This window comes from Exiguobacterium sp. s21, assembly GCF_018617975.1.
Lineage (GTDB): Bacteria > Bacillota > Bacilli > Exiguobacteriales > Exiguobacteriaceae > Exiguobacterium > Exiguobacterium mexicanum_A.
Map to the genome: position 1 here is coordinate 1 of NZ_JACSLF010000004.1, position 57,671 is coordinate 57,671.

General features: G+C 51.8%; 54 protein-coding genes (1 of these 54 running past the window's edge). 24 read left to right on the forward strand and 30 right to left on the reverse strand.

Going from position 1 to position 57,671, the window contains the following annotated elements; translation table 11 throughout:
- Positions 1–109 precede the first annotated feature (109 nt).
- The 5 genes from ahpF to KNP06_RS06110 all read right to left on the reverse strand — a co-directional run bounded on the left by ahpF (position 110) and on the right by KNP06_RS06110 (position 6,384).
- Positions 110–1,633, reverse strand: a complete 1,524-nt coding sequence (ahpF, locus tag KNP06_RS06090) for an alkyl hydroperoxide reductase subunit F (RefSeq protein WP_214788221.1) — start codon at positions 1,631–1,633, stop codon at positions 110–112.
- A 12-nt stretch (positions 1,634–1,645) separates the two neighbouring features.
- The gene (gene ahpC / locus KNP06_RS06095; RefSeq protein WP_021067918.1) at positions 1,646–2,209 is read right to left on the reverse strand and encodes an alkyl hydroperoxide reductase subunit C; all 564 of its coding nucleotides are present in this window, start codon (positions 2,207–2,209) and stop codon (positions 1,646–1,648) included.
- A gap of 330 nt (positions 2,210–2,539) precedes the next feature.
- Complete coding sequence (locus KNP06_RS06100; RefSeq protein WP_214710774.1) at positions 2,540–3,337, reverse strand: SRA domain-containing endonuclease; 798 nt, start codon at positions 3,335–3,337, stop codon at positions 2,540–2,542.
- A gap of 96 nt (positions 3,338–3,433) precedes the next feature.
- Positions 3,434–5,302: a molecular chaperone HtpG gene (gene htpG, locus KNP06_RS06105; RefSeq protein ID WP_214788223.1), complete on the reverse strand. Its 1,869-nt coding sequence runs from the start codon at positions 5,300–5,302 to the stop codon at positions 3,434–3,436.
- A gap of 170 nt (positions 5,303–5,472) precedes the next feature.
- Complete coding sequence (locus KNP06_RS06110; RefSeq protein ID WP_214754435.1) at positions 5,473–6,384, reverse strand: hypothetical protein; 912 nt, start codon at positions 6,382–6,384, stop codon at positions 5,473–5,475.
- A gap of 286 nt (positions 6,385–6,670) precedes the next feature.
- On the opposite strand from KNP06_RS06110, the gene gloA2 reads away from it, so the two are divergent.
- The gene (gene gloA2 / locus KNP06_RS06115; protein ID WP_214788225.1) at positions 6,671–7,051 is read left to right on the forward strand and encodes an SMU1112c/YaeR family gloxylase I-like metalloprotein; all 381 of its coding nucleotides are present in this window, start codon (positions 6,671–6,673) and stop codon (positions 7,049–7,051) included.
- 26 nt (positions 7,052–7,077) lie between these two features.
- Here gloA2 and KNP06_RS06120 read toward each other — a convergent pair whose 3' ends face one another.
- Positions 7,078–7,704: a TetR/AcrR family transcriptional regulator gene (locus KNP06_RS06120; protein WP_214788227.1), complete on the reverse strand. Its 627-nt coding sequence runs from the start codon at positions 7,702–7,704 to the stop codon at positions 7,078–7,080.
- 122 nt (positions 7,705–7,826) lie between these two features.
- Here KNP06_RS06120 and KNP06_RS06125 point away from each other — a divergent pair, with 122 nt between their 5' ends.
- The gene (locus KNP06_RS06125; RefSeq protein ID WP_214788229.1) at positions 7,827–8,576 is read left to right on the forward strand and encodes an SDR family NAD(P)-dependent oxidoreductase; all 750 of its coding nucleotides are present in this window, start codon (positions 7,827–7,829) and stop codon (positions 8,574–8,576) included.
- Positions 8,577–8,802: 226 nt separating this feature from the next.
- Here KNP06_RS06125 and KNP06_RS06130 read toward each other — a convergent pair whose 3' ends face one another.
- A complete protein-coding gene (locus KNP06_RS06130) occupies positions 8,803–9,129 on the reverse strand; it encodes a hypothetical protein (RefSeq protein ID WP_034780432.1) in 327 nt (108 codons plus the stop codon).
- A 115-nt stretch (positions 9,130–9,244) separates the two neighbouring features.
- On the opposite strand from KNP06_RS06130, the gene KNP06_RS06135 reads away from it, so the two are divergent.
- On the forward strand, positions 9,245–9,664 hold the full coding sequence (locus tag KNP06_RS06135; RefSeq protein ID WP_214788232.1) for a hypothetical protein: 420 nt from the start codon (positions 9,245–9,247) through the stop codon (positions 9,662–9,664).
- A gap of 28 nt (positions 9,665–9,692) precedes the next feature.
- Here KNP06_RS06135 and rluF read toward each other — a convergent pair whose 3' ends face one another.
- Complete coding sequence (rluF, locus tag KNP06_RS06140; RefSeq protein WP_214788235.1) at positions 9,693–10,403, reverse strand: 23S rRNA pseudouridine(2604) synthase RluF; 711 nt, start codon at positions 10,401–10,403, stop codon at positions 9,693–9,695.
- A gap of 95 nt (positions 10,404–10,498) precedes the next feature.
- On the opposite strand from rluF, the gene KNP06_RS06145 reads away from it, so the two are divergent.
- Complete coding sequence (locus KNP06_RS06145; RefSeq protein ID WP_214788238.1) at positions 10,499–11,308, forward strand: hypothetical protein; 810 nt, start codon at positions 10,499–10,501, stop codon at positions 11,306–11,308.
- Here KNP06_RS06145 and KNP06_RS06150 read toward each other — a convergent pair.
- Together KNP06_RS06150 and KNP06_RS06155 are read right to left on the reverse strand one after the other, a co-directional pair.
- Complete coding sequence (locus KNP06_RS06150) at positions 11,296–11,955, reverse strand: C39 family peptidase (RefSeq protein WP_214788241.1); 660 nt, start codon at positions 11,953–11,955, stop codon at positions 11,296–11,298. The genes KNP06_RS06145 and KNP06_RS06150 overlap by 13 nt on opposite strands.
- A gap of 72 nt (positions 11,956–12,027) precedes the next feature.
- Positions 12,028–13,404 (reverse strand): YjiH family protein, encoded by a 1,377-nt coding sequence (locus KNP06_RS06155; RefSeq protein ID WP_214788244.1) that lies wholly within the window; start codon positions 13,402–13,404, stop codon positions 12,028–12,030.
- A gap of 272 nt (positions 13,405–13,676) precedes the next feature.
- Between KNP06_RS06155 and KNP06_RS06160 the strand changes: the two genes are divergently transcribed.
- Entirely contained in the window at positions 13,677–14,669 is a 993-nt protein-coding gene (locus KNP06_RS06160) for an MsnO8 family LLM class oxidoreductase (protein ID WP_214708288.1), read from the forward strand.
- A gap of 41 nt (positions 14,670–14,710) precedes the next feature.
- Here the strand turns inward: KNP06_RS06160 and KNP06_RS06165 are convergent, their stop codons facing one another.
- Entirely contained in the window at positions 14,711–15,004 is a 294-nt protein-coding gene (locus KNP06_RS06165) for a hypothetical protein (RefSeq protein WP_214788247.1), read from the reverse strand.
- A gap of 152 nt (positions 15,005–15,156) precedes the next feature.
- Here KNP06_RS06165 and KNP06_RS06170 point away from each other — a divergent pair, with 152 nt between their 5' ends.
- From KNP06_RS06170 to KNP06_RS06185, 4 genes are read left to right on the forward strand one after another with little or no spacing between them, the layout of a single operon-like run.
- Positions 15,157–18,339 (forward strand): EAL domain-containing protein, encoded by a 3,183-nt coding sequence (locus KNP06_RS06170; RefSeq protein ID WP_214788250.1) that lies wholly within the window; start codon positions 15,157–15,159, stop codon positions 18,337–18,339.
- 14 nt (positions 18,340–18,353) lie between these two features.
- Positions 18,354–19,115 (forward strand): P-loop NTPase family protein, encoded by a 762-nt coding sequence (locus tag KNP06_RS06175; protein WP_214788253.1) that lies wholly within the window; start codon positions 18,354–18,356, stop codon positions 19,113–19,115.
- Positions 19,102–19,962 (forward strand): MBL fold metallo-hydrolase, encoded by an 861-nt coding sequence (locus tag KNP06_RS06180; RefSeq protein ID WP_214788255.1) that lies wholly within the window; start codon positions 19,102–19,104, stop codon positions 19,960–19,962. Before KNP06_RS06175 ends, KNP06_RS06180 begins: the two co-directional genes overlap by 14 nt.
- On the forward strand, positions 19,962–20,399 hold the full coding sequence (locus tag KNP06_RS06185) for a GNAT family N-acetyltransferase (protein ID WP_214788258.1): 438 nt from the start codon (positions 19,962–19,964) through the stop codon (positions 20,397–20,399). Before KNP06_RS06180 ends, KNP06_RS06185 begins: the two co-directional genes overlap by 1 nt.
- A 28-nt stretch (positions 20,400–20,427) precedes the next feature.
- Here the strand turns inward: KNP06_RS06185 and guaC are convergent, their stop codons facing one another.
- From guaC to KNP06_RS06225, 8 genes are all read right to left on the reverse strand, one after another.
- Positions 20,428–21,411 (reverse strand): GMP reductase, encoded by a 984-nt coding sequence (guaC, locus tag KNP06_RS06190; RefSeq protein WP_214708298.1) that lies wholly within the window; start codon positions 21,409–21,411, stop codon positions 20,428–20,430.
- Between the two features lie 199 nt (positions 21,412–21,610).
- Entirely contained in the window at positions 21,611–23,668 is a 2,058-nt protein-coding gene (locus tag KNP06_RS06195; RefSeq protein WP_214788261.1) for a PAS domain S-box protein, read from the reverse strand.
- 110 nt (positions 23,669–23,778) lie between these two features.
- Positions 23,779–24,963: an MFS transporter gene (locus KNP06_RS06200; protein WP_034780462.1), complete on the reverse strand. Its 1,185-nt coding sequence runs from the start codon at positions 24,961–24,963 to the stop codon at positions 23,779–23,781.
- 145 nt (positions 24,964–25,108) lie between these two features.
- Positions 25,109–27,118 (reverse strand): catalase, encoded by a 2,010-nt coding sequence (locus tag KNP06_RS06205; protein WP_138860168.1) that lies wholly within the window; start codon positions 27,116–27,118, stop codon positions 25,109–25,111.
- Positions 27,119–27,227: 109 nt separating this feature from the next.
- Positions 27,228–29,312, reverse strand: coding sequence for an alginate lyase family protein (locus KNP06_RS06210; protein ID WP_214788264.1), 2,085 nt, complete (start codon positions 29,310–29,312; stop codon positions 27,228–27,230).
- 100 nt (positions 29,313–29,412) lie between these two features.
- A complete protein-coding gene (locus KNP06_RS06215) occupies positions 29,413–30,075 on the reverse strand; it encodes a hypothetical protein (protein ID WP_214788267.1) in 663 nt (220 codons plus the stop codon).
- Between the two features lie 50 nt (positions 30,076–30,125).
- Positions 30,126–31,331, reverse strand: coding sequence for an NAD(P)/FAD-dependent oxidoreductase (locus tag KNP06_RS06220; protein ID WP_214788270.1), 1,206 nt, complete (start codon positions 31,329–31,331; stop codon positions 30,126–30,128).
- A 122-nt stretch (positions 31,332–31,453) separates the two neighbouring features.
- Positions 31,454–34,960 carry a chitobiase/beta-hexosaminidase C-terminal domain-containing protein gene (locus KNP06_RS06225; RefSeq protein ID WP_214788272.1) on the reverse strand — a complete coding sequence of 1,169 codons (3,507 nt, stop codon included), beginning with the start codon at positions 34,958–34,960 and terminating at the stop codon, positions 31,454–31,456.
- 382 nt (positions 34,961–35,342) lie between these two features.
- On the opposite strand from KNP06_RS06225, the gene KNP06_RS06230 reads away from it, so the two are divergent.
- The 6 genes from KNP06_RS06230 (at position 35,343) to KNP06_RS06255 (ending at position 40,569) form a co-directional block, all read left to right on the forward strand.
- The gene (locus tag KNP06_RS06230) at positions 35,343–36,098 is read left to right on the forward strand and encodes an alpha/beta hydrolase (RefSeq protein WP_214788275.1); all 756 of its coding nucleotides are present in this window, start codon (positions 35,343–35,345) and stop codon (positions 36,096–36,098) included.
- 140 nt (positions 36,099–36,238) lie between these two features.
- A complete protein-coding gene (locus KNP06_RS06235; protein ID WP_251131558.1) occupies positions 36,239–37,936 on the forward strand; it encodes a glycoside hydrolase family 13 protein in 1,698 nt (565 codons plus the stop codon).
- Positions 37,937–37,983: 47 nt separating this feature from the next.
- Positions 37,984–38,319, forward strand: coding sequence for a hypothetical protein (locus KNP06_RS06240; RefSeq protein ID WP_214788278.1), 336 nt, complete (start codon positions 37,984–37,986; stop codon positions 38,317–38,319).
- Positions 38,320–38,383: 64 nt separating this feature from the next.
- The gene (locus KNP06_RS06245; protein WP_021067949.1) at positions 38,384–38,587 is read left to right on the forward strand and encodes a YwbE family protein; all 204 of its coding nucleotides are present in this window, start codon (positions 38,384–38,386) and stop codon (positions 38,585–38,587) included.
- A 1-nt stretch (position 38,588) separates the two neighbouring features.
- Complete coding sequence (locus KNP06_RS06250; protein ID WP_198662215.1) at positions 38,589–38,756, forward strand: hypothetical protein; 168 nt, start codon at positions 38,589–38,591, stop codon at positions 38,754–38,756.
- 349 nt (positions 38,757–39,105) lie between these two features.
- A complete protein-coding gene (locus KNP06_RS06255) occupies positions 39,106–40,569 on the forward strand; it encodes an alanine/glycine:cation symporter family protein (RefSeq protein WP_214788281.1) in 1,464 nt (487 codons plus the stop codon).
- A 53-nt stretch (positions 40,570–40,622) separates the two neighbouring features.
- On the opposite strand, the gene KNP06_RS06260 is transcribed toward KNP06_RS06255, so the two are convergent.
- Entirely contained in the window at positions 40,623–41,423 is an 801-nt protein-coding gene (locus tag KNP06_RS06260; RefSeq protein WP_214788284.1) for a formate/nitrite transporter family protein, read from the reverse strand.
- Between the two features lie 95 nt (positions 41,424–41,518).
- Positions 41,519–41,905: a VOC family protein gene (locus KNP06_RS06265; RefSeq protein WP_034780480.1), complete on the reverse strand. Its 387-nt coding sequence runs from the start codon at positions 41,903–41,905 to the stop codon at positions 41,519–41,521.
- 81 nt (positions 41,906–41,986) lie between these two features.
- On the opposite strand from KNP06_RS06265, the gene KNP06_RS06270 reads away from it, so the two are divergent.
- From KNP06_RS06270 to KNP06_RS06280, 3 genes are read left to right on the forward strand one after another with little or no spacing between them, the layout of a single operon-like run.
- Complete coding sequence (locus KNP06_RS06270; RefSeq protein WP_214710753.1) at positions 41,987–43,105, forward strand: GTPase; 1,119 nt, start codon at positions 41,987–41,989, stop codon at positions 43,103–43,105.
- Between the two features lie 12 nt (positions 43,106–43,117).
- Positions 43,118–44,260: a YcjF family protein gene (locus KNP06_RS06275; protein WP_034780484.1), complete on the forward strand. Its 1,143-nt coding sequence runs from the start codon at positions 43,118–43,120 to the stop codon at positions 44,258–44,260.
- A 49-nt stretch (positions 44,261–44,309) separates the two neighbouring features.
- The gene (locus KNP06_RS06280) at positions 44,310–45,272 is read left to right on the forward strand and encodes a 2-hydroxyacid dehydrogenase (protein ID WP_214710752.1); all 963 of its coding nucleotides are present in this window, start codon (positions 44,310–44,312) and stop codon (positions 45,270–45,272) included.
- Positions 45,273–45,318: 46 nt separating this feature from the next.
- Here the strand turns inward: KNP06_RS06280 and KNP06_RS06285 are convergent, their stop codons facing one another.
- The 4 genes from KNP06_RS06285 to mgsA form a co-directional block, all read right to left on the reverse strand.
- Positions 45,319–46,092, reverse strand: coding sequence for a YflT domain-containing protein (locus tag KNP06_RS06285; RefSeq protein WP_214710751.1), 774 nt, complete (start codon positions 46,090–46,092; stop codon positions 45,319–45,321).
- Between the two features lie 13 nt (positions 46,093–46,105).
- Positions 46,106–46,621 (reverse strand): YflT domain-containing protein, encoded by a 516-nt coding sequence (locus KNP06_RS06290; RefSeq protein ID WP_214710750.1) that lies wholly within the window; start codon positions 46,619–46,621, stop codon positions 46,106–46,108.
- 112 nt (positions 46,622–46,733) lie between these two features.
- The gene (locus KNP06_RS06295) at positions 46,734–47,657 is read right to left on the reverse strand and encodes a hypothetical protein (RefSeq protein ID WP_251129622.1); all 924 of its coding nucleotides are present in this window, start codon (positions 47,655–47,657) and stop codon (positions 46,734–46,736) included.
- The gene (mgsA, locus tag KNP06_RS06300; RefSeq protein WP_214710749.1) at positions 47,638–48,051 is read right to left on the reverse strand and encodes a methylglyoxal synthase; all 414 of its coding nucleotides are present in this window, start codon (positions 48,049–48,051) and stop codon (positions 47,638–47,640) included. The genes KNP06_RS06295 and mgsA overlap by 20 nt, the downstream gene beginning before the upstream one ends.
- Positions 48,052–48,277: 226 nt before the next feature.
- Here mgsA and KNP06_RS06305 point away from each other — a divergent pair, with 226 nt between their 5' ends.
- Positions 48,278–50,065, forward strand: coding sequence for a mechanosensitive ion channel (locus KNP06_RS06305; protein WP_214710748.1), 1,788 nt, complete (start codon positions 48,278–48,280; stop codon positions 50,063–50,065).
- Between the two features lie 113 nt (positions 50,066–50,178).
- Positions 50,179–51,657 carry an HD domain-containing phosphohydrolase gene (locus KNP06_RS06310; protein ID WP_214710747.1) on the forward strand — a complete coding sequence of 493 codons (1,479 nt, stop codon included), beginning with the start codon at positions 50,179–50,181 and terminating at the stop codon, positions 51,655–51,657.
- 38 nt (positions 51,658–51,695) lie between these two features.
- On the opposite strand, the gene KNP06_RS06315 is transcribed toward KNP06_RS06310, so the two are convergent.
- Positions 51,696–51,998 carry an AzlD domain-containing protein gene (locus tag KNP06_RS06315; RefSeq protein WP_138860152.1) on the reverse strand — a complete coding sequence of 101 codons (303 nt, stop codon included), beginning with the start codon at positions 51,996–51,998 and terminating at the stop codon, positions 51,696–51,698.
- Positions 51,995–52,723 (reverse strand): AzlC family ABC transporter permease, encoded by a 729-nt coding sequence (locus tag KNP06_RS06320; RefSeq protein ID WP_214710746.1) that lies wholly within the window; start codon positions 52,721–52,723, stop codon positions 51,995–51,997. Before KNP06_RS06320 ends, KNP06_RS06315 begins: the two co-directional genes overlap by 4 nt.
- Before the next feature lie 112 nt (positions 52,724–52,835).
- Here KNP06_RS06320 and KNP06_RS06325 point away from each other — a divergent pair, with 112 nt between their 5' ends.
- Positions 52,836–53,537: a CBS domain-containing protein gene (locus KNP06_RS06325; protein WP_131471717.1), complete on the forward strand. Its 702-nt coding sequence runs from the start codon at positions 52,836–52,838 to the stop codon at positions 53,535–53,537.
- On the opposite strand, the gene KNP06_RS06330 is transcribed toward KNP06_RS06325, so the two are convergent.
- A complete protein-coding gene (locus KNP06_RS06330) occupies positions 53,520–53,855 on the reverse strand; it encodes an antibiotic biosynthesis monooxygenase (protein ID WP_034780505.1) in 336 nt (111 codons plus the stop codon). The two genes, KNP06_RS06325 and KNP06_RS06330, sit on opposite strands and share 18 nt — an antisense overlap.
- Positions 53,856–53,933: 78 nt before the next feature.
- Positions 53,934–54,773 carry a M15 family metallopeptidase gene (locus tag KNP06_RS06335; protein ID WP_214710745.1) on the reverse strand — a complete coding sequence of 280 codons (840 nt, stop codon included), beginning with the start codon at positions 54,771–54,773 and terminating at the stop codon, positions 53,934–53,936.
- Positions 54,774–54,973: 200 nt separating this feature from the next.
- On the opposite strand from KNP06_RS06335, the gene KNP06_RS06340 reads away from it, so the two are divergent.
- Positions 54,974–55,192 (forward strand): hypothetical protein, encoded by a 219-nt coding sequence (locus KNP06_RS06340; RefSeq protein ID WP_034780509.1) that lies wholly within the window; start codon positions 54,974–54,976, stop codon positions 55,190–55,192.
- Positions 55,193–55,253: 61 nt separating this feature from the next.
- Positions 55,254–55,724: a hypothetical protein gene (locus KNP06_RS06345; protein ID WP_214710744.1), complete on the forward strand. Its 471-nt coding sequence runs from the start codon at positions 55,254–55,256 to the stop codon at positions 55,722–55,724.
- A 17-nt stretch (positions 55,725–55,741) separates the two neighbouring features.
- On the opposite strand, the gene KNP06_RS06350 is transcribed toward KNP06_RS06345, so the two are convergent.
- Positions 55,742–56,848 carry a glycerol dehydrogenase gene (locus tag KNP06_RS06350; protein WP_034780513.1) on the reverse strand — a complete coding sequence of 369 codons (1,107 nt, stop codon included), beginning with the start codon at positions 56,846–56,848 and terminating at the stop codon, positions 55,742–55,744.
- 373 nt (positions 56,849–57,221) lie between these two features.
- Here KNP06_RS06350 and KNP06_RS06355 point away from each other — a divergent pair, with 373 nt between their 5' ends.
- Positions 57,222–57,671: the 5' portion of a type 1 glutamine amidotransferase domain-containing protein gene (locus KNP06_RS06355; RefSeq protein ID WP_034780515.1), read on the forward strand. The gene runs 210 nt beyond the window's last position; the window shows 450 of its 660 coding nt (coding positions 1–450); the start codon lies at positions 57,222–57,224; its stop codon lies off the right edge, out of view.

A 57,671-nucleotide genomic window follows, 5' to 3' on the forward strand; every position in this document is an offset into this window, starting at 1 on the left:
AAAAAGATGACTCCCGTACAGTACAGGAATCATCTCCTTGAATCAGCATAAGTTTTTTTATTAATGTCCTTTACAAGGGGTACAGATTAATGTGAGGACGCGTTTCTGATTAGTTGCGAATCATATAATCGAAAGCACCGAGTGCGGCAGTCGCACCAGATCCCATCGAGATGATGATTTGTTTGTAGGCGCTGTTCGTGCAGTCGCCTGCTGCGAACACGCCTGGGATGTTCGTCGCGCCGTGACGGTCGACGACGATCTCACCGAAGTTGTTGCGTTCGACCGAGTCGAGCCAGTCCGTGTTCGGGACGAGTCCGATTTGGACGAAGACACCTTCGAGTTCAACGTGATGCGTCTCGTTCGTCTCACGAGACAAGTACGAGATGCCGTTCACTTTGTCCGTACCCGTGATTTCTGTCGTCTGTGCGTTCGTGACGACGGTCACGTTCGGGAGGCTGTGGAGACGGTCTTGAAGCACTTGGTCGGCTTTGAGTTCAGAAGCGAACTCGAGCACCGTCACGTGTTTAACAATCCCAGCGAGGTCGATCGCTGCTTCAATTCCAGAGTTGCCGCCACCGATGACTGCGACGCGCTTGCCTTCGAAGAGAGGGCCGTCACAGTGCGGGCAGTAGGCCACACCTTTGTTTTTGAACTCAGCTTCACCTGGGACGTTGACGTTACGCCAGCGTGCACCAGTCGACAGGATGACGCTCTTACTCTTCAAGATGGCACCATTCTCAAGTTCGACTTCGACGAGGTCAGTTTTCTCAAGACGCTTCGCGCGTTGGAGATTCATGACGTCGATGCCGTATTCTTTCACGTGCTCTTCCAAGCTCGCGACGAGTTTCGGGCCTTCCGTGTAAGATGTGCCGATGAAGTTCTCAATCCCCATCGTGTCCATTACTTGACCACCAAAGCGTTCCGCGACGATGCCGGTCCGGATGCCTTTACGAGCCGCGTAAACCGCTGCGCTCGCACCAGCTGGGCCGCCACCGATGACGAGGACGTCATACGGGTCTTTGTTTTCAAATGCCGAAGCGTCAGGACCAGTTCCGAGTTTCGCCAAAATCTCTTCAAGTGACATGCGTCCGTTGCCGAACGCCTCACCGTTCAAGAAGACGGTCGGGACAGCCATGATCTCTTTCGCTTCCACTTCTGCCTTGAACGCGCCACCGTCGATCATCGTGTGTGAGATGTTCGGGTTGAGGACGCTCATGACGTTGAGTGCCTGGACGACGTCCGGGCAGTTATGGCAGCTGAGGCTGATATACGATTCGAAGTGGTACGTGCCTTGAATGTTTTGAATTTGTTTGATCGCATCCGCGTCCACTTTCGGCGCCCGGCCGCTCACTTGGAGCAACGCGAGGACGAGTGACGTGAACTCGTGACCGAGCGGGATCCCTGCGAAGACAATCCCTGTCTCTTCAGACGGGCGGTTCACGCTAAAGCTTGGTGTGCGTTCGAGCGTGACGTTCTCGACCGAAATGCGTGACGACATGCTCGCGAGTTCGTTCACGAGGTCGAGCATCTCTTTAGAGACCGCGTCATCTCCAGCGCTGACACGGAGGACGACATCGCCCTCCATGAGCTGGAGATATTGGTCCAACTGTTGTTTAATGTCTGCTTCTAACATGAAATCCGCTCCTTACAACTTGCCGACGAGGTCGAGGCTCGGGCGAAGTGTTGCAGATCCTTCTTCCCATTTAGCCGGGCAAACTTCGCCTGGGTTGTTGCGGACGTATTGTGCCGCTTTGACTTTGTTGACGAGTGTGCTCGCGTCACGGCCGATGCCGCCTGCGTTGATTTCAACTGTTTGGATGACGCCGTCTGGGTCGATGATGAACGTACCGCGGTCAGCAAGGCCATCTTCTTCGTTCAAGACGTCGAAGTTACGTGAGATTGTGTGTGATGGGTCACCAATCATGATGTACTCGATTTTACCGATTTTCTCAGACGTTTCGTGCCATGCTTTGTGCGTGAAGTGTGTGTCAGTCGATACTGAGTAGACTTCGACGCCGAGGTTTTTAAGTGTCGCGTATTCGTTTTGAAGGTCTTCAAGTTCAGTCGGGCAGACGAATGTGAAGTCAGCTGGGTAGAAGCAAACGACGCTCCATTGACCTTTGAAGTCGTTGTCCGATACTTCGAGGAATTCACCTGTTTGGAATGCTTGTGCTTTGAACGGTAAGATTTCTTTGCCGATTAATGACATGGGATATGTCCTCCTTAGTTTTTTACTCTAGTGGACTTTCGTCTCTACTAGAATAATTATAATGTAATACTAACTTCATATAACCCGCCAAAAATGTCAAGGCGTTTGCATGCTTGGTAAAAAGTTGATATATCAACGGTAAATGGATAATACGCATGGTAAAAGGGAAGAAAACGGTTACAAAATAAATGTGAGTTTTTTTCAATAACCTATGCAAAAAAAATAAAACCTTACTCATAGATATAGATTTGCTGAAGAAATGAACACACGATTCTCGTAATAAGTCGTCACATTATCAATTACAAATAAAAAACCTCAATCTAAAGCAGATTAAGGTTGTTGAATCTTATTGATGATATGTTGATTAAATTCTACTCGGTCTATACCTTTATGCAGGCGAGCGTGACAGTTCGGACAAACTGCTACGACTTGATCCGGTTGCGATAAGCCATCATCGGATTCTTTATAGAGCGAGTGGAGCTCGAGATAAGGTCCGTTTTCCGTTTCAAACGGAGCTGGTTGCCCACAAGCTTCGCAACAGTTATTGGCACGAGCCAGCACATAATAAAGAAGCGCTGCTGTTTGTTCGCGAACTTGTAACTTTCGAGCGGACATACTTAAGCCGGTGGCTCGTTTGGGATCGCGTGATGCAATTTCCTCTAACTCTTCAATTGATTTATAGCGCATCGTCGATGAGAACTGATGAGCTTCTTCCTGAATTACATGCAGTGGTTCAAACGCAAAGACGATCACTTCTCGTTGATTGTGATATTTATCAATTCCAAATTGAATATCAAAACCAATTAAAATGAGTTGATCGACAAAGCGGTAAGTCCCTCGTCCAAGCGATTCGAATAAATAAACGTCTTCACCATTTTCTACATGGTTAAGGAGCGCTTTATTTCCGAAAGAAAACGATTGATTCCCTTCCTGTCCTTCTCCGCTGTAATAGTAGAGACCGTCATCTTCATTCCAGCCATTTTTATAGCCAAACTCTTTATCCATTCCACTATCGAATATAAAGATGAGTTTATGTTTGTTTGGGGTACTAATCCCTCGTTGTCGACTTCCACCATAACGATCGTGAAGTTCAGAGCGTTTATACAACTTATTTTTTTCGAACAGCATATGACACCTCATTCCCAAGAATTTCTTCTACGTTAAATTGTATCACGTCTCCATATGAATAAATGAAAAAGACAGAGGTCGCCCTCTGCCTTTCCATTATTCAGCCATCAACGCACACACCGCATTCGAATAGGAGACCGGGTCTTCAATCGGTAACCCTTCGATGAGGAGCGCTTGCTGATAGAGCAAATCGGTATACTGTTTCGCTTTCGCTTCATCTTCCTTGTAGATGCGCTGTAACGTCTGGAAGATGGCGTGGTCGGCGTTCACTTCAAGCACTTTCTCAGCTTTCATGCCGCTGCCGTTTGGCATCGTGTTCAAAATCTTCTCCATCTCGATTGAGACGTCGCCGGCGACCGTCAAGCAGACCGGATGTGACTTGAGACGTGTCGAGGCGCGCACTTCTTTGACGCGGTCGCCCAGTTCTTGTTTCATGAAGGCGAACAAGTCCTTGTTGTCCTCGTTGAGGGAATGGGCCGCCTCGTCATCGAGCCCGAGGTCACCGCTCGCGATCGACTTGAACTCTTTGTCGTCATACGACTGGAGCATCTTGATGGCGAACTCGTCGATTTCTTCAGTGAAGTAGAGAATCTCGAACCCTTCTTCTTTCAAGCGTTCCGCCTGAGGGAGAAGGTCGATGCGGTGAATCGATTCACCCGTCGCGTAATAGATGTACTTTTGATCGTCTTTCATGCGCTCGACGTACTCTTTGAGCGTGACGAGCTTGTTCTCGTTCGACGAGTGGAACAAGAGCAAGTCTTTCAACTCGTCCTTGGCGGCACCGAACTGATCGTAGACGCCGAACTTGAGCTGACGGCCGAACGACTCGAAGAACTTCTCGTAGTCTTCGCGCTCGTTTTGGAGCATCTTCTCGAGCATGCCTTTGATTTTCGACTTCACGTTTTTGGCGATGACGCGAAGTTGGCGGTCCTGTTGCAGCATCTCCCGGGAAATGTTGAGCGACAGGTCTTCCGAGTCGACCATCCCTTTGACGAAACCGAAATAGTCCGGGAGCAGGTCAGGCGACTTCTCCATAATCAAGACGCCGTTCGAGTACAGCTCGAGCCCTTTCTCGAACTCTTTCGTGTAATAGTCGAACGGGACCGTCGATGGGATGTAGAGGATCGACTGGTAGCGGATCGTGCCGTCGACGTTCAAGTGCAGGTGCTTGAGCGGCTCGTCGAAGCCGTAACGTTTCTCATGATAGAACGCCTTATAGTCCTCGTCCGACAGTTCGCTCTTCCGTTTGCGCCAAATCGGCACCATGCTGTTGACCGTCTCTTCTTCGATATAGTCCTCATACTCTTCTGAATCGTCTTTTTGACGGTGCTTCGTCACGTCGAGCTTGATCGGATAGCGGATGAAGTCCGAATGCTTCTTGATGAGCGAACGGATCTCGTACTCTTCGAGGAATGATGAGTACGTCTCGTCGTCCGTGTCAGCTTTCACATGTAACGTGATCTCGGTCCCGACGTCGGTCTTATCTGTCGGCTCGATCGTATAGCCGTCCGTGCCTTCCGACTCCCACAAGTAGCCTTGTTCGCTGTCGACCGAGCGGGTGCGGACCGTCACACGGTCTGCCACCATGAACGCCGAGTAGAAGCCGACCCCGAACTGGCCGATGAGGCTGTGGTCTTCTTCCATCTTCGTCGCCTGCTTCATCGCGAGCGAGCCGCTCTTGGCGATAATCCCGAGGTTCGATTCGAGCTCGTCGGCCGTCATCCCGATTCCGGTGTCGCGGATGGTGATCGTGCGGGCGTCTTTGTCGAGCTCGACTTTAATGAAATAGTCGTCCTTGTTGAAGTCGATCGCCTCATCTGACAAGGCCCGGTAATACATCTTGTCGATGGCGTCACTCGCGTTCGAGATGAGCTCACGGAGGAAGATGTCCTTATGCGTATAGATTGAGTGGACCATCAACTCTAAAATTCGTTTCGATTCGGCTTGAAACTGTTTCTTTGTCATGATCGTTCTCCTTTTTATTTGTTCGATTTTGGCACTCTACCAATAAGAGTGCTAACACTATTGATTATCCTAATTTTTAGGAAGATGTCAAGGTGCTTACTAAAGTATGAAATATAAAAATAGACTAGATGAAGGGATTGCTTCACCTAGTCTATTATGAAAATCCTAAATTATTCGGACCAATAGTCCACGTATAATTGTTCGAAGTTATCAAACGAAAAACTTTTTGCTTCAGATTGAGCCTTTCCAAAGTAAACGTAAAGTTGAGTCGTGAATTCGTATTCTTCCATTCCGAATTCGTCATCATACTCCCCGACCCAATACATTTTCGTATCGTTCGAAGTAGTCGACAAAAATGATAACTTGTCAGATCCTGCATCTTCGATGAGAACTTTGCTATTCTCATCGACTGGCAGCGAAATCGTCTTTTCAATCGAATCAATTGAAGATCCGTCTTCCACATTAATATTTAACTGATCAACAGAAATTCCTAAACCTTCGTAATAAGTGGCTACACCTAACATGGATAAATAATCAATGACGCGTGTTTTAGCAATGGCGTTAAATTTAGGTGCATCGCCTTCTGAGAATTCACTATTCTCGATTTTTTCAAAAGTGGCGTTCACAGCGATAAGATCATTTTCTACAATACGTTCATTATTAAATGAAGCAGGGTTATATTCGAGGATGGCAGTATGCTCATTGGCAGAATCGCGAACTCGAACGGTAAGTGTTTGAATCCCAGCCTCTGAAGTTTGCGTGTTATAAACGTGTGCGATGAAGGAAAATTCTTTTCCTGTATAGTCTGCCGGTTTCCGCAGAGTTTGATTGATATCGTTCCCTTTCAGCTCTGTAAGCTTGAAATTATGTGCAATAGCTTCAGAATCATCCACGTTTGTTGCATCTGCTTCCTTAGCCGTCTCTTCTGTAACTGGTTCAGTGCTTGAATCAGTCTCTGTTTCTACTGGTGTTTCTGTTGTCGAATCTACTAGGTCTTTACTCTCAGTGACAGCTTGTTCTTCCGTGGAATTACATCCTACCAGTAAAAATGATAAGGCCAACATGGTTAATCCTTTTTTCAAAACTTTTTCCTCCTATTTTTGGAAATGATTAATCCGTATGGAAATCAAAAAACACAAATCAAATTATAACATCCAATTAATTGAAATTGATATTCTAAATTTGTGAACAATTAATCTTGACGTGATTCATGTAAACGTATATTGTTGAGTACATGCGATGAGCTGGTCTATGTAAGACGGCGGACATTCCTTCGGGAGCACGTTGTGGAGCGTGGTTCGACGCGGTAGACTTTTCGAGAGCACCTCTAGTGAGAGGTGCTCATTTTTTTGTATATGGGGGATTATGATGCAACTACATACCATCCATCACGTGGCGCTTATCGCCTCAAATTATAACGAGGCGAAACGGTTCTACATCGATATCCTCGGTTTCGACGTCATCCGCGAGCATCATCGTCTGGACAAAGGCGACCACAAGATCGACCTGCGGCTCGGCGCGTACGAGCTCGAGCTGTTCATCAAACCGGATAGCCCGAAACGGCCGAGCTTCCCGGAGGCGTGCGGATTGCGTCATCTCGCCTTTAAAGTCGACGACATCGAGTCGGTCGTCGCTGAACTGAATACGCATGGTGTCACGACGGAACCGATTCGGCATGACACGTTCACGGGCGAGAAGATGACGTTCTTCTTCGACCCAGACGGTCTGCCACTCGAGCTACATGAATAAAGCCCCTTCACGCGAAGGGGCTTTTGTTATGAGCGCACATACGACAAGAGCATTTCTCGCAACATCCGTTGTTGGATCAATGGCTCGATATCGTCCTCTAAATAACTGATGTGAGACTTCAAAATGATATTGTTGCCGAACGTCCCGAACGCGTTGATGATGGTGACGACGGTCGTTTTCACATCGATGTCGCCTCGAAGCGAGCCGTCCGTCTTCCCATGCTCAATGAGCGGTTCGAGCGTCTCCATGATCTCGCGCTGTAGTCCGATGTAGTTATCGATTCCGGGAAGGGGACTTACGACGAACGAGGCATAACTCTCGAACGCCTCACGGAAGCGAGAGTGACTCGTCCGTTTCATTTGTTGGTCGAGCAAGTAGTCAATGATCGCCTCGAGTCGCGAGTACGCATCTCCCGTCCGGCTCGTCAATTCCTTGAACGCGTCAAGCGTCGGTGCCAAGTTACGGACAGCCGCTGCGACAATCAATTGATCTTTTTTCGGGAAATAGCGAAACAGTGTCGCGACCCCAATTTCGGCGGCATCAGCGATATCCTGCATTTGGACGCGCTCGAATCCGTCTTTAAGAAACAGGGTTTCAGCCTGACTGATGATGCGATTTAATCGTTCTTCTTTGTTTTGTTGACGTTTACTCATATCATCACCTCTTTGTTCTCTTGTCATTATAACGCTTTGAAGCAGTTTCGTTGAGAATCGAATGTGCATCGACTACTATTATGATAGTTAGACTATCATAATTTAAGATTGGAGCTGGAACAATGCGGTTAACGGGGAAAGTAGCGGTCATTACGGGGGCAGGCAGCGGTATGGGTGAAGAAACGGCCAAACTGTTCGCACGCGAAGGAGCGACGGTTGTCGCGACAGACATCAATGTAGACGCGGTGACACGTGTCGTCGAAACGATCCGGGCGAACGGAGGAGAGGCGCTCGCGCTTCAGCACGACGTCACTTCGCGCAGTGATTGGGAGAGAATTTATGATGAAGTGCAATCGGTGTGCGGGAAGCTCGATATTCTCGTCAACAATGCGGGCATCGCGCTTGCAAAACCGTTCTTGGAACAGACCGAGGACGACTGGTCACGGACGTATCGAATCAATATCGATGGCGTCATGCTCGGGACGCAGTATGCCATCCCGCTCATGGAGCAAAACGGCGGCGGTTCGATTGTCAACATCTCATCCATCTCGGCGCTCACAGGCATGGCCGGTGCCGGTGCCTATACGGCCTCGAAAGGAGCCGTCCGGTCGCTCACGAAAGCGGCAGCCGTCGATTACGGCAAGCACAACATTCGTGTCAACTCGGTCCATCCGGGCTATATCGTGACACCGATGAGTGCGCCGCACATGGAGCACCCGGACTATAAACAACATTTCTTGAATCAAATCGCCTTGCCGAATCTCGGTCGGGCTGAAGAAGTGGCGACAGCCGTCCTCTTCCTCGCGTCGGATGAGGCGAATCACATCACGGGAATCGAGCTTCCGGTCGATGGGGGCGTCACAGCAAAATAAGCAACATCACTCGTTCGGGTCAGGGGAAAAATTCCTCTGACCTGTTTTTAATTTATTTGTCGAAAAAACCATATTAAAGATAGACAAATTGAGCGTTTCCTAAAATAGCGCCTCTCGGTCCACATCGAGGACGCGAAAGGTCGCGCGAGTCAGATGAAACACGTCGTCGTCAAATAAGTACACATGAAACAAGGAGTTCGCTGCGGCGAACTCCTTGTTTTGCCTTCTACTCGAGAATGCCGAGGAGCTCCATGACCAATAAAACGAACAGTCCGGAGCCGAGAACGGCCGCGAAGAAGACGAGCACGGCGTACTCTTTTTGTTTCAAGATGGCCCACCATCCGGTCACGAACGCTCCGAGCCCAAGGACGAAGAATGTGGTCATGTAGCTGAGCCGTAGCATGTTCGCGGCGTTGTCGCTCCAGAGCGTCGAGTGGAAGGTCGTATCGAAGTTATCGAGCAGGAGGAACGGCACGTACATGGCGAGGAACAAGCCGATGAGGATAATCGACCACTTGCCGACCGAGGTGCGTGGGAACAAGGCGCCATTCATGACGATTCACCTCTTTTCATTACAAAATCATCTGTATAGGACTATTCCCGTTTTGGTGAAAAGTTGACGAATTTCGTTGAAACGACATGATATAGTCGAAATGAGAGAGTGAGGGATGGCTATGGTCGAACAGTTCAAGATGAGACGCGTTTGGGAGGATGCGCTCGAGATGAATGTGGCATTGACGTTAAAAGCAAAATGGTGCAAGGTCACGGTGGACGAGTATGTCACCGCATCCGATATCGAAGCGCTCGTCTCTACGTTATCCGCGTTCAATGCACGAAACGGGAAGTCGCCCCAGACGTGGAGACTCAATGTTCCGCTCGTCCACGTCTCCTTGACGTTCGAACTGGCGAATGCGAGAGGGACCGTGCAAATCAACGCCGTGGTCGAACAAATGAAAGGCGATGGGGGAGACATGAACGCGTCCTTCTTGTTCGAGACGACGATGGGGCAACTCGATGATTTGAGCGCTCAACTCAAACGTTTCATCCGTCGTGAGATCGACCATGTCGACTCGCTCCGACCAGAATAAAGCAGCCTGAGACGTCTCAGGCTGCTTTTCAATACCATTCTTTCGGTTCGTAATTCAATTCGCGGAACAACTGCTCGCGCTCTTTTTTCGACAGGTCGCGCCATTGTCCGGGCGGGAGCTTGCCGAGCGTGATGTTCATGACACGTACGCGCTGAAGGCGGTACACTTCGTAACCGAGCGCTTCACACATGCGACGGATTTGGCGGTTGAGCCCTTGTGTCAGCGTGATGTTGAAATCGAACTTCGACAGTTGGTGGACTTTACACGGCAACGTCTTCTGGCCGAGGATTTTGACGCCGGCTTCCATCTGTTCGACGAACTCCGGGGTGATCGGCTTATCGACCGAGACGATGTATTCTTTCTCGTGCTCGCCCTCGGCGCGAAGAATCTCGTTGACGATATCACCGTCGTTCGTCATCAAGATGAGTCCTTCCGAGTCTTTATCGAGGCGGCCGATATTGAAGATGCGGAGCGGGTGATTGACGAGGTCGACCAAGTTGCCTTTGACTTTCTTCTCCGTCGTGCTCGTGATGCCGACCGGTTTATGGACGGCGATATAAACGTTGTTTCGAGCGACGCGGGCGGCCGAACCGTTGACGAGCACTTCGTCTCCTGGGTTCACTTGGTCCCCGATTTTCGCTTTCTTCCCGTTGATGGTGACCCGTCCTTCTTCGATGAGACGGTCGGCTTGACGGCGGGACGCCTTGCCGGATTCACTGATGAATTTGTTGATACGCATAGATCCACGTCCTTTTTTGGCTTCGTCCTCTCACTATAACGTATTTTACATGTGCCTGAAAGCGGGAAACGACCGAGTAGAGAGGATGTGGCATGATGGATCAGGCACGTGTGCTATTGCAAGACGCGATTCGATTTCAACAAGCGCTCATGACGTCGACGTTTCAGCCAGAGCTGATTGATGGGGCGTCCCCGGTTCTATGGTACGGGCGACCGACGGAGCAACAGTGGCTTACCATCGGGACGAACCCGCCGCACGGCGAATTTTTCGGACGGGACGGTGCCATTCGTAGAGGAGAATCACAAAAATTCTATTGGCGTGACGAATCACTCGACGCCTACCTGCAAGATGAACGTGCGCTCGAAGCGACGCTTGACTATGCTGCGACTTACTTTGAGGCCGGTCGGGCGACAACGAGCTGGTTCGGCAAACCTGGCGGAGCGAAACTCGAAGCCCTGCTTGAAGGCATGGGCCGCTCGTTCTACGATGGTTCCGCGCTCCATGTCGACTTCTTCAAATATGCGACATCGCGTCAGATGGGCCAATTGCGAACGGGACGCCAATGGATGGAGCACCCGACATCGCTCGATCTGCTCGAACGGACGATTCGTTATGTGAGCCCGTCCCGTTTGATCGTCCTGGGGCGGGATAACTGTGCGGCATTTGGTGGGTTCACGCACAGTGAACGGCTCGACGCGTATCCGAGTGCCCGGTTCGAGCTCGGTCATCATGCGACGCTCGGTGTCCCGATGGTCGGACTGCATTTCAAACCGTCCGAAGTGTTCGTCGGTCTCGGCAACGGTCGAGACGCGTTCGGGCTCCACCATGGCTCGTATGCGAAACGGGAGCATCTGATCCGAATCGGGGCGGCCATCGAAGCGAGCGCTCGTCGTTATTTTGGCTGAACGTCAAGCTTTGGCGGCTGGACGAGTGTGATACTGCCCCAAAAGTTGAACTTGTTGAAATCGATATAGCGGATGTCGCGGGAGCGGTTATCGAGCACCTCAAGCAAGATGACGTCGGGAAAGCCAGATTTGCGGAAGATGATGTACCCGATTCCGGTCACAGAGTGATTTTTATAGAACCCGTTCGCCATATTCAAGATGAACGGACGGTCGGCCGCGAGTTCGCGCTCGAACGTCGACCATTTCCATAGATACCGCGAGCTGCTGTGCCCTTTGTAGCCATAGTGGGCCCATAGTTTCGTGATGATCGTACTGATTCGAGTCGGCGGTGTACCCTTCTCATCTTTGAACTGATGGGCGAGCGCAATTTCACGCGCGTCTCGTTGAATCTCGACCACGTCCTCCGGGATGCGCGCATAGCCGAGGTCATGGTAATAGCGGAAAATGGCCGTCATCGAGGTGAGCGTACAATTGTTCTTGCCTCCGTTGAACGCTTTTTGAAGTAGCACCGGAACCCCGCTGATGCGCTTCTCGCTCTTGACCGTCCAATGGCCGTGATAGCGGTCGTTCACGTAGGCCTCGGGGTCGATGATTCCAGCATAGCCTTTCTTTGCCACTTCGAGCTGTCCGGCATAATGTTCGTCCATGACGCACCTCCCTTTTTCTTTATTATACAAACAACGCCCGTCCTCTGGAATGAGAGAACGGGCGTGTCGTCGTCAAAAGATGAGATGGGCGATCCCGACGATAATCGGTAACGTGATGATCGTCCGCAACAAGAAGATGAGAATGAGATCGAAGAACGAGATTGGCAATTTTGAGCCGAGCAACAATCCACCGACCTCAGACATGAAGATGAGCTGGGTGACGGACACACAGGCGATGACGAATCGCGTCAATTCACTCTCGATACCGCTACCAAGTACGGCCGGTAAGAACATATCGGCGAACCCGACGACCATCGTCTGGGCCGCGGCCTCTGCTTCTGGCACTTGCAACAACATGAGAATCGGTTCGAACGGTTTGCCGAGAATCGTGAACAATGACGTGTGTTCGGCGATGACGAGCGCAATCGTTCCGACTGACATAACGACCGGTAAAATCCCGAGCCACATATCGAGTACGTTTTGGAATCCGTCCTTGAACGTGGCGACGGCACCTTTACTCGATTTTGATTTGAGCAACGCTTGACGTAGTGCCCAGACGCGCATCGGGACGTTCGCCGGCACGGGTTCTTCGGGTTTCAGTTCTGTCTTTTCATATGCCGTGTCGGGCTTGCGAGACAACGGATAGATCCGCGGCATGATGAGCGCGGCGACGATGCCGGATAAGATGATGGTTCCATAATACTGCGGGAAGTATGCGTCGAGCTTCATATACGACAAGATGACGATTGTGAACGTGATTGAGACGACGGAGAACGTCGTGGCGATGATGGAGGCTTCCCGTTTCGTATAGTAACCTTCTTCATATTGTCTCGTCGTCAACAAAATCCCAATCGTGGCGTCTCCGACCCAAGATGCGAGCGCATCGAGCGAGGCCCGACCCGGTAGACGAAACAGCGGGCGCATCACTTTGATCAGCATCGTCCCGACGAACTCGAGCAACCCGAAATTTAGTAGGAGCGGCAATAAAATTCCGGCGAATAGAAATGTCGCGAACAAAATCGGAATCAGATCATACAACAACAATCCGCCTGTAAATTCGGACGTGATCGCCTCGGGACCGATGACGAGCAGCGTCATGACACCGGCGATGAAACCGATGACGCGCATCACAAACCAGAACGGTGTGACGTTGAATAACGTGTTCATGTGCGGACGCTCTAAAATGAACGCCGGTTTGACCGCGTACGTGATGAATGAACCGACGACCGAGATGCCCATCATGATGACGGCGAGCGTTGGAACGATGTCACCGATCAAGCCAATCAACCAGTTTGATAAAAAAGCGACCGGGATGGTGTACCCGTCCCCATCCGGAATTGGGACGATGAAGAATAGAATCCCGATGAGTGATGGAATGATGAATTTCATGTAATCTGCTGACGTGAATGTGGGCCCGTCATGACCGGGCCGGTTTGGTGTGTGATTCATTCAATTTACCCCTTTTCCCCGAAATAGTAATCGGTGCCTCACAAGTATGTCCCCAACATACGGTGTGTGAATGGCTTTGAAAGAATTGCTTCTTCTCGTTCATTATAGAGAAGTAGTCGCTAGGCAAGCAATCATCCGTTTTCATTTTCTGGAAAGAACGTGCGACTTACGAGCGAAGTATTCGTATTCTCTGTTTGACTTTAGTATGATGACGGCGAGTCTTACAAAATCGAGATATTCACCATATATATTTTAGGAACGGAGCGATAGAGATGAAATTAAGTGTACTGGATCAAGCACCGGTGACATCCGGTCATACGTCGGAACATGCGCTACAAAGTGCGGTCGAACTTGCCCAGGTAGCAGAAGAGTTAGGTTATTATCGGATGTGGATGGCCGAACATCACGGGGGCATGTCGTTCGCCAGTTCGGCTCCCGAAGTGATCACGGCTTATATCGCCGCCAAAACGGAACGGATTCGACTCGGGTCGGGTGGTGTTATGATGATGCATTACTCTCCCCTCAAGATGGCCGAGGTGTTCAAGACGCTCAGCGCGCTCGCGCCGGGACGCATCGACTTTGGAGTCGGGCGAGCACCGGGCGGGGACGCTAATGCGATTTATGCGATGTCGCAAGGGCAAAAACCGATGATGGACGGTCTTTATGAGAAGCTCGGAACGACGCTTCAACTCATCAATGATGAGGTGCCAGAGGAGCGATGGTATAAGAATACGCCGGCCGCTCCAGCGAGTGTGACGTTGCCAGAGGCGTGGTTGCTTGGGTCGAGTGGAAATAGTGCGGTCCAAGCGGGAAGAATGGGACTCGGCTATTCGTTCGCGCAATTTTTTAATGGGCAATTGAGCACGGATGCGCTCGATGCGTATCGCCATCACTTCACGCCGTCTGCTTTTATGGAAAAGCCCGAAATTAGTGTCACCTATCTCGTCACGACTGCCGAAACGGAAGAAGAAGCTGAGTACTTGGCTGGCCCATCTGATTTGTCGCGCTTATTCTTGATGAAAGGGCAAATTCGTCAGCTAATGACGCCGGAAGCGGCGCGCGACTATCCGCTCACAGAGATTGATCGCATTCATATTGCGAACAACCGCAATATTCATCTCGTCGGCACGCCGAAGCAGATTGCGACGCAACTTCAGGAAGAATCAATCCAGTATGGATTTGAAGAGGCGATGATTTGCAGCATCCAGCATACACAAGAGAGCCGCTTGAACGTCTATCGGTTGCTCGCCAAAGAACTTCTATGACGAAAACGCACCTATTCCTAACGGAAAGGTGCATTTGTCAGTTAGAGGAACAGTTGCATGAGCACGAACAAAGCGACAAGCCCGCCGAGCGAGACGGTAAAGAAAACGGCGACCGAACGTTCGTGATTGCGTAAGGTCGTATACACCCCCACGACGAACGCACCGAACGCGGCGACGACGGCAGCCCACGTGTTGTCGAATAGGGTGTCGAAATTGAATGGTTGACCCGACTGGACAATGAGGGCAGAGATGATTAAGAGAAAGAACACAGCGAGCAACAAGAGGACCGACCATTTCCCTGGACGTGTCTGTGGGTAGACGTTTCGACTGAGCATGATGGTTCACCTCGCTTTTTCAACTTTTACCTATCTATACCCGATTTTCAGTACATCTCAAAAAATGCTTCCCCTTTTTTTGAACGGTTTCGTGAACAACATCGTCTAAAACAACTAAACTAGAGGAAACGGATATTGCCTGGAGGTACAGTATGCAGCAGATGAAGATCGACCCGCATTATTTGTTTGATGTTTTCGTTCATTTATACCGGATGGTGTTTTTGATGGAAGTGACGCCTGACGGTTACCGTTATGTGCGCGTCAGTGAGCAGGGGAAACTGGCGTCCTCACTTCCGGAAGACGTAGGGGGACGTTATCTGCATGACATGTACGCGGCCGAGGTCGCTAACGAGCTGATTGTGCATTACGACGCAGTCGTCGCCTCGCATGAACCCGTCTATTTCATGTCGAAGATGAACATCGACGCCAACACGGCCCGATTCGCCTCATCCGTCCTCATGCCACTCGAGAACGAGGCGGGAGAGGTGCGTTACGTCCTCGGCTTGACGACGGACTTATCGGAAGAGGCGGAAATGAAATTGTTGAGTAGCATCGAGAATATCGACTACTTGACCGGGATGCCGAACTTGATGAAAGTGAAGCTCGAACTCGAGAAGTTGTTCCTGAAACAAGAAACGGAAGCGACGAGCGTCATGCGCCTGCACATCAATCGATTCAAAATCATTCTGTCCCTCCAAGGCGTGGAGCGGTCACATCGCCTGATTAAAGAGATGACTCGGCACTTGTCGAACCTATTGCCGAAAGGCTCAATCATCGGTCGCGTCGACGGGGAGGATTTTATCGCCGTCTTACCATACACGTCGGTCGAAACGGCGACGATGCATGGGGAGCGCCTGCTCGAGGCGATTGCCGACTACACGTACCAAGTTGCCGAGACGGAATTCGCCTTGTCCGGCTGCCTCGGAATCAGTGCGGGAACCGAGGATGCAGACCGGGTCATCATGAACGCGTCAACAGCACTCCTTGAGGCCAGACAGGCTGGGAAACAAATCATCAAAGTGTACGAGAAAGATGACTACGTGCAGCACTACATCGATGAGATGACGATTGAGATGGAACTCGTCAAAGGGTTGAAGGCGGATGAATTGAGCGTCGTCTACCAGCCGAAAGTCGGCTGTCAGGACGGAACGGTTCATTTCGAGGCGCTCGTGCGTTGGCAAAGCGCGGCACTCGGGAACGTCTCGCCGGAAACGTTTATTAAGATTGCCGAAAAATCACTTTTGATCGAGGATATTACCGAGTTCGTCTTTGATCGGGTCTGCCGTGACATGATTGATCAGCCGGACTTGTTTGAAGGCCGACGTGTCGCGATCAATGTCTCGCCGGTATTGTTCCGCCAAGATTATATTCAGCAGTTGTTACCGATTCTCTCGGCGTATGGCCTGCTGTCGGAACAGTTCGAGTTTGAAATCACAGAGCATACACTCATGCAAGAACCGCTCCTCGGCATTCAAACAGTCGATTATTTGAAAGCGAAGGGGTTCCGGATTTTGATTGACGATTTCGGGGTCAGCTATTCGTCGCTCAACTATTTAAAAATGTTTGATATCGATGGCATCAAGATCGACCGTTCGTTCATCAATCAATTGGACAAAGACAACGGGCTGAAAGAGTACGAAATCGTCAAACTGATCATCTCGCTCGCCAAGAAATTGAATTTAGAGGTCACGGCTGAAGGTGTTGAGACTGAAGTACAGTATCGTGCGATTGATCAGCTCGGATGTGACGAGGTTCAAGGATACTTTTTCAGTCGGCCCCTTCTACCATCCGGCCTCAAGCAGGCGCTTGAAGCGCTCGTCTCACAACATGCGGCGCTACGGCAACTCGAGTTGGCCACGACTTCGCCGTCGACGGTACTTGGTGAACAAGAAGCCGAGCGATTGAAGACGATTCTGCGCCTTGAGATTTTAAACACTCCGCGAGAGGAGCGCTATGATCGGATTACGCGACTTGTCGCGCGCACGCTGAACATGCCGGTCGCACTCATCTCGATTTTGACGACGGATCAACAATGGATCAAATCGTGCCAAGGGGTCGCGCTTGAAAATTCGAGCGTGGAGCGGAAGTGGACGTTGTGCGACCGTGTCGTGACAGGAAAATCGGCGCTCGTCATCGAGGATGTACGGACGGCCGAGGCGATGTCGGACAATCCGTTACTCGAAGGGATTGGTTTTTATGCCGGCGTGCCGCTCTTGACACGAAGCGGCCACGTCATCGGTACGCTATGCGTGACCGACGAACGGTCACGTCGCTTCGATACCGAGGTGCTGCAAACGCTCGAAGATTTCGCCCGATGGGTCATGGCGGAAATCGAATTGACCGAGCAAGCGCGAGCGCAAGCCCGACGGCAACAGACGCTCGAGTCGCTATATGAAGTGACGGCCATTCACGAACCGTTCAGTGATAAATTGAAACGGATTCAGACGGTGCTCCGTGACTGGATTGGATATTCCCACGCACTCGTTTTCTCGACGGAGTCCACCTATCGCGTCTTATCAGAGGATGGGGAAAGCAAACTCGATTGGACGGGAGACGAGTTGCAGCAACTACACGCGTTGACGACGATCGGTCATCAAAAGCTGGGTCGAAACGAATTCGTCATCGATGGAATCGAGTTTGCCTCGATGATCAGCCTGCCACTAGCGAATGAAGGGAAGACGTTCGGATGGGTCGTCTTTTTGGCTGACCAAGGCAGCTTGGACGATGTCGTCGACACGGTGACAATCAACGAGATGACCGATACGATCCTGCTCGTGACCCGCTGGATGGAGAACGAGATTCGACGTGAACGCAAGCATCAAGAAGTGATTGAGCTCATCACCCAAGATGGGCTGACGAAGCTGGCGAACCGGCATTCGCTCATGGCCGATTTGAGACAGAAAATGAATCGGAAGCAAACGGTCGCTCTGCTGTTTATCGATTTAGATGACTTTAAACCAGTAAACGATTCCTACGGTCATTTGATCGGGGACGAGGTGCTCATCGAGACGGCGAAACGAATCCGTACGTTCAGCCAAACGGTTTCAGGGAAAGCGTACCGATTTGCGGGCGACGAATTTTTAATCGTCATCGAAGCGGAGCCGGAAGCGCTCGATCCAACCGTGTTTGGCGAGTTGAATCATGTCATTTCCCAGGAAATGACGGTCGGGAACGGCTTGAGACTTAGATTATCAGCCAGTGTCGGTGTCGCCTACTCTAGGATGGACCAAGCATCCCTTGATGCGATCATCCATCACTCGGACGCGGCCATGTACGTCGCGAAAAACTGTGGCGGGGACGGATACTACGTGTACGACTCATATCAAGAAAACTGAAAAGGAGACAGACGATGGGGAAGTTGTGGCTGATTGAAGGGTTGCCTGGGAGCGGAAAGACGACATTCGCCGAAACGTTTGTGGCGAGCGGGAGTTCCTACAAATTCTATTCGGAAATCGATGCGTCCCACCCGGTCGATTTGCATGACGTCCATTGGGTCGAAGGGGACATACGGTTCGAGGGAGAGGTCATCGATCAAGATGGAGACGGTCGATTCGTCCGCTATCGGGCTGGAGAGGCCATCTACGGCACGGACGTCTATGAGTTACCGTTCGAGAAACATGTCGACCTCATGATCGGCCGCTGGCATCGGTTCGTGGAACGTGCACAAAGGGATGAGGTAGACTGTGTGTTCGAGTGTGCCATTCTTCAAAATCCGTTCACGATCGACATGGTGTCACAACACGTTCCGAACGAACAGATTGAGCGTTATATTGAGACCGTGGCGGCCCTGATCACTACGCTTGATCCGACGGTTGTGTACTTGGAGACGAACGATGTCCCGGCTGTGTTTCGTAATGTGTATGCGGAACGTCCGCCTGAGTGGCAACAAGGTTTCGTCGACTACTATACGACTCGTGCGTATGGCCGGGCGAACGGATTGGATGGAATCGAAGGAACGATTCGACTTCTGGAAGAACGGCAGCAACGTGAATTGAAGGTGTTGAGTCATTTGCCGCTACGAACGATTCGGATCGTCAATGACGAACGGAGAGCGCTCGAAGCGTTCGACAAATTATGGAATAAGGAAGGAGCCGGTCATGCAGACGCTTAAACAATATTCCGACCGCTTTTGGTACATGACCCCTGTCGCGGAGACCGATCGTCCGATTTTAGGAGCCGTTGTCGGTGATACACATACACTCATGATTGATGCAGGGAACTCCGAGGCGCATACGAACTTATTTTTAGACGCCTTGACCGTACAAGGAATCAAGCGCCCAACGCTCGTGGCGTTGACGCATTGGCACTGGGACCATGTTTTTGGATTGTCGGCATTGACCGATACTGTCTCGATTGCGAGCACGGCGACGAAAGCCGGGATGGAACGATTGTTACCTTATGCGTGGGATGATGGCTCCTTGGCCGAACGGGTCAGGGACGGACGCGAGATCGCGTTTTGTGCGGAAGCGATCCAACTCGAATATGGCGCGGAGCGGTCGATGCGCGTCGTCTTACCGACGCTGACGTTCGATGATACGCTCACCCTCGACCTCGGCGGGGTACACGTCATTCTGAAGCACGTTGGTGGAGATCACGCTGCTGATGCGGTCGTAGTTTATGTGCCAGAGGAAAAGGTGTTATTTTTAGGGGATGCCCTCTATGCGAACTTGTACGCGCCGTCTTGGCGAATGACTCCGACCCGGACATTACGTCTTTTAGATGTACTCGATCAGTTCGAGGCCGAGGCATACGTCTGGTCGCATGGACAAGTCGTGACTCGTGCCGAATATGAGAAAGACCGAGACATATTACGGAGTTTGGCCCAAATCACTATCGATTTCCCAGGAAATAAGGAAAAGATAACCGCACAGTACGAACGTTTGACGGGGCGCTCGGTCGACGAGGAAGAACAAGAGCTGATTTCGTTCTTCGTGAACGGCTCGAGTGGGGAAGCGTGATGGAAATCAAACGGATTCACGACGAAGACGAAACGTTTCAACAGTTTTTGAGGAGTCGGTTGCGAACGTTCAATGACGCTCACTCGATGCACCATCGCGAGATCCGCAATGCTGACGTCCCGGTCGTTCAGCTGAAAGTGGAACACGATGGGGACGTGATCGCAGGGTTGTTTGGGAGCGTCTATTGGGGCTGGTTCGACTTGGACCGGTTATGGGTCGCGTCAGAATATGCGGGAACAGGCCTGGGAAGCCGTCTGCTCGAGGAAGGGGAGCGGTTGGCCCGCGAACTCGGGGCGACGCGCGTCAAGTTGACGACGTTCTCGTTTCAGGCGAAGACGTTTTATGAGCGCTTCGGTTATGAGGTGGCGGGCGTCCTATACGACTATCCGCCGGGCTCTGATTACTATATGATGACGAAACGATTGATTGATGCATAAAAAAAGCGGCTCACGCGAGCCGCTTTTTTTAGTACACTTTATCCCCGTTGAAGATTGAGTTTTTCACCATGACGTAATCGACGGTGCGCAATGCATCGAGATTGTCCCCACCCGAGTAAGAGATGGCCGATTGGAGGTCTTGCTCCATCTCGGTCAACGTGTCTTGGAGCGCCCCTTTATGCTCGACGAACACTTTCTTGCCTTCGACGTTTTTCCGTTCCCCTTTTTGGAATTCAGAAGCCGACCCGAAGTATTCTTTGAGCAACTTCCCGTCCTGTTCGAACGTCTCGCCCGGTGACTCGTCGTGGCCGGCGAACAACGAACCGATCATGACCATCGATGCCCCAAAGCGAATCGATTTGGCGATGTCCCCATGTGTCCGGATGCCCCCATCCGCGATAATCGGTTTCGTCGCCGCCTTGGCACACCAACGGAGCGCGGCGAGTTGCCAACCGCCCGTGCCGAAGCCTGTCTTGATTTTCGTGATACAGACTTTGCCCGGTCCGATACCGACCTTCGTCGCATCCGCCCCGGCATGCTCGAGTTCCCGGACTGCTTCCGGGGTCCCGACGTTGCCGGCGATGACGAACGAGCCTGGAAGGTGGTGTTTGATGTGTTGAATCATGCGGATGACCGCGTTCGAATGACCGTGCGCGATATCGATCGTGATGAACTCCGGCGTATGCCCGGATTCGGCCAGCATCTCGACGAAGCGATATTCATCTTCCTTCACACCGACACTGATCGATGCATATAACCCGCGTCCATGCATGTCTTCGATGAACTTGAGCCGCGTCTCTGGATGGAAGCGATGCATGATGTAGAAGTAACCGTTCTCGGCCAGCGATAAGGCGACTTTCTCATCGATGATCGTCTGCATGTTGGCAGGCACGACCGGAAGTCGGAACGTAAAGCCCCCAAGCGTCACGCTCGCATCACATTCAGACCTGCTGTCGACGATACATTTTGCGGGAATCAATTGAATATCTTCATAATCAAATACTTTATCCATGTTGTCACACTCCTATTTACGAACAATTAGATTCGTTGAATGATAAATACTTCGTCCATTCGGTAATGTAACGTAAATTAGAGCATATGTCAAAGGGATATAGCGATAAAAGATAAAAATTCTTGATAATCGTTGGTTAATCCTCTTTAATGTTCGTGTTTGGGTACTGTCTTCTGTGTTTCACGTGAAAAAAGACCGCTCAGGAGCGGTCTTCAAAAACGACGTATTGGTTTCGCCCACGGGCCTTGGCTTCATATAGTGCCAAATCCGCATGTTTGAGCAATTGTTTCGTCGACGTTCCTGGTCGGTAAGGGGCGACCCCGACGCTCGAGGTTGTAACGAACGTATGTCCTTCGATTAACCACGGAAGTTGGAGCGCGGTGACAAGCTTTTCGGCCACTCGTCTCGGCGCATCGGATTCCGTGTAACGGATGAGCACCGAGAATTCGTCGCCGCCAAAGCGAGCGATCACGTCTTGGTTTCGCAGGACATCGGTCAGGCGAGCAGAGAATTGGCGTAGCAGTTCGTCGCCGATGTCATGTCCGAGTGTGTCGTTAATCTGTTTGAAACAGTCGATATCGAGCGAGAGGACGGCGAGAGACTCGTCCTCTTCATCCAATCGCACCAATGTCTCTTCCAAGTAGGCGAGGAAGTAGCGCCGATTCGGCAAGTCGGTCAACGTGTCATGGTAAGCCAGGTGCTTGAGCTGTTTCTCTAACACTTTGCGTTTCATGATCTCCCGCGTGACCGTCAAATAATGGAGCAGCTGGCCGACGTCGTCGTAAATCGCTTGAATCTTCATCTCGAGCCAAATCCAACGTCCATCCTGGTGCAGGTGACGAAATTCGAGGGTGAGCGGTTCGCTCGACGCTGTCATCGTGTCGAGTTGTCGTCTCGCGGACTCGACGTCATTCGGATGGATGAAGTCGAGCGTATTTTTACCCTCGTAAAGCTCGGGCGCATATCCAAGCACGGTCTTGTGGGACGGCGAAGCGTAGCGCACTTGACCGTCACGCTCGAGGATACAGACGAGGTCGCTCATGTTCTCCGTAATGAGGCGATATTGCGTCTCACTTTGGTGCAGGGCGCGCTCCATCTCACGCTTTTCGGTGACGTCGCGCAACAAAGTCATGACGGCAGTCGTTCCTTCGTAATCAATTAACAGGCTGCCGATGTCCATATGCAGTTTTCGACCGGCCGGCGTGACGAGCACGAGCTCTGTATCTTGGACCGGATCACCTTGGCGCAACGCCTGAAGGTGTGCCTTGGTCGTCTCATGATATTCCGTGGCGACGAACGTGAAAATCGATTCGCTCTCGATGTACGTCTCGCCAATCGTTTCTAGCGCCAAGGCGTTGGCGTATAGAATCACGCCGTCTTTATGAACGACGATCCCTTCAGGAATCGTCTCAATCAATTGGCGATACCGGCGCTCGCTCTCCTGAGTCGCACGCTCGGCATTTTTCTCCGGGGTGTGGTCGATAATGATGGCGAACAGTCCCGTGATATGCCCCTCGACTTCAATCGGAATATTCAAGATGGCCAAATCGAGCCAGTTGCCTGTCTTTTTCGGAGCGGTCATGCCGTATTTGTGCGGCGTGCCAGACAAGGCAAAGCGGAGCCCCTCATCGACAAGGGCCCGTTCTGACTCGGGCAACCATGACAAAAAAGACGCCCCCAACAAATCGGCTTCCTCGTAACCGGTAATCTGTGTGACGGCAGGGTTGATCGATTGGACGCGAAACGCGTCATCGAGGACGAAGATGCCATGCGGCGAGTAGCGCCGGAGCGACTCGTGCTGGTCTTTCAGAATCGACAGTTCGAGTTCACGACGCTTCCGCTCCGTCACTTCCCGGACGACCGAGATGACGTGTGTGCAGACGCCTGCCTCGTCGAAGACCGGGGTCACCTCGGATTCGTAGTAATGAACCGGTAGTTGAATCTCATGTGAGACGGGTTGGACCGAGTAAGAAGGTTCGGCCAGGCGGTAGTCTTCGAAGACGATACTCTTTCGCTCCCGAACAGCCTCCTCGTAATGTCGTGTGACGAGAGCGGCTGTCTCGGGCGGGACCATGTCCTCGACACGTTTCCCGATATCGGCATCTGTCCAGCCGATCGCCTGCTTCCCCGGCTCGTTTACAAATATATAGCGATAAGTTGAACCGTCCACTTCCATGAAGAAGACAAAATCAGAGATTTTGTCGAACGTTCGGAGGAGGACGGAGGAATAGTGTTGGATTGTCTGGTCGGCGTGCATCATGTCCCTCATTTCAATCAAAAAATTTTCGGCGCGTCATTCTCATATTACCGTAAGTGACGATGAAATGTGTGAACATTCTAAAAAAGACAGGACTGTAAAAAGTCCTGTCAGGCAGCTTGTTTCATTTCGGATCGCTCGTGGCGACCGTTCATCAAGTAATAGAGGAACAACGTAAAGGAGACGACGCCGGCAAGCAACAGATAGAGCGTTGAAAAACCGGTCAACGGAATGAGCAAGCCAATAAAATAAGGCCCGAATCCTAGACCTGCGTCCAAGGCGATGAAGAAGGTCGACGTGGCCATGCCCATCCGGTGAGGGGACGCCGCTTTGACGGCGATCGCTTGTGTGCCGGATTGGATATTCCCGAATCCTAATCCGATTAGCGCCCCGGCGAGTAACAGCATGACTGCGTTGTTTGCTTGGCTCAAGACGAGCATGCCGATCGCAAAGAAGGCGATGGCCGGGTACATGACGATGTTGGCCCCTCGCGCGTCCATCAGGCGCCCGGTGATGGGCCGCGAGATCAGGACCGCAATAGAATAGACAAGGAAGAAAATACTCGCCGCTTCCACGAGATCGAGTTCACTCGCATAGAAATTGATATAAGACAACACGCTCGAGTAACTGAGGGCGGCGACGCCAATGATGAGTGCAATTGGCAACGCCTTTGGTTCGACGAAGGCACTCAGTGACAAGCCCCGAACAACTTCCGGATTGTCAGCCTCAGGGACGTTCACGAACAAGGCACTTCCTAGACTGATGAGTCCAACGACGAGACAAGTTAGGAAGATGACCGAGAAGCTCGTGTACTGACTCATCATCAAGCCGACGAACGGGCCGATGGCGGTGGCGAGCGTCGAGCTCATGCTGTAATAGCCGATGCCTTCGCCTTTTCGAGAGCCGGGGATGACCTGGGCGACGATTGTTCCGGTCGCCGTACTCGACAGTCCCATTCCGAGGCCGTGAACGAAGCGGGTGAACAGCAAGAAGCCAACGCCGAGGTCGATAAAATAGAGCAAAATTGTCGCCGTGAAGAAGGTGAGACCGATGAGAAGCGTCTTACGCCGTCCAATCGAATCGATCAAGCGTCCGATGAAGAGTCTCCCGACGAGCGTCCCGATAATAAAAATGCCGGTGACAAGCCCGGCCTCGCTCGTCGAAGCCCCATATGTGGAAACGGCATGAACGCCGATGGTTACCATTAGTAAGAAGAAGATAAGCGTCAAGAAGAAGTTGACGAGGGAGATGATGAGAAAATCTTTCGTCCATAGTTTTTGTGCGGTCAGTTGCATCGTCGGCCCGCCTCCTGTTCCGTTTGATTATAAATAGTTAATAAACATAACTAAAGCAGTATAACAAACGAAGAGGGGTTTGTCCGAACAGACGCATTCCAATCAAAAAACCAATTCGCTAAAGCGAATCGGTTACGTCGAGCAATTATTGACGGTCCCAGAACCGTCCTTGCGCGATGCCGTCGATAAACGTATCGAAACCATCGAGACTATGTTGTTTGAACGTGTAGACGCCTGGTTGATCTGTCTTCACCCGGCAGCGGTCGAGCACTTCATCGTGGTGCAAATGTAGCGCGAGTGGCTTGAAGTGTTTATACGTGTTCTCGATGAACTCGAGCACGTCGTCCTCGACCGAGGTCGCCGTGCTGACGAGGAAAGCGGCATCGAACAGGCTCGAATCGACCGTATCATACGTCTCTTTCACTTTAAGGTCGCCGAGCGTATACGACTTCTTCCCGACGAGGCTGTAATTGACCTTGTTGTCAGCGAACACCTGGACCCACGCCTTCACTTGCGCGGCATCGACGTCTCCGGCAAGGAGGACGGCGACGCTCTTCGTGTCCGGTTTCGCGATTGTATTGGCCATGCTGAGCGCCGGTGAGGTCTTGTCCGAGACGACTTCATTGTTCTCGTCCGGAAGTTCGACGCCTAAGTTGTCAGCGACGACAGAGGCGAGGTGACGGTCGATGCGATTCAACAAATCGACGGCGTTCTCTTTGACCATGTCCGACTCACATTTGCCGAGCTCGAAGCTGTAAGCGTCTTGAATGTGCTGCTTTTCGACGTCGGTCATGCTGTTATAGAAGAGCTTCGCTTGCGAATAGAAGTCGAGGAAGCTGTCGCTTCGGCCACGAATCTTGTGCCCGTCGATTTTCTCTTGATAGTGCTCGAACCCACCTTGCTCGGCTGGAACGGGCTCGGGTTGGTTGTTGTTGAGCGCATTTTTGTGGTAGCTTGTCTGTCCTTTATGAACTGCCATCTGATGCATCCCGTCGCGCTGGTTGTTATGGAACGGGCAGACCGGTTTGTTGATCGGGAGTTGATGGAAGTTCGGTCCTCCAAGACGTGATAACTGGGTATCGGTGTACGAGAACAGGCGTCCTTGCAGGAGCGGATCGTTTGAGAAGTCGATTCCAGGTACGAGATGGCCAGGGTGGAACGCGACTTGCTCGGTCTCGGCGAAGAAGTTATCGACGTTGCGGTTGAGCATCATCTTGCCGACAAGTTTGACGGGCACGTCTTCTTCCGGCCAAAGTTTCGTCGGATCGAGAATATCGAAGTCGAACTTGAACTCATCTTCTTCCGCGATGATTTGAAGCCCGAGTTCCCATTCCGGGTAATCGCCTTTATCGATTGCTTCATACAAGTCGACACGGTGGAAGTCGGCGTTCTTCCCGAGCGCCTTCTGTGCTTCGTCCCACACTTGCGAATGGACGCCAAGTTTTGGTTTCCAATGGAATTTGACGAAATGTGCCTTGCCTTCCTTGTTGACGAGTCGGAACGTGTGCACGCCGAACCCTTCCATCATGCGCAGGCTGCGCGGGATGCCGCGGTCGCTCATCGCCCACATCACGTGGTGAGCCGCCTCATGGTTTTGACCGACGAAGTCCCAGAACGTGTCGTGGGCACTGCCGCCTTGCGGCACTTCCGTGTGCGGTTCCGGTTTCACGGCATGGACGAGGTCCGGGAATTTGATGGCGTCTTGGATGAAGAAGACGGGCATATTGTTCCCGACAAGGTCATAGTTCCCTTCATCCGTATAGAACTTCGTCGCGAAGCCTCGGACGTCGCGGACGGTGTCCCCTGAACCGCGTGAGCCTTGCACCGTCGAGAAGCGGACGAACACCGGTGTCACTTTCGACGGGTCGTTCAAGAAGTCGGCTTTCGTATAGTCAGCGAGCGACTCGTACACTTGGAACTCCCCGTGGGCCCCGACGCCGCGCGCATGCACGATGCGTTCAGGAATCCGTTCGTGGTCGAAGTGCGTCATCTTCTCACGGAAATGGAAGTCCTCGATGAGCGTCGGTCCGCGTCGCCCGGCTTTGAGCGAAAACTCATCCTCCGCCATCTTTAGACCTTGGTTCGTCGTGAGCCCGGCTTGCTGCTCGTTATCGATCATATGTTGTTTTAATTGCTCTTCCTTCTTGTTCCCCATGTAATTGCCTCCCCTTTAAGTATGCACACGCGCTGTAAGCCACGTTTTGGCCTACTTAACGAGTTTTCCCTAACCGACCGAGAAAAAACCCCCATTTTCCAAATGGAGGTTAGCGTAACATGGATAGGGTTTTCGTCTTGCCGTCCGACAGTTTGTAGCGCACGACATAGTGGCGCGCCGTCGTCTGGACCGTGGCGGATGTGATTTTAGTCGTCTTTTCACCGATATGAATCAGCGTCAAATACTCGACTTGCTTGCCGCGCTTTGTCGTCACGACTTGATTGCGGCGTTGCCAGTCATAATCTCGGTATGACACGTAACTCGCACCGACGGCGACTTTCGGAGTTGTGCCGACCTCGAGTTGCAACAAGTGGATGGAGCGGTTCTGGTTGTCTTTAAACATGGCATGACGGCTTCCGCTCGAGACCCGGTTCAAACCGGTCCCAAGATGGAACCGCTGGACGAACGAGGCCGTGGTCGGACTCGTGATGTCATCGTACACGAGCACCGTTCCGTCGCGGTCGTAGGCGAGACGACGGGTGTGCGTCATCCCCTGGCCGAGCAGTCCGCTCGTCCCGGCTGCCGTCCACTGTGTCGATGAAGCGCCGACCGAAGTGATTTGACTGCGTCGCAAGTTGCTCGGCGTCAATTTGAAGTTCTGTCCGGCAACATGGACGGTATTATGGGCCGCTGCCTGCATGACGACCTTTCGTTCGGGTCGATTCGTATAGGCGTAACGACCGCTCTCGACGATAAAGTCGCGTCCGTAACCGTAAAGGTCGATCGATAAATCGTCGGCATGTTTATGGATGTTGCTGTGATAGCCGGCCGTCATCATCACTTGGACCGCGTCGTGGAACGGACCGGCATTACCGCCCCAATGCTGACGGAAGAAGGCGTACTGGTTTGACAACTTGCCGACCCGTGTCGCCGGTTGCGCCCCAGATCTCCCTTGTGTCATCGCATAATACAAGTGTGGATAACGCTCGACATAGGGAATCGCGTCCGGACGGTGAACGATGGACGGGGTGTCGCCGAACATCGGGAGTGTCCCGTTCGGCTTCAACATATACGTCAACGCACCAGGCATGTCTTTGACGTCACGCATCCGGCTCGACAAGGCGAACCGGTTAGCGGCGGCCCAGTCGTTGAAACGGGCGAGCGTGTCATATAAATAAATCTGATAGAACGGTGAGTGCTCAAGGTGGACCCCGTCCGTGCTCAAGCTATGGTTCAACTGCTGTGTGAGCCGGTGCGTCGCCAGCGAACGCCATGACGACGAACGATAGAAACTTCGGTGCGTCTCCGCGACAGCGGTCAACGCCAGGTCTTGGAACATGCCATGGTTATTGTTCGGCTTATAAAAGCTCGGTGTCGCGAGGAGCGTCGCGTGCTCATAGAGCGTCTTGGCGAACAGTTGCGAGAACGCTGGGTCGGTGTTGACCGTGGACGAGCGGAACTCGTTCCAGAAGTTGAGCAGATGGAACGTCCGGATCGCCGTGCCGTGGTCGTGATACGGCCATGGATAGCGTTTGTAGTTCCCAGCCGGATATTGCTTGGTCCAACTCGTTACGATCCGCTTTCCGTAACGGAGATACTCAGTGTTTCCGGTCGCGGCGTATGCTTGTGTCAACTGGTTCAACGTCGTGAAGTAATGGATTTGGAACTTGAACGACTTCGAGTCGACCTCCGGGACGCTGACGTCGAAGCGGTATGTATCGATGTTCGGGACGCGCAGCTGATAGGGCGGGGAGGGGATATACCAGTTCCCTTTCATCGCTGCGTCAGCCCGGATGACGGCGGTCTTGGTTGTCAACTCATCATAGTAGTACGGCGTCTGGCCGCGGGTGAGCGAGCGCATATATTCGTGGGTCAGACGTGCATAGGTCGAACCAGAAAACGTCGTCAAGGACAGGTTTGTCGCCACTAGTTTGACGGCTTTCTTTTTCACGTAATAGATGGTTCTTCCGTCCTGGACTTTATAGTAATAACCGGACGTGCTGAGCGCCTTGAACCGCTTTGCTGTTCGCAACGTCGCTTTTGGCTTGAGCGTCTTGCCGACAAATTGATAAAGCGTTGTGCCGGAAGGGACGCTCACCTCATAAGGGGGTGTCGTCGCGGCCACGATGGACTGTGGCGTCATAGTAGAACCCATCACGAACAACAGCACCCACAAAATCATCAATCGTTTCATAACGTCTTCCTTTCTTTGGCCGTTCAACCAGTTACGTGTATACAATTATATATTTAGCCAAAGAAAGGAAAATTCGATGTATTTTTCTGGAGGATTCAGGTTATAAAGCGGCCCAAACATTCTGCTTTAATACAATTTGTTGGACAGTTTCCGGATTCAAGTCGTATTTCGTGGAAATGGTGCGGGTCACCTTCGCTTTCAAGTCAGGATCGTCCGACTGTTCCGCTTCATAGACACGATTCCATGCTTGCCAGACACGTGCTTCCTTGTCCGAAAGTTGCGTGCCCCATTCTTTTTCTTTCAACTGCCACCCGAACGTCATGTCTTCATAAGAACCGGCTTTTACCGTATCAGCAAGGCTCCAATCTCCACCAGGCGCAAATACGGCCTCGCCGAGCGGGGATTCTGTGCCGATATAGGCTTCGTGGTCATAAAAACGGATGAGGGCGGCTTGGAACGTGTCTTGTACGGCTACCTCGTCGATCACATCCTTGCTGATCGATTGGAGTGTCTCGACGTCGGGTTGGCCGTGGACGATAACGTCATATGCATAGCGGACCGCCTCGTCTTCCTTCACGGCCTGCCTCGCCTCGATCGTATAGCGTCCCTCCTCATGTGTCGCTTCTGTTCGGGTGATCGCGCCATCGCGTTCCTCCTCGATAGACTCATGCGGCCAGACATAGGCGGTCAAGATCATGGCGGGGATGAAGAGAAGACTGCGCCTTAGACGATACACCCATTTCGGTTTACGTTTCGTTGTCATTTAAATCACTCCAATTCTTATGTATAAAAAAATCCCCTGATGTCAGGGGATTAACGTGTGCGGTCGAGCCGTACGATTCGAGAATCGGGACTGTCGATCCCACGAACCAGCTCACTCAAAATTTTAGAACCTAACATGCTGTACACCGTTCCATTGCCCCCGTATCCGAGTAAATAAAAGAGATTGGGGCGGTCCGGGTGTTCCCCGATAAAGGGCAGTTGGTCGATTGACTCACCGAACAAGGCTACCCAGGCGTATTCAACTGTCAAATCATACATCGGGAACAAAGCCTCGACTTCTTGGCGCAACCGCTCAGCCCGTTTTTGAATGAGCGCCTCGCTATGCGGCGTCTCTGGTTTCTCTTCATCGAGCCCGCCGGCGATGATGCGGCCGTCGACGGTCGTCCTTAAATAAAGGTACGGCCGTTTCGTTTCCCAAATGAGCGCCTGGCCATCCCATTCTTTAAAATCAGGGACGGGATTCGTCGCAATCGCATAAGAACGGTTGAGTTCGATTCGGTGTGTGTCGAGGAGCGGGGCCGGGCGATAGCCGGTCGCGAAGATGACGTGGCCCGCCTTGAACGTTCCTGCTGGAGTCAGCACGAGCCAGTCGTCTCCGTCGGCGACGACTTCCGTAACGTCCGTCTCTTCAAAGATGGGGACGTCCTGTGTCGACAAGTAACGGACGACTTGGCGGCTGAGTGTGAGCGGATTGACCTCGGCGTCCCCGTTCGTGATCAAGGCGGCCGGTTTGTCGAACGGATAGCGTGCGCGTAACGCCTCCCGGTCGAGCCATTCGGCTTGAAGCCCATGTTTTGTCAGCATCTCATACTCCCGTTTCAATTTGGAGACATCTGCCTCACTGCTGGCAAAGCAAAGGCTGTCGCGCCGGATGTAGACGTCTTTGGCATCGACCGTCTCCGCGACCTCGTCGAGCGCATCGACCGCCTCGGCACACAATTTATAGAAGCGGACGGCATCCTCTTCGCCGATTTGCTCGACGAGTTCATGCAACATGATGTCGTTCGAGTATTGAATGAGCCCGGTATTCGCGGCCGTGCTCCCGGCACCGACTTTCCCTTGGTCGATAACGGCGAAATCGACACCATCCTTGTGAAGCGTATAGGCCGTCAGTGTCCCGGACATGCCGGCGCCGATGACGAGTACGTCGTAGCGTTCTTTCTTGATTGGTTTCTGTAAGACGATCTGTTCCGATTCCGTAATCGGCCAATATAAGTTCCCGTTATGCATCTCCATGACGTCATCCTCCGATAATCAGCATCTTCTACTTAATCCCCGAATTTTGCGAATGAAAACGCAAAAGACCGCAGACAATCTGTCTGCGGCATGCGGAATCTGTAGAAAAATCGATTCAACTGTTATTTCTTGATGACGACCGTTTTCGCGGATGCGCCTTTCGTGTAACTGATTCGTTTCACATTTTCGGCTCCACGAATCTCGGCCAAGTTCGTGCCGTCGACGATGACTTCTTTGACAGTTGCGCCGTCGAAGTCGATGATGGCACCGGCTTCTTTCGGTTTCACTTGAACGACGATGTTTTTAAGCGGGTCACCTGTCAATTCCGTGTAAGCGCCACGTACGAAGATACCGTTCTTGAAGTTCGTGCCCTTGCCGATCGTCACGCCGATGAAGTCGTCTTGAAGGACGAGGCGAGCAGCACGGTTATTTTCGACCGTGTAACGTGTCAATTCCACTTCCGGCTCCGGAGTGAGGTCGATTTGAGCGAGCACCGGATCGTGGTCACTTGCGCGACCAGACATTTCCGTGAAGTCCGCGTTGACGTGGATCATATCGATCTCGGTTGTCGCCGCTAAGTGGTTCGACACGAGGATATGGTCGAGCACTTGCGAGTTCCCTTGGTAGACGTACGAGTAACGGTCGACGGCAGGTACTTTTTCGACCATGTTCGTCATCAAGTCGCCTTTGAAGATTTGCATCGCGTCTGAGAACTCGAAGTCGTTAAAGTCACCGAGGGCGACGACGTTCGCGTCCGGGTTGTCCGTCTTCACATCGGCCACGAAATCATGGACGATTTGTGCGATTTGTTTCCGTTGGACTTCGCTGCCAAGAACGACCGGCTGTTTCGAGCCGAAGAAGCCAGTGTCGCCACCTTTCGAGTTCCAGTGGTTGGCGATGACGACGACGTTCTCGCCTTGGAAGTCGAATTGCGCCGCGAGCGGTTTACGTGAGCTGTTGAACGCCGGGTTGAGCGGGTCGATGCGGCCCGGGTTGTGCGTCAACTTGCCGTTCTCATAACCGACAGCTGTCGTTGCGTCACCGGCAGGGATGCCTTCTGTGAGCGAGACACGTTCCGGGTCATACAAGAAGCCGACACGGATGTTGGCGTTCGGTGCACCGCCATCTTTGTTGTTTTCTGGGTCGATGTTGACGTACTTGTACGATTTGCCGCCGATCGAGACGATATTGTCAATCAAGCGTTGATAGCTTTGGTCGGCCGCAGAATCGCCTGTGCCCTCACCGTTGTTGTCTTGAACCTCGGTCACGCCGATGATGTCCGGGCTGTTCAATTCCTCGACGAACGCTTTCGCGAGTTTGAGCGCTTTCTCGTCGGACGTCTCTTTGACGTTGTTCGAGAAGTTCTCGAGATTGTAAGAGGCGATCGTCAATTTATCCTCTTCGGCTTTGATGAACGTCGTCTCTCGCTTGGCATCGCCTTTGACGAAGGCAGCCTTCATCTCATCAAGGCCGGCTTGAATTTTATAGTTGCCGTACGAGTATCCAACGACACCGACGATTGGGCCGTTGAAGCGGTCACCGGTCGCGACATCGAAATCACGAGCGGCAGCGTTCGGCTCGAGACGGAATTGAATCCGTTCCGGGTTGGCATCATCTTTTTTCAACAGAATACCACCGTTGAACGTCTCGGTCGGTGTTGCTTCGAGCACGGTCACGAGGTCGCCGTTCTGTTGCGGTGATACCGATTTGAGGTTGCCCGTCTCGACGCGCATCCCTTCAAGGCTCTCCCAGAAGTCGATGGCGTCTTTGTCCGGGTTGAAGACGGCGAGGGCATCGCTGTCGATGAACTCGGTCGGCAAGTTCGACTCGTCGATTTTCACTGGCGTCGGGAGGGCGACACCGCTCTTGATGACGTCAACACCACCGTTACGTGTATCGATCTGCGTCATCTTCATGTCCGTCTGCTGACGGTCGCTGTAGCCTTCGATGGCGTATTCGCTGACGAGACCTTTGACATTGACGAGGTCCCCGACTTGGATGCCTGCAATCGAACGGCCGCCATACAAGATGACCCCTTCCGATGTACGTGCATCTTGGTCGGCTTCCATGTCAGGTGTTTGGATGTAGTAGTATGTCGTACCCATCGATACGAACGAGTACGTGACGACGCCTTCGACGCCTTCGACGGTCTGTCCGTTCATCGGTGACGTGTGGCTCGCGCCTTGAATGTCATGGATGCGGATCTTGTCCGTGATTTTATAGTCGAACGTCGTCACGGCGCTGAACGCATCACCTGATTTGACGGCGACTTTGAGCGTCTTCGTCTCCTCGATGCGGACTGGGGACGTATAGAGCGTACCGTTCACTTTCGGGTCCGACCCGTCAAGCGTATAGTATATCTGAGCGTCGGCTGTCGTCGTCGAGAGTGTCACGTCTTGTGGACCGATGAACGTACCCGTACCTGGCTTCGCTGTCGCCGGACGGAGTACCGATGCGTCAATGACCGTGTCAGACACGTCGCGTGGGATGAGTTGATATGTGTTATCGAATTGTTGCACGATTCCTGTAATTGACGAGTAGTTGACGTCCGTCTGTAAATCGAGAATGCCACGTTCGTCACGGACGACGAATTCTTTCGTTCCGTCCGTCGCCGTCAAGTTTTGCCCGCTGCCCGAGAGCGTGACGTTCTTGACGGTGACGAGTTCAGACTCGACGTCCTCATTGATCTGTTCGCCTGTGAGGACTTGCGCAGCCGGGACACTCGCCGCTTGTTTTGACACGACGACGGCGCTGTTCAATTGAAGCAATTCACGATACGAACCGATGGCACCCGTGACGACGACTTCATCACCGACATTGACGGCGAGTGATGTCGGACGGACCGAGAGACCGCCTGTCGCATCTTGAATCGAAATCGTGTTCGCCAATTTCGCCGTGACCACACCTTTAATCGTGACCGTTTCACCTTCGGTCTTCGACCGGGCGTCACTGATTGAAACCGGAGTGACCGGAGCCGGTGGTTCTACCGTACCGCCATCGTCGTAGACGACACCTTGGAACGTGTGGGTTCCGAGGTTTGTGAACGTATCGATTGGTTGCGAGTTCCATTCAGTGGCCGGGTCGAACGCATCCGCGCCGTTCGCATCCCCTGTCGTGACCGTGTCTTTCCGAACTAACGACTGATCCACCGTAGCAATCGTCGTTCCCCATTTCGTGCCCGGGTCGAATCCGACTTGACCGAAGACGTCGAGCACCGTGTCGCCTTTTTTCAAGACGAGCGTGTCATCGCCGTTAAAGTTCGTCACACCACTCGTCGTGTTGGCTTTCGCTTTCAACGCATCGTTCGCGCTGCCGTTGACGATGACGTACGTGCCACCAGGCTCGAGCGTACCTGTCAAGTTGAGCGTCGTGCCTGGAGCCGTCCCGCCGTTTGAATACAGTTCAAGTTTATAGGCCGAGAGGTCGATGGCCGCATTCGTTCCATTGAACAGTTCGATCGCTTTATTGTTGCTAGAGCCTTCAACGTATTCCGAAATGAATAAATCTGTAGCGTTCAACGTCTCTGCGTGTACGTTTGCCGCAATCGGCGTCATGCTGCTGACGACGAGTCCGGCTGATAAGGCGAGGCCGGTCATTTGTTTGAATGAACGTGTTTGTGGTTTCCCCATGTGTTAGTCTCCCTTTAATTATGTAGATGGCCGATACGATGTCCCAATTCGTGTGGTCAATTGCTTGAGCGGATGCCCCCTTTTAGCCAAACAAAATGATAGCGTTTACATTAGTCGACTTGACGCTCGGAAACTTTATACATCTCCTCCATCGCGTAACGAATGATGCTATCATTTACCGATTTTTCAACTACATGTTAAACATAACCAAGCAGACGTCAGAACTCAATCTACTTAACGAGAAGTTCATATTACAATTTAATGACAGGGCGGCAGGAATATAAAAGAGGTCAATTAAGTTGACTGAACATCATTCAACTTTTACAATTCATTAATACAATTAAGTTTATCGGTTAACTATGGATTAATAGGGAGGAAACAAATGACGACAATTACTTATCCGGTCATCCCGGGAGCGGGCGCGTTTTATTATGAAGGAAATGATATCGGCATCTTGTTATGCCATGGCTTTAATGGGACGCCTCAAAGTGTGCGTGATGTCGGGATCGCTTTGATGGAGAAAGGATTCACCGTCTTCGCACCGCGGCTCAAAGGACATGGGACGAATCCGGAAGAGTTTCGGCAATCGACACGCCGCTGCTGGTATGAGTCGATGGAAGCCGGTATCCGTCTCTTGCGTGAGCGATGTCGACACGTCATCGTTGTCGGGCAGTCAATGGGCGGGACGCTGGCGATGAAGGCCGCTTTGGCCGGGCAGGCCGATGCGATCGTCACCATCAATGCGGCGTTGTCCGTGCCAGGCTATGCCTGTCACGCCACGGACGATGTCTGTCGTTTCATTGATGAAGACGAACCGGATATCTGTGCACCAGGCGTGTACGAGATCGTCTACGACAAAGTGCCGACGTCAGCCATCCGTGAACTGCTCGCGCTCATCGAGGAAGTACGACCGATGGCGGCTGAGGTGACTGTGCCGACGTGCGTCATCCATTCAGCCATCGACAACGTCGTCCCCCCGGAAGATTCGATGTGGCTGTATGAGACCGTTCAAGCCCCGAAACAACGGGAGGTGCTCGAACGCTCGTATCATGTGGCCACGATGGATTATGATCGGGAGCGGTTGGCGGACGTCATCGGCGCGTTCTGTGAACAAGTTGCGACGTCACCGAAAATGTAGTCCTCGGACTGCATTTTTTTATGCCTCCTTATTTGCAAACGCTTGCACAAATGCTATTGTAGGATTAGATTCACCTTAAAACAGGTATTGCTGTCCAAGTATATGAATATAAATTGTGAGATGTAGGAGGCAGGCAACATATGGAGTCGATGGTCACTAGACAAGCAGAGAAGCAAAAAACGGTCACCCGCACGTGGTGGAAAGAGGCAATCGCATATCAGATTTATCCACGCAGCTTTAAAGATTCAAACGGAGATGGGATTGGTGATCTCCGGGGCATTATTGAAAAATTAGATTACTTAGAAGATCTCGGCATCGACGTGATTTGGATTTGTCCGATGTACAAGTCACCGAACGATGACAACGGTTATGACATCTCAGACTACCAAGGAATCATGGAAGAGTTTGGGACGATGGAAGACTTTGATGCTTTACTTAAAGCAGTCCATGCTCGCGGGATGAAACTACTTCTAGACCTTGTCGTCAACCACACATCGGACGAGCATCCGTGGTTTGTCGAGTCCAAACGTTCAAAAGACGACCCGAAACGCGACTGGTACATATGGCGTGACGGGACAGATGGAAATCCCCCGAACAACTGGGCGAGCATCTTTGGCGGTTCGGCATGGGAATACGATGAGACGACGGGGCAATACTATTTGCATGTCTTCTCAAAAAAACAGCCCGATTTAAACTGGGAAAATAAAGAAGTACGTGGCGCCATTTACGACATGATTAACTGGTGGCTCGACAAGGGCATCGACGGGTTCCGGGTCGACGCAATCAGCCACATCAAGAAGATGCCGACCGAGACGATGTTGCCTTCTCTAGAAAGCAAACCGTACGTCACCGCGTTCTCGATGTATTCGAACATCGACGGGATTCACGATTATCTACAAGAGATGAAACAAGCGACGTTCGCTAATTACGATATTATGACGGTCGGCGAGACGAACGGGATTGAGCCGCAGGAAGCCGACTTGTGGATGGGACCAGAAAACGGGGCGATGAACATGGCGTTCCATTTCGATCATGTCGACATTATGCGCAAGTCACGTCTAGCACCGCTTGACGTCGTCGAGTTGAAGCGCATTTTTGATAAGTGGCAACAAGGCCTGCTCGAGACAGGATGGAACGCTCTCTATATCGAAAACCACGACATGGTCCGTGCCGTCTCGCTCGTCGGGGACGAGAACCACTACTGGCGTGAGAGCGCGACCGCTCTCGGGATGATGTATTTCTTTATGCATGGGACACCGTTCATCTATCAAGGGCAGGAAATCGGCATGAAGAACGTGCCGCTTCCGTCCATCCATGACTATGACGATGTGGCGACGAAAAATGAATACTTCGAACGGATTGCCAATGGGATGAGTGAAATCGATTCCATGCAACACGTATGGGGCACGTCACGCGACAACGTGCGAACGCCGATTCAATGGGACGCGTCACCGAACGCCGGCTTTTCGACGGCAACGCCGTGGATGCCGGTCCACGAAGAGTATGAAACGTTGAACGTTGACGTTCAATCGAAGGATGCCCATTCGATTCTCTCGTTCTATAAGGCGATGATTCGTCTCCGTCGGGGTGAGGAGACGTTCACGTACGGCAGTTACCGTGATTTATTGCCGGACCATCTGCAAGTGTTCGCATATGAACGAACGTTTGAACAACAGACGTTTTATGTCGTCGTCAACTTGACAGCGAACCCTGCTAAAACGACGTTGGCTGGTCTTGCTGAGGCAACGCTCGTCTTGACGAATGAGACGGACCCTGAAACAATTGAGACGGATACGTTCATGATGCGACCGTTCGAAGCGAGGTTGTATCGCTTATAACGAGAAGGCACCTTCCCGGCGAAGGTGTCTTTTTAGGAGGTGGGAAGATGCAGCATCAAATAGAGATGGGAAATGATGAGACGACATTCAAGTTCGTCATCGCAGAAGCGTCACGAAACATGTTGCGGCTCGTTCACGACCAGGAGTCAGAAACGGTCCGGACAAGCGATTACGTCCAGTTCGCGAATGATTTGACTCGCGTCTATCATGAGTTGAGCGGTGCAGCCAGGCTTCAAAATGCAGACGGGCGAAACATTTTGACAATCTCATTTGAACGCGGCCGCGTCGAGGTCGAGACGGCTTGGGGGCAAGTAAGGGACGGATTTCGGACCGATCAAAGTTATATGACGAGGACGGTCGGTCAAATTGGCATCGTGGAATAGATTGTGACAAACGCGGGAAAAGAGCATATGATAGAGGTTGACTATACGGAAAGGGGTGTCGGGTATGGATGGCACGAAACGCGCGGACATTCGCCCAGGGCTCCACGTCCAGATTGTCCTAAAACAAGATCAGCGGAGTGGGAAGTTGACGTCAGGCGTCGTCAAAGACATTTTGACGAACTCGCCGCGTCACCCGCATGGCATTAAAGTACGCTTAAGCGACGGACAGGTCGGTCGGGTGAAAGTGATCGAAGCTGGAGGTGAATGACATGAGTGAAAAGAAATTAAGTTTTCAGGAAGCGATGAAGCAAAAACTCGCCGAGAAGAAACAGAACGAGACGAAAGTGCCGACGGGACTTCGTGGGACGAAGCAGAAGCCGTTGACGAACCAGTTGACGAAGAAGCCGAACAACCAGAAGAAACGGACGGGCATCTAACAAGCAGCGCTCAGTGAGCGACTGCTTTTTTATTTCCCGAAAAGAAGTGAAGGGAATAGAGGTTTGTTATGCAGTCAAATCTATTCATAAAGCGAATAGTTTGAAACAAGTTGAATGTAGACGTCAAAAACAAGCAGGGAAATAAAGATTTATTATTTCTTTCAAATAACTTTGTAAGCGCTTTAAATAAAGCTATCACTCACTATTTGTTATATAACATATGAAATAAGTGTGAACTAACCTATAAAAAAATTATTGCTAATTGTCAGAATATTTGTATAATTCAGAACTAAGACATCATAAAATTTTTAAACAACTTTAGATTCACACAACAGGGAGGAACTTACTTATGGAAGCCGTGCAAAGCATGTTACAAGGAAGCGTCGATTACATGAACAACATCTTATGGACTTATGTTCTGATCGTCGCGCTCGTCGGAGCCGGGATTTACTTTACAGTGAGGACGCGCTTTATGCAGTTCCGTTACTTAAAAGAGATGTTCCGGGTCGTCGCTGAAAAACCGGAGGTCACAGACAGCAAGAGCATCAGTTCAATGAAATCGTTCTTCATCGGAGCAGCCACACGAATCGGGACGGGTAACTTGGCCGGTGTCACCGTCGCCGTAACGGTCGGTGGACCAGGAGCGGTCTTCTGGATGTGGATTGTCGCGCTTCTCGGTGGAGCGACAGCGATGATTGAGAGTACGCTCGCACAAGTCTATAAAGTAAAAGATGACGTCGCGTACCGTGGCGGTCCAGCATACTACATTGAAAAAGGACTCAACAACCGGGCCCTTGGTATCGTCTTCGCCGTCTTGATCGCGGTGACGTTCGGTCTCATCTTCAACTCGGTTCAATCGAACACAATCGCAGCCGCGTTTGATAACGCGTTCGGCATCGATGCCGTCGTCGGTGGAGCCATCCTCGTCGTCTTGACTGGATTGGTCATCTTCGGTGGTGTACACCGTGTCGCCAACTTCTCGGCAATCGTTGTACCGATTATGGCTGGATTGTACTTGGCCATCGCCGCTTATGTCGTCGTCGTCAACATCACAGAAATCCCAGGCGTGTTCGCGATGATCTTCCAGAGCGCATTCGGTCTTGAGCAAGCGTTCGGTGGATCGGTCGGAGCAGCCATCTCGATGGGTGTACGTCGCGGTCTCTTCTCGAACGAAGCAGGTATGGGTTCGGCACCAAACGCGGCAGCAGCTGCTGAAGTTTCACACCCAGCGAAACAAGGTTTCCTTCAAGCGCTCGGCGTCTTCTTGGACACGTTGATCGTCTGTACGGCAACAGCGGCCATAATCCTCCTCTCAGACAGCTATGCTGCCGGTAACGGAGAAGGAATCGTCATGCTTCAAAATGCATTGAGCGAACAAATCGGATCGTGGGCGCCAGCGTTCGTAGCTGTCAGTGTCTTCTTGTTCGCCTTCAGTTCAATCGCAGGTAGCTACTACTACGGTGAAACAAACATCGAGTTCATCAAGAAGAGCAAAAACGCAGTTCTTGGTTTCCGCCTTGCGACAATGGCGTTCGTCTTCATCGGAGCGGTCGCAAGCCTCGGCTTCGTCTGGAGCTTGGCTGACTTGTTCATGGCAGGGATGACGTTAATCAACATTGCAGCCATCACGTTACTCGGCGGTGTCGCCTTCAAAGTCCTTCGTGATTACGAAGAACAGCGTGCCCAAGGTCTCAACCCACGCTTCTCGGCACGTAAACTCGGCATCGAGAACACGGAATGCTGGGACGTCGAAGAAGAAGAGGTCGCACAAGGTGCGGTCCAAGCGGCTGCAGCCGATTCATCTAAAGCGTAATTTCATTCAATCAAGCAACAACAGGGGCCCTGCTCACCGGGGCCCCTGTCTTTTTATGCGTTTTGACGGATTGATTCGATTTTTCTCTCGGTAGGTTTTGCGTTTAAATGGACGTACGTCCCGGCGACGAACAAGGCGCCTCCGACGATGTTGCCGAGTGTGGCAAAGACGAGATTGTGCAGCGCGAGACCGATGTTAATCGCCTCGGACGGCACATAGTAGAGCGCGAGCCCGAAGATGCCCATATTGGCGATCGAGTGTTCGAAGCCGGCGGCAAAAAAGACGACGACCGGGAGCATCGTCAGCATGATTTTGGCGACATCGTTCTTCGTTTTCAGTGGCATGAAGATGGCGATACAGACGAGGATGTTACACAAAATCCCTTTCAAGAAAATCGCGAGTACGTCTCCGCCCATTTTTTTCGCGGCGACGACCGATAACAGGTGGTCGGCACTGACGTCGCCCATGCTATGGGCACCGATGACGAGCCCGACGAGGATGAGCGCACCGACCAAGTTACCGAGCCAGCTGATGCCCCATACGGCCGTTAAATCGCGCCAGTCGACACGTCCGCGTTTCGCGCCCGTATACAAATACATCGTATTGCTCGTGAACAGCTCTCCGCCCGTCCAAACAATGAAGACGAGGGCAACCGAGAAACTCATCCCCGCGAACAGCATCGTTCCTGGCACATCGATGAACATGTTTCCGACGGAGAAGGCAAAGACGACCCCAATTCCAATCAGAAAACCGGCGACGATGGAGCGGAGTGCGTAGTGACCGAACGCGTGACGCAACAACGTCGCTTTTTTATAGGCGGCTTCTTCCATATACTCGACAGCTTGTTTTTCCATTTGAACACGGCCTCCTTTAGACAACTTAAGTCTAGGAGGTCTACAAAAAGTTTGCAATTGTTTTCACAAACTTTTTTGAAAGCCGTTTCAACTGTTCACATCGTTGCCACGAGTTCGACTTTCATCCGGTCCGGATCTTCAAAGTAAAGCGCGGTGTAGGACGGTCCTCCGGCGTGCGGGAACCGATCGGCGTAGAGCTCGGTGAATCCGTGCTGTGTCAGTTCTTCACGGAAACTTACGAGTTGCTCAATCGACTCGGCGTGGAAGGCGAGATGGTTCAACCCGGTCTTCTTGCGATGGTACGGCGGCTCGAGATAATCGGCCTCGGTTTGGACGAAGACGAGATACGTATCGCCGAAACGATAACTCCTTCCTTCTTCCCATTGTTGGTAGACGGTATAGCCGAGCTCAGTGAGGAGCCAGTCCCACGCCATGAGGCTCTTGTTCAAATCAGAAACGTACAGTTCGACATGATGTAACATCGGTCTCATCCTTCCGTCGGACGTTTCAAATTTGTCCGTTTAGTATAATGGTTATTATATAACGAATGCAGGGGGAACCATATGGACAACACGGGGCTTGTCTCGAACATATTGATTGCGGGGAAGACCGGGGTCGGCAAGAGCGCTTTTTTAAATTATATTTACGGGCGTGATGTGGCCGAGTCACGTGCCGGCAGCCCAGTGACGGCGGAAGGGCTGCATGAATATGAATACTATGACCTTGAGCGAGGCATCTTCTTCCGTTTCTTCGATACATGGGGACTTGAGGCGGACCGATCCGACGAATGGCATGAGGCGGTATTGTCCATCGTCAATCAACGGGAAGGTGCACTCGATATCGCCGATTGGTTCCATACGATTTATTACTTACTGTCCATCAACTCGGGACGCGTCGAGGCGTACGAGTTAGAAGCCATTTTAAAACCGCTCTATGCGAAGCGAAGCAACGTCACGATCATCTTGACGAACTATAACCCGGACAGTGCGATGAACGTCGAGAAGGCGGAGGCGATGGAAGCAGTCCTCATGCGCGAGCTCGGAATTTCACGGGATGCGATGATTCGCGTCAACAGTGTCGAAAAGAAGTTGCTCGGTGGACAAGTCGTGCCGTATATCGGATATGAGGCGGTATGGCAACGTAATCGGACCAACCTCTGGAAAGACGTCGAACGAAAACTGCCACACAACTTGACGCGTCATTTATTGACCGAGTTAGAGGCGTGGCGCGCCCGAAGCTATCGTTCGGCTGAAACGATCCGCATGATCACCCCGCAAGTGATGATCAGTTGGAAAGCCCGCCAAATCGAAAAAGACTTGGAACAAACACTCGAAGCGGCCGCCGAGACCACAGAGGCCGCGATGGCCCAAGGTGTTCGTCACTACATTCAACTGATGGAGCGTTATCCGCTCGTCGGTGCCCCGTCTGACCTTGTGTTCAAAACACGCCGGGTCGAGCTCGGGTTTGACTATTCATTCAATCGCACCGTTCGGAAGATGGTGCTCGGGATGATCCCGGGCGTCCACTTCATCTATTGGGCGTTCAAACGGAGGACGGCGGAGCGAGGTATCAAAAAAGCTGTCGATCAGCAATACGAGTTGGTCAAACAGACGATTGAGCTGGATGTGCGCCGTGGTTTCGAGGAAGAGATGCGACGGCTTGGCCGAACGCTCAATCAATGAGGAGGAACTGACATGGAGAAAAAAGTCCCATTCAATTTGGATACGTACGATTTAAAAGAAGAACTCGACCGGTTGCGCGGAAAAGTAAAAAAACCGAACATCTTGATCGCGGGAGCGACCGGGTCGGGCAAAAGTTCCGTCGTCAACCACGTCTTTGGTCGTGACTTGACGAAAGTCGCCGCCGGCGAGCCGGTGACGCGCGGGATCCATCAGTTCATGAGTGACGACATCGCCATCGTGCTTTATGACAGTGAAGGGTATGAGATTGGGAGTGCCCGGCAACAAGCATATGCTGATGAAGTCATCGGTTTCGTCGAACGGGCCCAGACGAAAGGAGCGGCCGAACAAATTCATCTTGTCTGGTATGCCATCAACGCCTCGATGAAACGGGTCACGCCGCTTGATCGGGCGCTCATCAAACAATTGAACGAAGCGACGTCGGTCGCGGTCTTGTTGACGCAAATCGATCAAGTCGACCTAGATGAACTGACGGCGCTCCGAAACGAGTTAGTGGACGTTGTCCCGGAACAGGCCGTGTTCCAAGTCAGTGTCGCTGAAGAGCTGTTGAATGACCAAGAACTTCGGAACCATCTCGATTGGGAGCGTCTCGTCACCTGGTCTGTCGAACAACTCGACCAATCGCTCCAAGAAGGACTGCTCATGGAGATTCACGCAGAGAGCGAGGCGATGCTCAAGCTGAAACGGAAGAAAGCGAACCGGATCATCTCGGGTTATGTCGCCAGTGCCGGGACGGCGGCGGCGGTCCCGCTCCCATTCGCCGATGCGATCGCGCTCACGCCGATTCAAGTGACGATGAGTGTTCACTTGTTCCGTTATTGGGGTGTGAAAGCGAATGACGATATGTTGAAGACGCTGATTGGGAGCACGATCATCCCTCAAATCGGTCGGGCGCTCTCGAAGACGATTTTATTGAACGTCATGAAGTTCTTCCCAGGGGCAAACGCCGCCGCGAGTGTCATCAATGCGACTGTCGCGTCAGGCATCACCTGGGCGATCGGGCTCGCCATCAACGAAGTTGCGTACCGGAACGCGATGGACTCATCGAAAACAATCGAGCAACTGCTCAACAGCGACTTCGGCTCGCTATTCGAGCAGTTCATGGAGCAAAATCCAGTAACGAAAAAGAAACCTTGATTCGACACGTTTGATAAACTGGTCGAGACAAGACAAAGGGGGAGACGGAATGAAGAAACGCATTTACATTACAAGACGGTTACCGGAAGAAGCAGTGGCGCCACTGCGAGACAAGTACGAGGTCCGCATGTGGGAAGAAGAAGCGAAGAGCGTCCCGCGCGACGTCTTGTTGAAAGAAGCGGCGTCAGCGCATGCGCTCTGGACGATGCTCAGTGATACAATCGACCGGGAAGTGATTGAACAGGCTTCGCAACTCGAAGTCATCTCGAACTTGGCGGTTGGCTATAACAATATCGATCTTGGAGCGGCCAAGGAACGCGGCATCGTCGTGACGAACACGCCGGACGTGTTGACAGAGACGACGGCCGACCTCGCGTTCGGATTGATGATGATGACGGCACGTCGGCTCGGGGAAGCAGAACGCGATTTACGAGACGGCGAATGGAAATCGTGGACGCCGATGGGTTACGTCGGGATGGACTTGTACCGGGCCAAACTCGGGATCATCGGCATGGGTCGAATCGGGGAAGCAGTCGCACGTCGGGCCCGCGGCTTCGACATGGATGTGTTGTACCATAATCGGACGCGTCGCCATGAATCGGAATCGATGTATGGCTTCGTCTATGCGGAACTCGACGAGTTGCTCGAACAGTCCGACTTCGTCGTCGTCCTCGCGCCGCTCACCGAAGAGACACGTGGGATGTTAGGCGCAGAGCAGTTCGCGAAAATGAAAGAGACAGCGGTCTTCATCAACGTCGCTCGTGGCGAGATTATCGATGAGACGGCGCTCTATGAAGCACTGAAGGAACGGCGGATTTGGGCGGCGGGACTTGATGTGTTCGCTAAAGAACCGGTGGCGATGGACCATCCACTCTTGACGCTCCCGAACGTGACGACGTTGCCGCATATCGGCAGCGCCTCCATCAAGACAAGGCTTGCCATGATGGCGCTCAATCGGGAAGCCATCGTGAACGTGCTCGAAGGAGAAGAGCCGAAAAACCGATTAACGTAAAACAAGGACCTGACCGGGTTGCGGTCAGGTCCTTGTTGCATCTTGGTTAGAAACGGCGGATATTGTCTGGATCTTCGTAATCGTTTCGGAGGGCCCGGTCATCGAGTCCACGCAACTTGTTCTCACGGTCAGTCAACTCGGATTTTTTATCCAATTTGTCCTGCTCGGGGTCGACGGCCCGGTTCGGATTGTCGGCCGTCGATTCGTTGAACGGTTTCGAATCGATTTCTACACCATCAGACGTATGGCGATCGTCCCGGTTCGCGTCACGATGTTTCGGGTCATTATATGGCTCCGAATCAATCTCCACACCATCGGACGTGTGATGATCTGAGCGGGTCGAACGGGTCGTGTCAGATTTCGGATCATTATACGGCGTCGAATCGATTTCAAGCCCATCGGCCGTATGGTGGCCTTGGTGACTCGTATCGTGTCTCGAGTCGGTATAAGGTGACGAATCGATCGTCAGCCCTTCATTATGACGACGCTCGAAATCTTCATCCACACAGATTAAAATCTTTCCAGCCTCGACATCGCTGTAGTGGCGCTTCACCTCGTCTTCGCTCAAGCCCATATTGCGAAGTCCGGCATGGACGTCCTCATGTCCGCTCAAGAAAGCCCGTACCTTATCAAACCAGCCGGCGTGGTGTGCTGCTTCGGTATGGACGTCCGTTTGACGACGCAAAATCGAGACGTTATCTTCATGTTTGGCGACGACGTAGATGTCTGAGTCTTTATAGCCCTTCGCACGCAACTCCTCGACTTTTCCGAGTGCCGCGTCCTGTGTGTCATACATGCTGATAAACCGTTTCTCACTCATCTTCGTTTCCTCCTTATAATCGCCGGTGGTCTTCTAGACCGGAATGTCCGCGGACGATCGGGTCCTCTTTCGTACCGCGAGGTTCTTCGTCGTGATCATTGAATGGCTTCGCGTCGAAGGCGATGCCATCCGCTTCTTCCCCTTTATCATGGTCGAGTTCACTATCTTTCTTATACATATTCGGATAGCGTTCGTATGAGTGTTTATCGATGTAAAGCAATAATTTGCCGGCATCGATCGACGTATAATACTCTTCAGCCTCCGCATCACTGAGTCCCATGTTCCGCAATTCATCACGAATGCGGTCACTGCCGTGAAGGAACGCTTTCACACGGTCCAGCCAGTTGACATCACGAATCCCCGATTCGGCGTTCACATCGGTATGGTAGCGCAAGGCGGAAATTTCCCCGTCCCGCTTGGCCACGACATGCATGTTTTTCTCTGCTTCCCCAGCTTGTTTGAGTTCATTCACCTTATCCATGACTTCTTGCTCGTTATGGAACAACCCAATAATTTTACGATTCGACATGTTGTGCCTCCTTCGATTTCGTTTCATTTTTAATTGACGTCACGCTATTAGTAATTTCCGTTCTAGCAAAGGTTCAAACAAAAAACGCCATCTCCTAGAGAGAATGGCGTGATCAATAATAAATCATTAACGTCTCATTGCCGAGGTGGCACCGCGTGTTCTTCCAGACGAACTCGATCAATGTCCACATGGCCATGAATCCACTGATTGCTAGCAGAATGAGTGCATACACAGGCGTCAATTGAATCAAGAACGACCATCCGAGCGAGAACAGGATAGGTTGGGTCAATAACACGAAACCGACGTACAGGGCTATGATGAGCAATGCGAAGACAATCCGTCGTCCTAGCGTTTGGAAGTGGTGACGGAAACGGGTCAATAGGCCAAAGATGGCACCGGTCAATAGAACAGGGAGGACGAAGCCGAAATAATCGAGCGGGTAAGGCGTAGCGGGTGCCGTGAACAAGCGCAGACTGAACACATCATCCATTACAAGCAATAAGTTGGCGTAGGCGAATGCCAAAATCATACCGAGTAGCCAACCGAATTGATTCCAGACGCGACGAGATGACTTGATTGCCTCAATTTTCGTATAGGCTAAAAAGGAGACATCACGCATCTCGACATCCTGGAGCTTGACTTGAACTTCGTTGAGCCGCTCAATCGCCCAATCGAATTCCCGATTCGCCTGCGCTTTCTCATGAGGTTTCAATTCATCCGTCGTCTCAATCATCATATGGTAGCGACGTTGGTATTCTTCGTTTGTCGCCGGTTGTTCAATTAAAAATCGAGCATAGTCGTGCGGGTTTTGTTTCGTGAGTCCTTCGAGAGGCTGCCCGTTCTTTTCCGCCTGTTGAATATAGCCGGCTAAACTGTCAAGCAAGCGATCGGCTTGCTGCTTGTCATCTAATAAGTCGTTTAAACGCGTACGGACTTGATCGTAAAACTGTTGAACGACCGGGTCGTTCGATACGTGTGGTTTCAGAAAAATTCCTCTCTTCTTCTTGATAAGTTGTTCATACTGGTGGTTTGTCATTATGGGTCAAGGTCAGCGATTCAAAATCGCCTTGCTCGATACTGCGGATGAGAATCTCACTTCCGCCCATGTTAGTGGCCAAAGGGATGGAATAGACATCACAGAGACGCATCAAGGCACTCACATCAGGTTCGTGCGGTTGAGCCGTCAATGGGTCACGGAAGAAAATAATCATGTCCATCTCACCCCGGGAGACGGCGGCACCGATTTCTTGGTCTCCGCCGAGCGGGCCCGACTGAAAGCAATGGACGGGCAATCCTGTCGCCTCGGCAATGCGCTTACCGGTCGTGCCAGTGGCGAACAGATGATGTTTTTCCAAGACATGAGCGTAGGCTTTCACAAGTACGATTAAATCATCTTTCTTCTTGTCATGGGCAATTAGGGCGATGTTCATCTTACTTCCTCCTCCAAAAGACTTCTTCTTTTAATTCGTATCACATTTGACCTAGAAAGACACGCCTTCTTTCTTTAAGAATGCTTTCTGAAAAAGCTGTTTTCCCATCAAGTCTTTATCGGGAAATAGGAAATGGCAAGGTTTAAAGAGATGAAAATGTTGGTATTTATACAAAGAGTCAAATAAATTAAATCATTTTTAAAAAGAGATGGGAGGAAGATGTTAAATGAACAATACTACTTATAATTTCAACACGTTCATGTCATGGCTGCCTGAGCTTTTGCTCGCATTGCTTATTCTTGTCGTCGGATTCATTTTGGCGAAAGTTCTAGAAAACGTGACGCGCAAAGCGCTTCGCAAAGCACGCCTTGACGACCGTGTAGGGGTAAAACAAGAAGGTGAACCCGGAAAGCCTGCAAGAGAGGAAAAGCGGTGGACGCCTGAACGCATCATCGCAAAAGTCGTCTTCTTCGGCGTACTGCTTCTCGCATTCTTAATTATCTTTGAATTCTTGAACGTACCAGCTGTCGCTCAACCGTTCAGTCAAATCTATGCCGGCTTCTCTGGCTTGATCACAGGCGTGATTAAAGCAGGTCTCATCCTGCTCGTCGCATGGATTATCGCCACGCTCTTGAAGAAAGGGATTCAAATGGCAGGTCATCGTCTCAACTTGAACAAGTTGATGGAGAAGACAGGCCAAGAGTCGACGAGCGTCAATCAGACGAAATGGGTCGACACAGTCGCCAATATCGTCTTTTACCTTGTCCTATTGTTAGTTCTTCCCGCGGTACTCGATGCGCTTGGGTTACGAGGCATCAGTGGTCCGTTTGAAGACTTGTTGAACAGTTTCCTCGCATTCATTCCAAAACTTGTCGCTGCAGCCCTTATCTTCGCGATTGGTTATGTCGTTGCGAAAATCGTCCGCGATATTTTGACGAAGTTCTTGGAAGCGGCAGGTCTTAACCGCTTCGCCGAGAAACTTCACTTGGCTGATTACGTGAAAGGGTCAAGTCTCGCGAAAGTGGTCGGTACGATCGTCTTCATCTTGATTATGATCCCGGTCACGATTTCAGCGCTTGAAGCGCTCGATATTCGCGGAATCTCGGATCCAGCCATCTCGATGCTCAACGACGTCTTGGCAATGATTCCAAATATCATCGTGGCCATCGTCTTGATTCTCGCAGGTGTCTTCCTTGCTAAATGGTTGAAAGGCGTCGTTGTGTCTCTCCTTGAGAATTTAGGCGTCAACTCACTCGCTAGTAAGATGGGTCTCGGTGGTCGCTCGTCGTCATCGACATCAATCGCACAAGTGATCGGAACAATCGTTCAAATCATCATCATCTTGTTGTTCGTATCGGAAGCACTTCAAGTCGCGAACCTCGACTTTATGGCTTCACTCGCAACAGCCATCTTTGCTTACTTGCCAATGGTCATCGCAGCCATCGTCATCTTGGCGGTCGGTTTCTGGCTCGCGAACATGGCAGAGCGTCTCGTCGGCAGTGTGCTCGTAGATGGAGCTGGTCAACCGAGCGTCTTGCGCTACGTCGCGAAGTACGCGATTCTTGGAATCGCCTTCTTCATGGCGATCAGCCAACTCGGCATCGCACCGATAATCGTCAATACGGCATTCTTGCTCATCCTCGGTGCGGTTGCGCTCGCCTTCGGCCTTGCCTTCGGTCTTGGCGGACGTGAGACAGCGGCTCGATACTTGAAGAAAGCTGAGAAACGAATCGATGAGACAGAAGTATCGAAAGAAGGTCTCGAGCAAGAGAAAGCCCAAATGAACCAAGAAGCCGAAGCTGCGAAGCGACAGGCGAAACAAGGTATGGAGCAGTCGAAGCGTGAAGCGGATCAAACGAAACAAGAGTTGAAACGTGAAACGAATCGTCCGCAAGCCTCACAATCTGACGTGACGAACGTGGACGGTCCAGAACCGAACCCGTTCCATGACAACGTCACGCCAGATCAAGACAATCGTTCACTTGATGACAACGAAGGTCCACGTCGTCCGTAACGGTGAAGGACGGGTCCCTAAAAAGGGGCCCGTTTTTGTATTTCTGTAAAAAAGTGTCACTTTTGTCGATATAATAAGAAAGAGGTCGACGAAAAGGCAGGAGTGAGGGGAAGATGTACCAACGATTTCAACACACATTAATCATGAATTACATATGGGGTTCAGGCATCGCCGTGTTCGGTGTCGGGGGGCTGTTTATCTTTCAGACGCTCGATTTATCCAAGACGGAGATGCTCATCCTCTTGGCTACCATGGGGCTGTCCGGGATGATGATGATTGGGCTTGAACTGCTTCTTTATCGACGTCACATCCGACCGATCCGTCGTGTGTTTCAAACAGAGACACCAACGTATGAGGAGCTTCAACAGGCGTTCGATCAAACGAGTCACTTTCCTACGTTGACGGTGAAACGGATTCTCGGTCCGCATTTGTTCGGTTTGTCCGTGCCGGCGATGAGTATGACGGCACTCGCCATCGAACAAGGGTGGATTGACTTGCCGTATCGGTTGATTGGCTTGGCGGCGTTCGGTGCTATTTTAATCGCCACCTTGCATGCGTTGATTGAATTCTTTTTGACCTATCGCTCGGTTGAACCGTTGTTGCTTCAGTTGCAGGAGATGAGCGGAAACTTGTACGGGCGGCCGCTCCAAGCGACGTATCGCTCCATTAGCGTCCGGACGAAACTATTGATCAGCATGCTCGTCATCGGTGTGTTCCCGGTCGCATTGTTCATCCTCGCGTCCGGGGTGCAACTGTCGACTGTCAATCAGGTCGATGCATACTGGCAGTGGGCGGCTGTGATTTTAGTCGTTATCATCGGGGTCGCGACGTTTAGCAGCTTTTTGCTGTATGACAACATCAAACGTCCAATCAGTGCATTAACCGAAGGGGTCGCCGCATTAGATGCCGGACGATTGAATCAGATTGATAACCCTTACTCGGATGAGTTCGCCCAACTCGTCACGGGCTTTAATCAGATGGTCACGAACGTCACGTATCGAGATGCGGAAAACGAGCAACTGTTGAACAGTCTGTTCGTCTTGTTCGCTGCAACACTCGATGCCCGGGATTCGTATACGGCCGGGCATTCCGAGCGAGTCGCCGCCTATTCTGTCGAGTTGGCACAGGCGCTCCAGTTGCCGGCCGGACAAATCGAGCTGCTCCGCAAATCGGCGCTACTCCATGATATCGGGAAGATTGGTATCCGTGACGATGTGTTGTTGAAAGAAGGGAAGCTGACGGATCATGAGTTCGCGCAAATTCAAGAACACCCGACCATCGGAATTCATATTTTGAATCAAATTTCCCTACCGGCTGCGTTACAACCGATATTGGCAGGTGTCCGGTCCCATCATGAACGGATTGATGGGCGCGGATATCCGGATCGGTTGGTCGGAGAGGAGATTCCGCTCTTCGGTCGTATCATGGCAATCGCCGACGCATATGACGCTATGACCTCTGACCGTCCATATCGGGACGGGATGCCAGTCGAGAAGGCTCTATCGATTTTAGAGAGCGGTCGCGGTACACAGTGGGATCCGGCGTTCGTCGATGTATTCATTAGGTTACGACGTCAGGCCATCTCTGCTTAAACAAACAGGTCCGCCCCACAATTGGGCGGACCTGTTTGTTAAAGGAACGTTTCAATGAGATACACCCCGACGATGCCGCCGATGACGACGAGCATCAAGTTGACCCGAAGGAATGCGAGCGTTGCGGCGACCACCCCACCCGCTAAAGCTGACGTAAGACTGGTCGTTGCCTGCAGGATGCCCGGGAAAATGAGACTGGCGAGCACCGCATAAGGCGTGAAGAGTAAAAACCGCTTCAAGAGCGGAGGTAATTTCAAGTCCCGGAGCCAAAGCAGCGGCACGAGTCGCGGGATATATGTGACGAGCGCCATAGCAAGGACGAGCAACAAGAGGCTGATCATGTTTCGTCATCCTTATACAGCAAGGCTCCGGCTCCAGCGGCGACAATCGTGGCCAAGATGATGCTCAAGCCGGACGACAGCGGGATGAATGGAGAGACGCCGAAGTAGAGAATGGCTTGAGTCAAGACGGCGATTGCAGCCACGACGATGACCGGTTTGCGGGTAAGGGATGGGACGAGTAGGCCGATGAACATGGCGTACAAGGCGATGCCCATACTCGCTTGGACCGAGGCGGGCAAGCCGAAGGCGAGAAAGACGCCAATCCATGTTCCGACGTTCCAAGCCAAGAAGGCGATTAGGTTTAGCCCGAGCACAAAGTGACCGCGCGTCGACTCGTCACGCGTCGAGGCGACACTGAACGTCTCATCGGTCACGCCGAACGCGATGGCAGCCAGAAATCGATTCGAGGTCGTCTCGAGACGCTGGGACAACGACGCCGACATAAGGAAGTGCCGCAAGTTCAGGATGAACGTCGTCAAGATAATCTCCCAATACATCGAACCGGCCATGATCAGTTGGACGCCAATAAATTGACTGGCGCCGGCAAAAATGAATAAAGACATGGCGAGCGTGATGACGTTTGGCATATCGAATGATTTCGCAAGCAGCCCGAAAGCGATGGCAATCGGGATATATCCGACAGCGACCGGTATACCGGCCCGCATGCCGGAACGGAAGGCGTCCTTATTCGGGATCGGTGTCATTTGCGAGACCGGAGTTGCCATGAGAACCCCTCCATTTCAGAGATGATTAGTTGTGGATTCGAGATTGGGTCACGCTTTCCTGCTCGAACCCGAAAAAAATAGGGTATATATAGGCGATAAGGAGTGTGAATATATGAGTCGTGCAGAAGAATTTATCGCATCGTATCACCGGATCGAGGATCATTTGAGTCGCGAGATGGGGGACGGCCAGCATTTCAGTTTCAGCAACATGGTCAATCGTCTCGCCAAACATAATCCCATTATCGAACGCTACAAAGAAGATTTACATCAGATGAGTCAGTTGCGCAACGCCATCGTCCACGAGCGGCGTGAGCCGGATTTCATTATCGCCGAACCGCATGAATCGCTCGTTAATTTGATTCTCGAGGTGGAGAAAGAACTCCTTCATCCGCGTCAAGTCATCCCGCTGTTTCGTAAAATTGTGACGACGTTCGACGCCGATGACTCGTTGGTCGACGTCCTCGGTGAGATTCGAGATAAGAACTACTCGCAGTTCCCGGTCTATAACCATGACGGGTCATGGCGCGGGTTATTGACAAAAAAAGGAGTGACCAGCTGGCTCGCCGAAACGGTCAACGGGCCGCATGTGTCACTCGAAGGCATTCAAGTCAAGCACGTGCTCCATCACGATCCGCACCTGCGACGATATCGGTTTATCGCGAAAGAGACATCGGTCATCGAGGCACACCATCATTTCATCAACATGAAAGACGGGGTCCGGCTCGATGCGTTGTTGATCACTGAGACGGGACAAGAAGATGAACCGCTGCTCGGTATTATCCGACCGCAAGATATTTTATACGTCATCGGTTGAGGCGCCGTGCTCGATGGCGACCTCATATTGGGTGACCGTATTGCCAAGGACGATGGGCTTCACTTCAGAAGTGCCGTCGTCCCGTTTTTTATGGGCATGTTTATACGCTCCGCTATCGCGCCAATTCTCAAAGCTCGCCGCATCGCGCCACGTCGTCATGATGACGACTTGATCTTTCGTCTCGTCCGACGTATCGGTCAACACTTGCATCCGAACGAACCCATCCATCGACTCGATGCCTTTCGTCGTCTGGAAACGGGCCGTGACCGCAGCGACTTTCCCTTTTTCAACGTCTAGTTTGTTCATGACAATCCACATGCACATGTCCTCCTCTGCGATATCGTACGCGTCCATTATACCTTGAACGCATTCAATGAATCGCTCGAGATGCTCGCGTCAACGTTTCGCCCACCAGTCCTCGAACGTCCAGTTTTGTTGTTTGATTGTGGTCGCTTCTTTTACACCGACATAACGAAGATGCCACGGTTCATAATTGTAGCCGGTGGTCTTCTCTTTGCCTTTCGGATAGCGAACGATGAACCCGTAACGGTGTGCCTGTTGGAGCATCCATTTTCCTTCAGGGGTTTGGTCGAACGAGGCATAGAGCCCCATCCGCATCCGTGCACTCGTCATATCGACGGCGAGTCCGGTCTGATGTTCGCTATGGCCGGGACGGGCGACATGTTTTGAGGCGTATGCCGTGCCGCGGGTATTGACCCAATACGTGTAAAGTGATTTTTGCGTGGCATAGGAGCGATAGGCACTGAGCGCATACAGCGTATGTCCTTCTTTTCGACCGGCATAATAGAGACGAGCGAGGGCGTGAGCGGCTTCAGCGGCCATGAGGGTGCGTTCGCTTCCTTTTGTATAGACGGTCGGGATGGTCAACGTGACGAGTTGACGAGAGCGATACGTGCTCGATAGTCCGTGTTGTTTATTGACGAGTCGAAGCCGTTCTGTAGCCGTAAGTGTTGGGATCCCGGCTTTCAAATTACTAGACGGAGTGTAGTAGCGTGTGCCATTGATGTAGACGTTCGACCAGCTTCGGTTGTATGTCGTGTAGCGGACAGGCATATTGGTCAAAAGCGTCTTGGCGACCGGAGACGATTGCATCGCCCGCCAATACAATTTCGTCGTCTTGATGGTATAGCCTGGCTGAGGTGAAGGCGTCGCGGCAAAGGTGGACGTGGTGGGGAAGACGAGCAACAGGACGAGGAGTACACGGATGAGCTTCACAGGAAAGACCCCCTTTTTGCTGGATAGTCTTCTTTTCCCGGTTTTTGAGGGGATGAAAAGAAGAGAAATTGGGGAATAGTGAACAGGACTGTCTCCGCCTCTTGACCTGCTTCCTGTATTGCGCGAGCCCGATGTGATGGAGAGCGGGAAGTAGTACACTGAATGTAAGAGGATGGTTGAGACTAGAAAGGAGTGAGCGTATGGAACTCATTTTTGGTTTACCGTTATTGTTGCTCGTCTTGTTCTTCGCCTTTTTGTATTTCAACATCAAAGGGTTATCGAACATGTGGAAAGACTATGATCGGACGAAATCGATGATGCCGCTCGGGTTCTTTATCGTCGGGATTATCGGGATCTTCACCGGCGTTTGGACGTGGCTCGTCATCTTGATCTACTATGCAGTCCGTCCGAAAGCCTGACCTGACACCGTGTGCGAAAGCGCATGGTGTTTTTTTGTTATACTGGGGGTGAGGTGTTGTCATGGAGAAATTGATCAAGGCGTGGTTCATCATCACGCTCATAACGTTTGTATTATTCAAACTCGGCGAGACGATGACTGCCGCCTATACAGAAACGGCGGGTGAAGGGAATCCCTACGTGCTCGTCTTGGTCATCGGTTGGCCGTTCGTCCTGTTGTTCATCTGGATTACGATTCGGCTTGCTCGGCGTGCGGTCGAATCGGTTCATCGCCTGGGACGAGTCGGTCTTTTAGCCGGAAGCCTCGTGATGGCGGGAATCGGTCTATATATCAACGCCGGTCAAGCGGCTTCGCTCCGGGCTGGAATCCGTGCTTCTGAGAATGCGGCGTACGCCTCAGGATGGAACCAGTTCACGAACATCATTTATGCGAACCAATTGACGTTTTTCGTCTTGACGGTCAGTTGCATGGCAATCGGGGTAGCGTTTTCCTTCGTCACGCGAAAACAAACGAACGAGGAACGGCTCAACTAGCCGTTCCTCGTTCTTGTTCACTGCAATTTGTTTTGATAGAGACGAGCGTACCGGTCGGCCGCGATGATGGCATCGGCCACTTGTTCAGCGGTCACATCGAACCCACTATGAATCGTCTCACCTTCCGCCGTTGCCGCTTGACCGACTTTTAGGATGTCTTCACGGGAAGCGTCTTTCAACTTCACGTCTTCGAGTGTGACCGGCAACTCGAGCGCCATATACAAGGCGACGTAGCGGTCGAACTCTTCCTGCGTTCGGCCTTCGAGCGCAAGTTGGACGAGTGTGCCGAACGCGACTTTTTCCCCGTGCGTCAAATGGTGGATGTCTCCGTGGAGGGCGGTGAAGCCGTTATGAATGGCGTGGGCCGCTGCGAGCCCGCCGCTTTCAAAACCGAGACCACTTAGAAGTGTGTTCGCCTCGACGACGGACTCGAGTGCCGGAGTGACGACTTTGGCCTTCACCGATTCATAAGCAGGGATTCCGTAATCGAATAGCACCTCTTCGCAGCGTTTGGCGATGGCTTCCGCCGCAATCGTCGGGACACCACCCGCCATCGTTTTGCCACCGAAGGCGAGGACGCTCCGGACTTCGACCCATGTCGCGAGCGCATCGGCAATCCCCGAGGCGAGGAATCGGGCCGGGGCCTCGGCGATCAATTTCGTATCGACGAGGACCAAATCCGGGTTCTTTTTATAGAAGCGATAGCTTTCAAAGTTTCCTTCATCCGTATAGATGACGGACAAGGCGCTCGTCGGGGCATCCGTTGAGGCGATGGTCGGGACGATGACGATGCGGGCATCGAGTTCGTCGGCGACAGCTTTCGCCGTGTCGAGCGTTTTTCCGCCGCCCATTCCGATGACGAAAGCAGTATGGCTCTCTGCTGCCGCTTTGGCGATCCGTTCAATCTCGTGACGGGACGCTTCCCCGACAAAATCGGCCTTTTCTGCGTTCACGCCGCTCGACTTGAGTGAATCGGTCACCCGTTCCCCAATCAAGCGCCAGACGATGTCATCGGCAATCAAGAGAGCCTGTGATCCAAAATGGCTAACGTGCTCCCCGATGCGATCGATTGTATTTTTTCCTTGCACGTACTTGGCCGGACTGATAAATACGCGTTCTGACATATTCAACATCCTTTCTAAAGTAACCGTGACGACAGGACAACAGTAGGTTTGTTCCCGATACAGCCCCTCCTTCAAACAGTCCTACATGTGACATCTCGGTGAAACTGCTTTGGACTTCCTTCACAACCCGCCAATAATCACGAGTAACACAATCAAAGCGACGACGGCAAGAAATCCCCAGTCGAGTACATGCTTCATCACGGTCGTTCCCTCCTGCCAGCTGATGAGACCAGTATAGATGGTGGATGGATTTCTGCCGTTCTAAAAATAGGACCGGGTCAAAAAAAGAGTATCGTTAAGGGTTACAAGGTTTGAATGAACTCACAGCGGGAACAACTCTTTCGTATGCTTAATTTAGAAGGAGGAATTTGCAATGTCTAAACATGTACTGATTGTCACGACTTCTGCGAATCAACTGGAGAACGGTCACGCGACAGGGCTTTGGCTCGAGGAGTTTGCTGCACCGTATCTTCAATTCGAGAAACAAGGTTATAAAGTCACAGTAGCGAGCATCGAAGGTGGAGACGTGCCAATCGATGCGAATAGCTTAGAAGGCGATTTGCCGCAAGAGGTGTTGGATACGAAACACCTGTTGAAAGATACGGCGCGACTCGATCAAGTGGCCGATGACACGTATGACGCAGTCTTCCTTCCGGGAGGACACGGTACGGTCGTTGATTTCCCGAACAGTGAAACGTTACAGCGTGTCATCCGTGATACGTATGAAGGCGGAAACGTCGTCGCGGCCGTCTGTCATGGACCGATTGGACTCGTCAACGTTAATTTGAGCAACGGAGATCCGCTCGTCAAAGACAAGCGCGTG

Excerpts from the sequence above, each read along its gene's own strand:
- KNP06_RS06350 (WP_034780513.1), bottom strand. The coding sequence starts at position 56,848 with ATGTCAGAACGCGTATTTATCAGTCCGGCCAAGTACGTGCAAGGAAAA.
- KNP06_RS06125 (WP_214788229.1), top strand. The coding sequence starts at position 7,827 with ATGCGGTTAACGGGGAAAGTAGCGGTCATTACGGGGGCAGGCAGCGGT.
- KNP06_RS06145 (WP_214788238.1), top strand. The coding sequence starts at position 10,499 with ATGGATCAGGCACGTGTGCTATTGCAAGACGCGATTCGATTTCAACAA.
- KNP06_RS06200 (WP_034780462.1), bottom strand. The coding sequence starts at position 24,963 with ATGCAACTGACCGCACAAAAACTATGGACGAAAGATTTTCTCATCATC.
- KNP06_RS06280 (WP_214710752.1), top strand. The coding sequence starts at position 44,310 with ATGAAGAAACGCATTTACATTACAAGACGGTTACCGGAAGAAGCAGTG.
- KNP06_RS06120 (WP_214788227.1), bottom strand. The coding sequence starts at position 7,704 with ATGAGTAAACGTCAACAAAACAAAGAAGAACGATTAAATCGCATCATC.
- KNP06_RS06185 (WP_214788258.1), top strand. The coding sequence starts at position 19,962 with ATGGAAATCAAACGGATTCACGACGAAGACGAAACGTTTCAACAGTTT.
- KNP06_RS06235 (WP_251131558.1), top strand. The coding sequence starts at position 36,239 with ATGGAGTCGATGGTCACTAGACAAGCAGAGAAGCAAAAAACGGTCACC.
- KNP06_RS06205 (WP_138860168.1), bottom strand. The coding sequence starts at position 27,118 with ATGGGGAACAAGAAGGAAGAGCAATTAAAACAACATATGATCGATAAC.
- KNP06_RS06155 (WP_214788244.1), bottom strand. The coding sequence starts at position 13,404 with ATGAATCACACACCAAACCGGCCCGGTCATGACGGGCCCACATTCACG.
- KNP06_RS06260 (WP_214788284.1), bottom strand. The coding sequence starts at position 41,423 with ATGGAAAAACAAGCTGTCGAGTATATGGAAGAAGCCGCCTATAAAAAA.
- KNP06_RS06345 (WP_214710744.1), top strand. The coding sequence starts at position 55,254 with ATGGAGAAATTGATCAAGGCGTGGTTCATCATCACGCTCATAACGTTT.
- KNP06_RS06290 (WP_214710750.1), bottom strand. The coding sequence starts at position 46,621 with ATGTCGAATCGTAAAATTATTGGGTTGTTCCATAACGAGCAAGAAGTC.
- rluF (WP_214788235.1), bottom strand. The coding sequence starts at position 10,403 with ATGCGTATCAACAAATTCATCAGTGAATCCGGCAAGGCGTCCCGCCGT.
- KNP06_RS06275 (WP_034780484.1), top strand. The coding sequence starts at position 43,118 with ATGGAGAAAAAAGTCCCATTCAATTTGGATACGTACGATTTAAAAGAA.
- KNP06_RS06255 (WP_214788281.1), top strand. The coding sequence starts at position 39,106 with ATGGAAGCCGTGCAAAGCATGTTACAAGGAAGCGTCGATTACATGAAC.
- KNP06_RS06240 (WP_214788278.1), top strand. The coding sequence starts at position 37,984 with ATGCAGCATCAAATAGAGATGGGAAATGATGAGACGACATTCAAGTTC.
- KNP06_RS06265 (WP_034780480.1), bottom strand. The coding sequence starts at position 41,905 with ATGTTACATCATGTCGAACTGTACGTTTCTGATTTGAACAAGAGCCTC.
- KNP06_RS06285 (WP_214710751.1), bottom strand. The coding sequence starts at position 46,092 with ATGAGTGAGAAACGGTTTATCAGCATGTATGACACACAGGACGCGGCA.
- KNP06_RS06195 (WP_214788261.1), bottom strand. The coding sequence starts at position 23,668 with ATGCACGCCGACCAGACAATCCAACACTATTCCTCCGTCCTCCTCCGA.
- KNP06_RS06210 (WP_214788264.1), bottom strand. The coding sequence starts at position 29,312 with ATGAAACGATTGATGATTTTGTGGGTGCTGTTGTTCGTGATGGGTTCT.
- ahpF (WP_214788221.1), bottom strand. The coding sequence starts at position 1,633 with ATGTTAGAAGCAGACATTAAACAACAGTTGGACCAATATCTCCAGCTC.
- KNP06_RS06175 (WP_214788253.1), top strand. The coding sequence starts at position 18,354 with ATGGGGAAGTTGTGGCTGATTGAAGGGTTGCCTGGGAGCGGAAAGACG.
- KNP06_RS06330 (WP_034780505.1), bottom strand. The coding sequence starts at position 53,855 with ATGTGGATTGTCATGAACAAACTAGACGTTGAAAAAGGGAAAGTCGCT.
- KNP06_RS06315 (WP_138860152.1), bottom strand. The coding sequence starts at position 51,998 with ATGATCAGCCTCTTGTTGCTCGTCCTTGCTATGGCGCTCGTCACATAT.
- KNP06_RS06310 (WP_214710747.1), top strand. The coding sequence starts at position 50,179 with ATGTACCAACGATTTCAACACACATTAATCATGAATTACATATGGGGT.
- ahpC (WP_021067918.1), bottom strand. The coding sequence starts at position 2,209 with ATGTCATTAATCGGCAAAGAAATCTTACCGTTCAAAGCACAAGCATTC.
- KNP06_RS06230 (WP_214788275.1), top strand. The coding sequence starts at position 35,343 with ATGACGACAATTACTTATCCGGTCATCCCGGGAGCGGGCGCGTTTTAT.
- KNP06_RS06220 (WP_214788270.1), bottom strand. The coding sequence starts at position 31,331 with ATGGAGATGCATAACGGGAACTTATATTGGCCGATTACGGAATCGGAA.
- KNP06_RS06245 (WP_021067949.1), top strand. The coding sequence starts at position 38,384 with ATGGATGGCACGAAACGCGCGGACATTCGCCCAGGGCTCCACGTCCAG.
- KNP06_RS06340 (WP_034780509.1), top strand. The coding sequence starts at position 54,974 with ATGGAACTCATTTTTGGTTTACCGTTATTGTTGCTCGTCTTGTTCTTC.
- KNP06_RS06160 (WP_214708288.1), top strand. The coding sequence starts at position 13,677 with ATGAAATTAAGTGTACTGGATCAAGCACCGGTGACATCCGGTCATACG.
- htpG (WP_214788223.1), bottom strand. The coding sequence starts at position 5,302 with ATGACAAAGAAACAGTTTCAAGCCGAATCGAAACGAATTTTAGAGTTG.
- KNP06_RS06250 (WP_198662215.1), top strand. The coding sequence starts at position 38,589 with ATGAGTGAAAAGAAATTAAGTTTTCAGGAAGCGATGAAGCAAAAACTC.
- guaC (WP_214708298.1), bottom strand. The coding sequence starts at position 21,411 with ATGGATAAAGTATTTGATTATGAAGATATTCAATTGATTCCCGCAAAA.
- KNP06_RS06180 (WP_214788255.1), top strand. The coding sequence starts at position 19,102 with ATGCAGACGCTTAAACAATATTCCGACCGCTTTTGGTACATGACCCCT.
- KNP06_RS06325 (WP_131471717.1), top strand. The coding sequence starts at position 52,836 with ATGAGTCGTGCAGAAGAATTTATCGCATCGTATCACCGGATCGAGGAT.
- KNP06_RS06135 (WP_214788232.1), top strand. The coding sequence starts at position 9,245 with ATGGCTATGGTCGAACAGTTCAAGATGAGACGCGTTTGGGAGGATGCG.
- KNP06_RS06100 (WP_214710774.1), bottom strand. The coding sequence starts at position 3,337 with ATGCTGTTCGAAAAAAATAAGTTGTATAAACGCTCTGAACTTCACGAT.
- mgsA (WP_214710749.1), bottom strand. The coding sequence starts at position 48,051 with ATGAACATCGCCCTAATTGCCCATGACAAGAAGAAAGATGATTTAATC.
- KNP06_RS06225 (WP_214788272.1), bottom strand. The coding sequence starts at position 34,960 with ATGGGGAAACCACAAACACGTTCATTCAAACAAATGACCGGCCTCGCC.
- KNP06_RS06165 (WP_214788247.1), bottom strand. The coding sequence starts at position 15,004 with ATGCTCAGTCGAAACGTCTACCCACAGACACGTCCAGGGAAATGGTCG.
- KNP06_RS06305 (WP_214710748.1), top strand. The coding sequence starts at position 48,278 with ATGAACAATACTACTTATAATTTCAACACGTTCATGTCATGGCTGCCT.
- KNP06_RS06170 (WP_214788250.1), top strand. The coding sequence starts at position 15,157 with ATGCAGCAGATGAAGATCGACCCGCATTATTTGTTTGATGTTTTCGTT.
- KNP06_RS06130 (WP_034780432.1), bottom strand. The coding sequence starts at position 9,129 with ATGAATGGCGCCTTGTTCCCACGCACCTCGGTCGGCAAGTGGTCGATT.
- KNP06_RS06150 (WP_214788241.1), bottom strand. The coding sequence starts at position 11,955 with ATGGACGAACATTATGCCGGACAGCTCGAAGTGGCAAAGAAAGGCTAT.
- KNP06_RS06270 (WP_214710753.1), top strand. The coding sequence starts at position 41,987 with ATGGACAACACGGGGCTTGTCTCGAACATATTGATTGCGGGGAAGACC.
- KNP06_RS06295 (WP_251129622.1), bottom strand. The coding sequence starts at position 47,657 with ATGACAAACCACCAGTATGAACAACTTATCAAGAAGAAGAGAGGAATT.
- KNP06_RS06215 (WP_214788267.1), bottom strand. The coding sequence starts at position 30,075 with ATGACAACGAAACGTAAACCGAAATGGGTGTATCGTCTAAGGCGCAGT.
- KNP06_RS06320 (WP_214710746.1), bottom strand. The coding sequence starts at position 52,723 with ATGGCAACTCCGGTCTCGCAAATGACACCGATCCCGAATAAGGACGCC.
- gloA2 (WP_214788225.1), top strand. The coding sequence starts at position 6,671 with ATGCAACTACATACCATCCATCACGTGGCGCTTATCGCCTCAAATTAT.